This window comes from Yimella lutea (genome assembly GCF_006715095.1).
In the GTDB taxonomy this organism is placed as follows: Bacteria; Actinomycetota; Actinomycetes; order Actinomycetales; family Dermatophilaceae; genus Yimella; species Yimella lutea.
This window is the reverse complement of record NZ_VFMO01000001.1, coordinates 2,687,377-2,743,902: the sequence shown is the minus strand read 5'-3', so window position 1 is coordinate 2,743,902 and position 56,526 is coordinate 2,687,377. Positions and strand designations below refer to the sequence as shown.

General features: G+C 67.3%; 55 protein-coding genes, 1 tRNA gene and 1 pseudogene (2 of these 57 cut by a window edge). 32 read left to right on the top strand and 25 right to left on the bottom strand.

Annotation, left to right across the window (positions count from 1 at the left end; all coding sequences use genetic code 11):
* The 3 genes from FB459_RS13245 to FB459_RS13235 all read left to right on the top strand — a co-directional run.
* A protein-coding gene (locus tag FB459_RS13245; protein WP_141928832.1) for a YeiH family protein crosses the window boundary here: on the top strand, positions 1-1,017 show its 3' portion. Its footprint begins 21 nt before the window's first position; only the last 1,017 of its 1,038 coding nucleotides appear in the window; its start codon lies off the left edge, out of view; it ends in the stop codon at positions 1,015-1,017.
* 132 nt (positions 1,018-1,149) lie between these two features.
* Positions 1,150-2,373: a radical SAM family heme chaperone HemW gene (gene hemW, locus FB459_RS13240; protein WP_141928831.1), complete on the top strand. Its 1,224-nt coding sequence runs from the start codon at positions 1,150-1,152 to the stop codon at positions 2,371-2,373.
* A gap of 30 nt (positions 2,374-2,403) precedes the next feature.
* On the top strand, positions 2,404-3,000 hold the full coding sequence (locus tag FB459_RS13235) for an MOSC domain-containing protein (RefSeq protein ID WP_141928830.1): 597 nt from the start codon (positions 2,404-2,406) through the stop codon (positions 2,998-3,000).
* A 45-nt stretch (positions 3,001-3,045) separates the two neighbouring features.
* Here FB459_RS13235 and nadC read toward each other — a convergent pair whose 3' ends face one another.
* The 5 genes from nadC to FB459_RS13210 form a co-directional block, all read right to left on the bottom strand.
* Complete coding sequence (gene nadC / locus FB459_RS13230; protein WP_141928829.1) at positions 3,046-3,930, bottom strand: carboxylating nicotinate-nucleotide diphosphorylase; 885 nt, start codon at positions 3,928-3,930, stop codon at positions 3,046-3,048.
* Positions 3,927-5,369, bottom strand: coding sequence for an L-aspartate oxidase (locus FB459_RS13225; RefSeq protein WP_141928828.1), 1,443 nt, complete (start codon positions 5,367-5,369; stop codon positions 3,927-3,929). Before FB459_RS13225 ends, nadC begins: the two co-directional genes overlap by 4 nt.
* A gap of 9 nt (positions 5,370-5,378) precedes the next feature.
* Positions 5,379-6,365 carry a quinolinate synthase NadA gene (gene nadA, locus FB459_RS13220; RefSeq protein ID WP_246092445.1) on the bottom strand — a complete coding sequence of 329 codons (987 nt, stop codon included), beginning with the start codon at positions 6,363-6,365 and terminating at the stop codon, positions 5,379-5,381.
* Between the two features lie 156 nt (positions 6,366-6,521).
* Positions 6,522-7,424 carry an NUDIX hydrolase gene (locus FB459_RS13215; protein WP_129625653.1) on the bottom strand — a complete coding sequence of 301 codons (903 nt, stop codon included), beginning with the start codon at positions 7,422-7,424 and terminating at the stop codon, positions 6,522-6,524.
* A gap of 27 nt (positions 7,425-7,451) precedes the next feature.
* Positions 7,452-8,327 (bottom strand): DUF3097 domain-containing protein, encoded by an 876-nt coding sequence (locus tag FB459_RS13210; RefSeq protein ID WP_129625654.1) that lies wholly within the window; start codon positions 8,325-8,327, stop codon positions 7,452-7,454.
* A 131-nt stretch (positions 8,328-8,458) separates the two neighbouring features.
* Between FB459_RS13210 and hrcA the strand changes: the two genes are divergently transcribed.
* The 7 genes from hrcA to FB459_RS13175 all read left to right on the top strand — a co-directional run bounded on the left by hrcA (position 8,459) and on the right by FB459_RS13175 (position 14,682).
* Positions 8,459-9,469, top strand: a complete 1,011-nt coding sequence (hrcA, locus tag FB459_RS13205; RefSeq protein ID WP_129625655.1) for a heat-inducible transcriptional repressor HrcA — start codon at positions 8,459-8,461, stop codon at positions 9,467-9,469.
* Positions 9,470-9,478: 9 nt separating this feature from the next.
* Entirely contained in the window at positions 9,479-10,597 is a 1,119-nt protein-coding gene (gene dnaJ / locus FB459_RS13200) for a molecular chaperone DnaJ (RefSeq protein ID WP_129625656.1), read from the top strand.
* Positions 10,594-11,340, top strand: coding sequence for a 16S rRNA (uracil(1498)-N(3))-methyltransferase (locus tag FB459_RS13195; RefSeq protein ID WP_129625657.1), 747 nt, complete (start codon positions 10,594-10,596; stop codon positions 11,338-11,340). The genes dnaJ and FB459_RS13195 overlap by 4 nt, the downstream gene beginning before the upstream one ends.
* 66 nt (positions 11,341-11,406) lie before the next feature.
* A complete protein-coding gene (locus tag FB459_RS13190; RefSeq protein ID WP_205744734.1) occupies positions 11,407-12,462 on the top strand; it encodes a PhoH family protein in 1,056 nt (351 codons plus the stop codon).
* Positions 12,459-12,947 (top strand): rRNA maturation RNase YbeY, encoded by a 489-nt coding sequence (gene ybeY, locus FB459_RS13185; protein WP_141928826.1) that lies wholly within the window; start codon positions 12,459-12,461, stop codon positions 12,945-12,947. Before FB459_RS13190 ends, ybeY begins: the two co-directional genes overlap by 4 nt.
* A 78-nt stretch (positions 12,948-13,025) precedes the next feature.
* Positions 13,026-13,937, top strand: a complete 912-nt coding sequence (era, locus tag FB459_RS13180) for a GTPase Era (protein ID WP_141928825.1) — start codon at positions 13,026-13,028, stop codon at positions 13,935-13,937.
* Positions 13,938-13,944: 7 nt separating this feature from the next.
* Positions 13,945-14,682: a class I SAM-dependent methyltransferase gene (locus FB459_RS13175; RefSeq protein ID WP_141928824.1), complete on the top strand. Its 738-nt coding sequence runs from the start codon at positions 13,945-13,947 to the stop codon at positions 14,680-14,682.
* A 13-nt stretch (positions 14,683-14,695) separates the two neighbouring features.
* On the opposite strand, the gene FB459_RS13170 is transcribed toward FB459_RS13175, so the two are convergent.
* Complete coding sequence (locus FB459_RS13170; protein WP_141928823.1) at positions 14,696-15,820, bottom strand: M4 family metallopeptidase; 1,125 nt, start codon at positions 15,818-15,820, stop codon at positions 14,696-14,698.
* Between the two features lie 183 nt (positions 15,821-16,003).
* Positions 16,004-16,648, bottom strand: coding sequence for an NAD(P)-dependent oxidoreductase (locus FB459_RS13165; RefSeq protein ID WP_141928822.1), 645 nt, complete (start codon positions 16,646-16,648; stop codon positions 16,004-16,006).
* 367 nt (positions 16,649-17,015) lie between these two features.
* Between FB459_RS13165 and leuA the strand changes: the two genes are divergently transcribed.
* Entirely contained in the window at positions 17,016-18,761 is a 1,746-nt protein-coding gene (leuA, locus tag FB459_RS13160) for a 2-isopropylmalate synthase (RefSeq protein ID WP_141928821.1), read from the top strand.
* A gap of 1 nt (position 18,762) precedes the next feature.
* Here the strand turns inward: leuA and FB459_RS13155 are convergent, their stop codons facing one another.
* Positions 18,763-19,560 (bottom strand): maleylpyruvate isomerase N-terminal domain-containing protein, encoded by a 798-nt coding sequence (locus FB459_RS13155; RefSeq protein WP_129625665.1) that lies wholly within the window; start codon positions 19,558-19,560, stop codon positions 18,763-18,765.
* 98 nt (positions 19,561-19,658) lie between these two features.
* Here FB459_RS13155 and FB459_RS13150 point away from each other — a divergent pair, with 98 nt between their 5' ends.
* The 3 genes from FB459_RS13150 (at position 19,659) to FB459_RS13140 (ending at position 21,684) form a co-directional block, all read left to right on the top strand.
* Positions 19,659-20,897, top strand: a complete 1,239-nt coding sequence (locus FB459_RS13150) for an aminotransferase family protein (protein WP_211345190.1) — start codon at positions 19,659-19,661, stop codon at positions 20,895-20,897.
* Between the two features lie 155 nt (positions 20,898-21,052).
* Positions 21,053-21,385, top strand: a complete 333-nt coding sequence (locus FB459_RS13145; RefSeq protein ID WP_168990229.1) for a hypothetical protein — start codon at positions 21,053-21,055, stop codon at positions 21,383-21,385.
* The gene (locus FB459_RS13140) at positions 21,385-21,684 is read left to right on the top strand and encodes a hypothetical protein (protein WP_141928820.1); all 300 of its coding nucleotides are present in this window, start codon (positions 21,385-21,387) and stop codon (positions 21,682-21,684) included. Before FB459_RS13145 ends, FB459_RS13140 begins: the two co-directional genes overlap by 1 nt.
* On the opposite strand, the gene FB459_RS13135 is transcribed toward FB459_RS13140, so the two are convergent.
* Together FB459_RS13135 and FB459_RS13130 are read right to left on the bottom strand one after the other, a co-directional pair.
* A complete protein-coding gene (locus FB459_RS13135; RefSeq protein WP_129625668.1) occupies positions 21,650-22,291 on the bottom strand; it encodes an alpha-ketoglutarate-dependent dioxygenase AlkB in 642 nt (213 codons plus the stop codon). The two genes, FB459_RS13140 and FB459_RS13135, sit on opposite strands and share 35 nt — an antisense overlap.
* A 56-nt stretch (positions 22,292-22,347) precedes the next feature.
* The gene (locus tag FB459_RS13130; RefSeq protein ID WP_141928819.1) at positions 22,348-23,898 is read right to left on the bottom strand and encodes a phytoene desaturase family protein; all 1,551 of its coding nucleotides are present in this window, start codon (positions 23,896-23,898) and stop codon (positions 22,348-22,350) included.
* 63 nt (positions 23,899-23,961) lie between these two features.
* Here FB459_RS13130 and recO point away from each other — a divergent pair, with 63 nt between their 5' ends.
* Both recO and FB459_RS13120 read left to right on the top strand, forming a co-directional pair.
* Complete coding sequence (recO, locus tag FB459_RS13125; protein WP_141928818.1) at positions 23,962-24,720, top strand: DNA repair protein RecO; 759 nt, start codon at positions 23,962-23,964, stop codon at positions 24,718-24,720.
* Positions 24,717-25,496 (top strand): isoprenyl transferase, encoded by a 780-nt coding sequence (locus FB459_RS13120; protein ID WP_239701650.1) that lies wholly within the window; start codon positions 24,717-24,719, stop codon positions 25,494-25,496. The genes recO and FB459_RS13120 overlap by 4 nt, the downstream gene beginning before the upstream one ends.
* A gap of 110 nt (positions 25,497-25,606) precedes the next feature.
* Here FB459_RS13120 and FB459_RS13115 read toward each other — a convergent pair whose 3' ends face one another.
* From FB459_RS13115 to FB459_RS13095, 5 genes are read right to left on the bottom strand one after another with little or no spacing between them, the layout of a single operon-like run.
* A complete protein-coding gene (locus tag FB459_RS13115; protein WP_129625672.1) occupies positions 25,607-25,987 on the bottom strand; it encodes a Fur family transcriptional regulator in 381 nt (126 codons plus the stop codon).
* A complete protein-coding gene (locus tag FB459_RS13110) occupies positions 25,987-26,991 on the bottom strand; it encodes a metal ABC transporter permease (protein ID WP_141928816.1) in 1,005 nt (334 codons plus the stop codon). The genes FB459_RS13115 and FB459_RS13110 overlap by 1 nt, the downstream gene beginning before the upstream one ends.
* Positions 26,984-27,820: a metal ABC transporter ATP-binding protein gene (locus tag FB459_RS13105; protein ID WP_141928815.1), complete on the bottom strand. Its 837-nt coding sequence runs from the start codon at positions 27,818-27,820 to the stop codon at positions 26,984-26,986. Before FB459_RS13105 ends, FB459_RS13110 begins: the two co-directional genes overlap by 8 nt.
* Positions 27,817-28,809 carry a metal ABC transporter substrate-binding protein gene (locus FB459_RS13100; protein ID WP_141928814.1) on the bottom strand — a complete coding sequence of 331 codons (993 nt, stop codon included), beginning with the start codon at positions 28,807-28,809 and terminating at the stop codon, positions 27,817-27,819. The genes FB459_RS13105 and FB459_RS13100 overlap by 4 nt, the downstream gene beginning before the upstream one ends.
* 32 nt (positions 28,810-28,841) lie before the next feature.
* The gene (locus tag FB459_RS13095; protein ID WP_239701656.1) at positions 28,842-29,165 is read right to left on the bottom strand and encodes a DUF6703 family protein; all 324 of its coding nucleotides are present in this window, start codon (positions 29,163-29,165) and stop codon (positions 28,842-28,844) included.
* A 75-nt stretch (positions 29,166-29,240) separates the two neighbouring features.
* Between FB459_RS13095 and dusB the strand changes: the two genes are divergently transcribed.
* Positions 29,241-30,443: a tRNA dihydrouridine synthase DusB gene (gene dusB / locus FB459_RS13090; protein ID WP_246092444.1), complete on the top strand. Its 1,203-nt coding sequence runs from the start codon at positions 29,241-29,243 to the stop codon at positions 30,441-30,443.
* A 3-nt stretch (positions 30,444-30,446) separates the two neighbouring features.
* On the opposite strand, the gene FB459_RS13085 is transcribed toward dusB, so the two are convergent.
* Complete coding sequence (locus FB459_RS13085; RefSeq protein ID WP_129625677.1) at positions 30,447-31,292, bottom strand: sulfurtransferase; 846 nt, start codon at positions 31,290-31,292, stop codon at positions 30,447-30,449.
* 69 nt (positions 31,293-31,361) lie between these two features.
* Here FB459_RS13085 and FB459_RS13080 point away from each other — a divergent pair, with 69 nt between their 5' ends.
* The 7 genes from FB459_RS13080 to FB459_RS13050 all read left to right on the top strand — a co-directional run bounded on the left by FB459_RS13080 (position 31,362) and on the right by FB459_RS13050 (position 36,463).
* On the top strand, positions 31,362-31,640 hold the full coding sequence (locus FB459_RS13080; RefSeq protein ID WP_129625678.1) for a DUF2277 domain-containing protein: 279 nt from the start codon (positions 31,362-31,364) through the stop codon (positions 31,638-31,640).
* On the top strand, positions 31,637-32,062 hold the full coding sequence (locus tag FB459_RS13075; RefSeq protein ID WP_141928812.1) for a DUF3806 domain-containing protein: 426 nt from the start codon (positions 31,637-31,639) through the stop codon (positions 32,060-32,062). Before FB459_RS13080 ends, FB459_RS13075 begins: the two co-directional genes overlap by 4 nt.
* A complete protein-coding gene (locus FB459_RS13070) occupies positions 32,059-32,550 on the top strand; it encodes a hypothetical protein (protein ID WP_246092443.1) in 492 nt (163 codons plus the stop codon). The genes FB459_RS13075 and FB459_RS13070 overlap by 4 nt, the downstream gene beginning before the upstream one ends.
* Complete coding sequence (locus tag FB459_RS13065; protein WP_141928811.1) at positions 32,547-33,776, top strand: deoxyguanosinetriphosphate triphosphohydrolase; 1,230 nt, start codon at positions 32,547-32,549, stop codon at positions 33,774-33,776. Before FB459_RS13070 ends, FB459_RS13065 begins: the two co-directional genes overlap by 4 nt.
* Before the next feature lie 97 nt (positions 33,777-33,873).
* On the top strand, positions 33,874-35,751 hold the full coding sequence (gene dnaG, locus FB459_RS13060; protein WP_141928810.1) for a DNA primase: 1,878 nt from the start codon (positions 33,874-33,876) through the stop codon (positions 35,749-35,751).
* A 33-nt stretch (positions 35,752-35,784) separates the two neighbouring features.
* Positions 35,785-36,315, top strand: coding sequence for a hypothetical protein (locus FB459_RS13055; protein ID WP_141928809.1), 531 nt, complete (start codon positions 35,785-35,787; stop codon positions 36,313-36,315).
* A gap of 75 nt (positions 36,316-36,390) precedes the next feature.
* Positions 36,391-36,463, top strand: a tRNA-Asn gene (locus FB459_RS13050).
* A gap of 43 nt (positions 36,464-36,506) precedes the next feature.
* Here FB459_RS13050 and FB459_RS13045 read toward each other — a convergent pair.
* Positions 36,507-37,559, bottom strand: coding sequence for a nitronate monooxygenase (locus FB459_RS13045; RefSeq protein ID WP_246092442.1), 1,053 nt, complete (start codon positions 37,557-37,559; stop codon positions 36,507-36,509).
* Between the two features lie 285 nt (positions 37,560-37,844).
* Between FB459_RS13045 and FB459_RS13040 the strand changes: the two genes are divergently transcribed.
* Complete coding sequence (locus FB459_RS13040; protein ID WP_141929537.1) at positions 37,845-39,803, top strand: PhoX family protein; 1,959 nt, start codon at positions 37,845-37,847, stop codon at positions 39,801-39,803.
* A 62-nt stretch (positions 39,804-39,865) separates the two neighbouring features.
* Here FB459_RS13040 and FB459_RS13035 read toward each other — a convergent pair whose 3' ends face one another.
* From FB459_RS13035 to FB459_RS13010, 6 genes are all read right to left on the bottom strand, one after another.
* Positions 39,866-42,034, bottom strand: a complete 2,169-nt coding sequence (locus FB459_RS13035; protein WP_141928807.1) for an acyltransferase family protein — start codon at positions 42,032-42,034, stop codon at positions 39,866-39,868.
* Between the two features lie 130 nt (positions 42,035-42,164).
* On the bottom strand, positions 42,165-42,614 hold the full coding sequence (locus FB459_RS13030) for an SRPBCC family protein (protein ID WP_141928806.1): 450 nt from the start codon (positions 42,612-42,614) through the stop codon (positions 42,165-42,167).
* 57 nt (positions 42,615-42,671) lie between these two features.
* Positions 42,672-43,865 (bottom strand): IS110 family RNA-guided transposase, encoded by a 1,194-nt coding sequence (locus tag FB459_RS13025; RefSeq protein WP_141928608.1) that lies wholly within the window; start codon positions 43,863-43,865, stop codon positions 42,672-42,674.
* A 240-nt stretch (positions 43,866-44,105) separates the two neighbouring features.
* Positions 44,106-45,695 (bottom strand): phytoene desaturase family protein, encoded by a 1,590-nt coding sequence (locus FB459_RS13020; protein ID WP_141928805.1) that lies wholly within the window; start codon positions 45,693-45,695, stop codon positions 44,106-44,108.
* Between the two features lie 86 nt (positions 45,696-45,781).
* Positions 45,782-46,336, bottom strand: coding sequence for a Dps family protein (locus tag FB459_RS13015; protein ID WP_141928804.1), 555 nt, complete (start codon positions 46,334-46,336; stop codon positions 45,782-45,784).
* Positions 46,337-46,450: 114 nt separating this feature from the next.
* Entirely contained in the window at positions 46,451-47,635 is a 1,185-nt protein-coding gene (locus tag FB459_RS13010) for a PucR family transcriptional regulator (protein ID WP_141928803.1), read from the bottom strand.
* Between the two features lie 95 nt (positions 47,636-47,730).
* Here FB459_RS13010 and FB459_RS13005 point away from each other — a divergent pair, with 95 nt between their 5' ends.
* The 7 genes and pseudogenes from FB459_RS13005 to FB459_RS12975 all read left to right on the top strand — a co-directional run bounded on the left by FB459_RS13005 (position 47,731) and on the right by FB459_RS12975 (position 55,040).
* A complete protein-coding gene (locus FB459_RS13005; protein ID WP_141928802.1) occupies positions 47,731-48,816 on the top strand; it encodes a ferredoxin reductase in 1,086 nt (361 codons plus the stop codon).
* A gap of 24 nt (positions 48,817-48,840) precedes the next feature.
* Positions 48,841-50,028 carry a fatty acid desaturase family protein gene (locus tag FB459_RS13000; RefSeq protein WP_141928801.1) on the top strand — a complete coding sequence of 396 codons (1,188 nt, stop codon included), beginning with the start codon at positions 48,841-48,843 and terminating at the stop codon, positions 50,026-50,028.
* 200 nt (positions 50,029-50,228) lie between these two features.
* Positions 50,229-51,662, top strand: a complete 1,434-nt coding sequence (locus FB459_RS12995) for an HNH endonuclease signature motif containing protein (RefSeq protein WP_141928800.1) — start codon at positions 50,229-50,231, stop codon at positions 51,660-51,662.
* Between the two features lie 229 nt (positions 51,663-51,891).
* Positions 51,892-53,082, top strand: a pseudogene (locus FB459_RS12990) (IS3 family transposase).
* A gap of 145 nt (positions 53,083-53,227) precedes the next feature.
* Positions 53,228-53,527: a hypothetical protein gene (locus FB459_RS12985; RefSeq protein ID WP_141928799.1), complete on the top strand. Its 300-nt coding sequence runs from the start codon at positions 53,228-53,230 to the stop codon at positions 53,525-53,527.
* A 479-nt stretch (positions 53,528-54,006) separates the two neighbouring features.
* The gene (locus FB459_RS12980) at positions 54,007-54,498 is read left to right on the top strand and encodes a helix-turn-helix domain-containing protein (RefSeq protein WP_141928798.1); all 492 of its coding nucleotides are present in this window, start codon (positions 54,007-54,009) and stop codon (positions 54,496-54,498) included.
* The gene (locus FB459_RS12975; RefSeq protein ID WP_141928797.1) at positions 54,495-55,040 is read left to right on the top strand and encodes a DUF6036 family nucleotidyltransferase; all 546 of its coding nucleotides are present in this window, start codon (positions 54,495-54,497) and stop codon (positions 55,038-55,040) included. Before FB459_RS12980 ends, FB459_RS12975 begins: the two co-directional genes overlap by 4 nt.
* A 521-nt stretch (positions 55,041-55,561) precedes the next feature.
* Here FB459_RS12975 and FB459_RS12970 read toward each other — a convergent pair.
* Positions 55,562-56,020 carry a BRCT domain-containing protein gene (locus FB459_RS12970; RefSeq protein ID WP_141928796.1) on the bottom strand — a complete coding sequence of 153 codons (459 nt, stop codon included), beginning with the start codon at positions 56,018-56,020 and terminating at the stop codon, positions 55,562-55,564.
* A 288-nt stretch (positions 56,021-56,308) separates the two neighbouring features.
* Positions 56,309-56,526, bottom strand: the end of a protein-coding gene (locus tag FB459_RS12965; protein ID WP_141928795.1) for a macro domain-containing protein. 289 nt of this gene lie beyond the right edge of the window; the window shows 218 of its 507 coding nt (coding positions 290-507); its start codon lies beyond the right edge, outside the window — the gene reads right to left on this strand; its stop codon occupies positions 56,309-56,311.

The window sequence follows — 56,526 nt, the reverse complement described above, 5'->3', positions numbered from 1 at the left end:
CGCACCTCTCGCCGCGGCCTTGTCGCCGGGTTGGCGGTTGTGCTGCTCATCGGCTGTGTGGCAACGGTTTTCGGCCAGTTTGCGCCCGTGCTCGGCGGTCCGGTGTGTGGCATCGTCCTTGGCCTTGCCGCGGGTGTCGCTGTGCCGCGGCTGCGGTCGCACCACCTGGATGGCGGATATGAGGTCTGCTCCAAGCAGGTGCTGCAGGCGTCCGTGGTGGTGCTCGGCACTGGGTTGTCGCTGCGCCAGGTGGCGCAGGTCGGGTCGTCCTCGTTGCCGGTGATGCTCGCCAGCCTGTCGGTCGCGCTCGGGGGCGCCGCCCTCATCGGGCGCTGGTTGCGTGTCGGGCGCGATGTGCGAACGCTCATCGGAGTCGGCACCGGCATCTGTGGTGCGTCGGCGATCGCGGCCAGCACCGCCGTGATGCGCCCCAAGAAGGCCGATGCGGCGTACGCCCTCGGCACGATCTTCGTCTTCAACGTGATCGGAGTGCTCACCTTTCCGGTGATCGGCCACTTGCTCGGGATGACCGGCGAAAGCTTCGGCCTGTGGGCCGGCACGGCGATCAACGACACGTCGTCGGTCGTCGCAGCCGCCTATGGTTTCGGCGACGGTGCGGGCGACCAAGCGATCGTCGTGAAGCTCACCCGGTCGTTGATGATCATCCCGATCACGATCGTGCTGGCTTACCTGACAGCGCGTCGCGCCGCGTCGTCGTCGCCCGGCGGTCCGTCGACGGTGCGCATTCCATTGCGTCAGGTGGTGCCGTGGTTCCTCGTCGGGTTCGTGGTAGCGGCGGCGGTCAACTCGATCGGAGTCATCCCGACCGTCTGGCACCCTGGCCTGTCGAGGATCGGCACCTTCGGAATCACCCTGGCGCTCACCGCGATCGGGCTGTCCATGCGCCCGGCGCAGCTGCGCCGCACCGGCCTGCGGCCGTTGTTGTTGGGGGCGATCCTGTCGGTGCTGGTCGCCTCGACCAGCCTGGCCATGCAGGCCCTGACCGGCACCCTCTGACCCCCGCCCGCAAACGCTGCGCTACTCGCCAGCCACTGGTGGTGCACCAGCAGTGACTGGACGCAGGTGCAGCGCCTGTGGCGGTTGGTGCAGCGATTCGGCGTGCGGGTCGACGTCGGCGAGAATGGACCAATGCCCAGCGCGCTGCCCGATGGTGAACCTGTCCCGACCGACGGACACCTGCCGGCGACGGCGCTGGAGGCGTTGCAGCACAAGCCTTTCGGGGTCTACCTGCACGTGCCCTTCTGTCGGGTGCGGTGCGGCTACTGCGACTTCAACACCTACACCCTGACCGAGCTCGGCCCTGGCGCGAGCGTGGGTTCGTACGCGGACACCGCGATTCGGGAGATCGACCTCGCCGTACGGGTGCTGGGTGACCAGGCGCCGCCGATCTCGACGGTGTTCGTCGGCGGCGGCACGCCCACGATGCTCGCGGCGCACGACCTGGTGCGGATGATCGGCGCCCTGCGCGACCGGTTCGGCTTTGCCGATGATGCCGAGATCACGACCGAAGCCAACCCCGACTCGGTGACTCCCGAATCGCTGGAGGTGCTGGCGGACGGCGGTTTCACCCGGGTGTCGTTCGGGATGCAGTCGGCGGTGCCACACGTGCTGCACACGCTCGAGCGCACCCACGACCCCGCCAATGTCGGGCGCAGCGTCGAGGCGGCGAAGGCGGCCGGGCTGGCGACCAGTGTCGACCTCATCTACGGCACACCGGGGGAGTCGCTCGCCGACTGGCGCACCTCGCTGGACGCGGCAATTGCCTTGGAACCCGGGCATATCAGTGCCTACGCGCTCGTAGTCGAACAGGGCACGAAGCTCGCGGCTCAGGTGCGCCGCGGCCAGGTGACGATGCCCGATGACGACGACGAAGCCGACAAGTACGAGCTTGCCGACTCCATGCTCGCCGTGGCCGGTTACTCCTGGTACGAGGTGTCGAACTGGGCCACCGACCCCTCGCTGCGCTGCCGCCACAACGAGCTGTACTGGTCGGACGCGAACTGGTGGGGGATCGGGCCCGGCGCGCACAGTCACGTTGGTGGGGTGCGCTGGTGGAATCGCAAGCACCCTGCGGCGTACGCCTCGGTGCTGGCCGAGGGCAACTCACCAGGCGCCGGACGCGAATTGCTCACGGACACACAGCGATACGAGGAGCGCGTGCTCCTCGGCATCCGTCGCGACGCCGGCCTCGCCCTCGACGACCTCGAACCCGCCGGGCGCACCGCCGTCGCCGGGCTGATCGGCGACGGTCTCGTCGACGGACCGACGGCCCTGCGCGATCGGCGACTCGTGCTCACCCTGCGTGGACGGCTGCTCGCCGACACCGCCGTCCGTCGGCTGCTCGACTTCTGACCCATAACCGGTTGATGCGAGGATCGACCCATGAACCAGCCCCGTGTGGCCGCCGTCAGCCGGGACGAGCTGCACCGCTTCTCCAAGGCGCCGGTGGAGGCGATCGAGTTGGTCGCCGACCTGGGGGTGCGAGGTGACGCGCACGCGGGAACCCTTGTGCAACATCGGTCCCGGGTGCGTCGCGACCCGAACCAACCCAACCTGCGGCAGGTGCATCTCGTGCCCAGCGAGGTGTTCGAGACCGCCGAGCGCATGGGTTACACCCTGGCCGCGGGTGACCTCGGCGAAAACGTGCTGACCAGCGGTGTCGACCTGCATGCGCTCCCGGTCGACACCCGCCTGCACCTCGGCGACGAGGCCGTCGTGCGGCTCACCGGCCTGCGCAACCCGTGCGCGCAGATCAACGACTTCAAGCCGGGTCTGCTCAAAGTGGTGCTCTCCAGGACCGACGGGACCCCGACCGACGAACCCGCCCCGTCGACGGCCTCACCCGAGGTGCGGACGGTGCAGGTCATTCGCCGAGCCGGGGTGATGTCGGTCGTCGAGCGCAGTGGGATGGTGCGAGCGGGTGACCCGATCACGGTCGAGCTGCCGGACGGCGCCCCGGTCGCGTTGGGTCCCGTCTGAGCGCGCGGCGACTCGGCAACGACCGGCGCCACCCAAACGGTCTGCTTACAGGTCGAGGCCGATGTCGAGCGTGCGGACGCTGTGGGTCAGGGCACCGATCGAGATGATCTGCGCACCTGCCTCGGCCAACCCGCGCACGGTCGTCTCGTCGACGCCGCCGGAGACCTCGATGACCAGCGATGCAGGGTGGTCGTCGATCAGGCCGACGGCCTCGCGGATGAGGGCGGGCTTCATGTTGTCGAGCAGCACACCGTGCACCACCGGCGGGAGGCGGCGCCCGAGCCGGTCGGCATCGAAGGCGAGCAGTTCGCGCAACTGGTCGAGAGTGTCGACCTCCACCTCGACCCGCACCAGGTGACCCGAGCGTTCGGCGAGCCTGGCGAGCACCTTGTCGAGACCGCCGCCGAGCCCGATGTGGTTGTCCTTCAACAGAATTGCGTCGTGCAGCCCGAAGCGGTGGTTGACCCCGCCACCGTCGGCCACCGCGCGCTTCTCCAGGGCGCGTAGCCCGGGGGTGGTCTTGCGGGTGTCGGCGATGCGGGCACCCGTGCCGTCGACGAGACGCACGAACCCTGCGGTGCGGGTGGCGATGCCGCTGAGGTGACCGAGCAGATTCAGTGCGGTGCGTTCGGCCGTGAGGATCGATGCGGCACTCCCGGTGACCGTCGCGATGCGCGTGCCCGGCGCGACCGTCGCACCGTCGGACACGAACCAGTCGACCTCCAGCGAGGCGTCGACCAGGTCGAAGGCGTGCTGCGCCGCGCGCACCCCGGAGACGACACCGCCCTGACGGGCGACCAGGTGCGCGCTGCCCTGGATGTCGGACGGCACGGTGGTCGTGGTGGTGAGATCGCCGGCCTGGCCGAGGTCTTCGGCAAGAGCCGTGCGCACGATGCGGTCGATCTCCATCCCGATCTGAGCATCGATCATGCCGGAACCTCCTGTGCCGCAGCGGTTTCGAGCTGCTCGTCGATGCGTCGGTGGGCGCCCACGGTGTGCGGGTGCAAGAGAGCCGAGCGGGCGACGAGCCAGGCGACGTAGCCCGCATCGTCGTGCCGCAACTCGGCGAGTCGGTCGACCGCGCCCTCGAGCGACTCGCCGTCGCGCAACACCCCACAGCTGGCGCCGAGGATCGTTCGCACCTCGCCGAGGTCGACCGCAGCGCCCGCGGACGGCGGCACCACGGTGGCTGGGTCGACCGGCAGCACCCGCGGGGTCCAACGGGTGTCGGCTCCCCGGATCGAGTCGGCCGCCGCGCGGCCGGTCACCACCGCTTCGAGCAAAGAGTTGGAGGCCAAGCGATTGGCTCCGTGCAGGCCGGTGCGCGACACCTCGCCGACGGCCCAGAGACCGGGCACTGAGGTGCGCGCCTGGGCGTCGACTGTGACGCCACCCATGGCGTAGTGCAGGGCCGGCCGCACCGGCAGCAGGTCGCTGGCGAGGTCGAATCCGTGCGCCCCGCAGAGCTCGGCAACCGCAGCGAAACGCGTTACAACAGAAGAGATCTCGCGGCAATCGAGGCGAACCTGACGCCCCGCCCGCAGCTGTTCCCACACCGCGGCAGCAACCACGTCGCGCGGTTGGAGTTCGTGCACGAATCGCTCGCCGTCGGCGGTCAGGATCGCGCCGGCGCCACGCAGCGCTTCGGTCAGCAGGGGGTTGGGAAAGGCCGGCACGTCGAGAGCGGTGGGGTGGAACTGCACGAGGTGCAGATCGTCGGTGCGGGCACCCACCCGCGCAGCCATCGCGACACCCTGCCCCAGCGCGGTCGCCGGGTTCGTGGTGCACGGCCACAGCGCACCCATCCCACCGGTCGCCAGCACGACGGCGTCGGTCTCGAGCACGAGCACCGCGCCCGAGGCGTCGAGCACCTCGACACCGCAGATCGCGCCGTCCGAATCGGTCAGCAGGCGGCGGGCGGTGTGCCGTTCCAACGCCTGCACCGACGGCAGACCCCGGACGGCGGCGGCCATCGTCCGGGTGATTGCGGCACCGGAGGAGTCGCCGGCGTGCGCGACGCGGCTGCGGCTGTGGCCGCCCTCGAGCGCGAGGTCGAGCCGTCCGTCGGCTGTGTGGTCGAACGGCACGCCGAGCTCGGCGAGCAAACCGACGACATCGGTCGCCGCCTCCGTGATGCGGCGAATGGTGCGGGTGTCGCCGACGAACGCCCCGGCCCGCACCGTGTCGGCCGCATGCAACTCGGGGGTGTCGTCGTCGGCGAGAGCTGCCGCGATGCCGCCCTGGGCCCACATGCTCGCCGCGTTGTCGGTGAGCGTGCCCGGCGTGACGAGCACGCAATCGGCGGGCGAGAGGGCCCAAGCGGCGGTGAGACCCGCGAGGCCCGAGCCGATGATGACCGGCTTGTTCATGGTGTGCTCCTACTTGACCGCGAGCATGCGCTCGATGGCGCGGCGCGCGGGTGCTTCGAGGGTGGGGTCGAGAGTGATCTCGTGCTGGCCGAGTTCGAGCGAGCGACGGATCGCGGTGAGCGTGTTGCGCTTCATGTGCGGGCACAGGTTGCACGGGCGCACGAAGTCGACGTCGGGGTGCTCGGCGGCCACGTTGTCGCTCATCGAGCATTCGGTGATGAGGGCGACCTTGCGGCGTCCGCCGGCGTCGGGCACGCCCGCCCGGGACACCTGGCCGACGAAGTCGATCATCTGGGCGGTCGAACCCGAGAAGTCCGATGCGGCAACCACATTCGGCGGGCACTCGGGGTGGGCGATGACCGTCACGCCGGGGTTGCCCGAGCGGATGTCGTCGATGTCGGCGGGCGTGAAGCGCTCGTGCACCTCGCACGCACCCGGGTGGGTGATCACCTCGACGCCGGTGCGGGCAGCGATGTTCCGGGCGAGGTACTGGTCGGGGATCATGATGACCCGGTCGACCCCCAGCGACTCGATGATCTCGACCGCGTTGCCGGAGGTGCAGCAGATGTCACTCGCGGCCTTCACCGCCGCGCTGGTGTTGACATAGGTGACCACCGGCACACCCGGGTGTTGCCGGCGAAGCTCGGCGATGTCCTCCGGCGTGATGCTCTCGGCCAGCGAGCAACCCGAACGCAGGTCAGGCAGCAGCACCCGCTTGGCCGGGTTGAGCAGCTTTGCCGTCTCGGCCATGAAGTGCACCCCGGCGAGCACGATCGTGCCGGCCGTGACGTGCTGCGCCTCGCGGGCGAGGGCGAGGGAGTCGCCGACGATATCTGCCACGCCGTGGAAGACCTCTGGCGTCATGTAGTTGTGCGCCAGAATCACGGCGTCGTGCTCGCGCTTCAGCGCTTCGATCGCCTCGATCTCCGGCTCGAAGACGGCCCACTCGACCTCGGGGATGAGGTGGCGGACCTTCTCGTACGTGGCTGTCGACATCGTCGGCTCCATCCTATTTGCTCACATTGAGTAAATGCTTGGAGTGAGCATAACATCGCTCACTGCAAATACCGCGCGTGCGAGCACGCGCTGTGTTTGCAGTGAGAGGCGCAGTGGTTGCGGAGGGTGGGCCGTACCCGCAGCGGCGGACGCGGGTCAGCGCGATCGGGGGATCGGCACCTTGGTGCCCACCTGGCCGCGGGCCGCAATGGCCTCGCGACGGAAGCGGTAGAGCCGCGCCGGTCGTCCGCCGGTGGCGCGAGAGGTGTCATCGGTCGGCTCCACCAGCGCCTGCTGTTCGACCGAGCGGCGGAAGTTCTGTTTGTGCAGGCCGGCGCCGACCAACGCCTCGACCACCGCCTGCAGCTCGCCCAGGGTGAACGTCGGGGGCATGAGCTCGAACACGAGTGGGCGGTACTGGATCGTCGAGCGCAGCCTGGACAGACCCGTCGCGAGGATGCGGCGGTGGTCGGAGTGCATCGCGGGGCCGGTGAGGCCGTCGACGCCGTCAGCGGCGTTGGGCGAATCCGCAACCAGTCCGGCCTCCCAGAGCAACTCGTAACGTTGCAGCGCCAGCTCGGGACGCCATGGCAGTTCACCATCACCGAAGATGTGCGCGATGCGTTCGGACGCATCGGTCGACCACCTGCGCAGCTCGCTGATCAGCTTGTCGCACAACGCGATTGATCGCTCTGAACGGCGATCTTCCCACGGCAGCAGGTCGTAGACATCGCGCCAGCCGTCGTCGGCGGCCGCCCGCGTGAGCCCCAGGTAGGAGATCGACACCGCCCGACCGGCGGAACCGTCGCGGCCCAGGTCGGCAAACGTATAGAGCTGCTCCACGAAGCCCAGGGAGTGCCCCGTCTGTTCCGCAACGAACGCTCGCGCGCCGTTCTGCAGCGAGTGGTGGTCGGTGCGCAACGGGCCCGCCGGAAGGTGCAGTGGATCGCCGGCGGCGAGCACCATCGGTCCCTGATCGGGCGCGCCCGCGCAGGTGCCGACCGAGACGACGACCGCCACCAGGTCGGCATGCAGCGACGCGGCCGGGCGAGAGGTCATGACGCAGAACCTACAAGGTGAATCGGATCAGACCGGAGCGGTGACGAAGTCGATGAGCTCCTCGACGCGGCCGAGCAGCTCCGGCTGCAGATCGGCGTAGTTGTCGACCGTGCCGAGAATGCGCTTCCACCCGCGCGCGACGTCAGCCTGAGAGGCGTGCGGCCAGCCGAGCTCGGCAAGGATGCCGTGCTTCCACGAGGTGCCGCGCGGTATCACCGGCCACTTGGTCCAACCCAGCTTTTGCGGACGCACGCTCTGCCACACGTCGACGTACGGGTGGCCGAGGATCAGCACATGGTCGCGCGACTGAGGCAGCGCCCGCGCGGCGTCGACGATGCGCTGCTCCTTGGTGCCCCGCACCAGGTGGTCGACGAGGATGCCCATGCGCCGCCCCGGCCCGGGGGCGAAATCGCGGATCACGGCCGACAGGTCGTCCACGCCGTCCAGCATCTCGACGACCACGCCCTCGACCCGCAGGTCGTGGCCCCACACCTTCTCGACCAGCTCGGCGTCATGTCGGCCCTCGACGAAGATCCGGGAGCCGAGCGCGACCTTCGCCCGCTGGTCGGCCACGGCGACCGACCCACTCGCCGTACGCGTGGTGGTGGCGCGTGCGGCCGCCAGCGCGGCCGCGTCCGCCGGGCGTGGGGGAGTCAGGATCACCGGGCGTCCGTCGATGAGGAAGCCCGGGCCGAGCGGGAACGCGCGCACCTTGCCGCGTCGGTCCTCCAGGTGCACCACGTGCATCCCGCCGACCTTCTCCACCCGGACGACGGCGCCGACGAACCCGGTGTCGACCTCCTCGACGACCGTGTCGGGCTCCGCGGCGACCTCCTGGGATCGTCCACGCTTGGGCGCGCGCCAGTCGGAGGAGAGCACATCGGAGCCGTATCGGTCTGTCACGGCCGTCACGGTAGACGGCGGCGCAGGTCACGTCGTGGGTGACACGCGCGGTTCGCGCCGGGTCGTAGAATTGGCACTCGTGCCCTCGGAGTGCCAAAGTCGCGAGCGAGCCCGAACAGTGAGGAGGACCGATGAGCGAACAACGCCGTCTCGACGTGCTGCGCGCGATCGTGCAGGACTACGTCGCCACCTCCGAGCCCGTCGGGTCCAAGGCCTTGCTGGATCGTCACCAACTCGGCGTCAGCGCCGCAACGATCCGCAACGACATGGCCGCCCTGGAGGAGGAGGGGCTGATCAGTGCCCCACACACCTCCGCCGGACGTGTCCCAACCGACGCCGGATACCGCCGGTTCGTCGACCAACTCGGCCACATGAAGCCGCTGTCACGCTCCGAGCGTGTCGCCATCGAGACCTTCCTGCAGCAGGCGGTCGACCTCGACGACATCGTCGACCGCACCGTCCGGCTGCTCTCGTCGCTCACCCACCAGGTCGCGGTCATGCAGTACCCGTCGATCGGCACCGCCACCGTCCGTCACATCGAGCTCGTCAGCCTCGCCGACACCAAGGTCATGGTCGTGCTGATCATGTCGACCGGACGGGTGGAGCAGCGGGTGCTGACCATCGCCCACACCGCCGACCAACTCCTCAGCCTGCGCGACGTCGTCAACCAGGCCGCCGAAGGGCGCACCCGCGCTCACGCCGCCGACCGGCTGGACGCCTGGGCCGAGCAGCGCCGCGCAGGCGCGAAGCCTGACTCGCACCCCGACGACTCCACTCCCACGTCCGTCGGCGTGATCCGCGACTTCCTGGCCGAGGAGCGTGAGGAGCGCGTCGTCATGGCCGGCACCTCCCACCTGGTGCGCTCCGGGCAGGACTTCCCAGAGACCATCGGACCGGTGCTGGACGCCTTGGAAGAACACGTCGTTCTGTTGCGTTTGCTGCAGCAGATGGAAGGCGACGACGTCTACGTCCGGATCGGCGGCGAGAACGCCATCGACGGATTCCGGACGGCATCGATCGTCAGCGCTCCGTACACCGCCGGTGGTATCGGTGTGCTGGGTCCGACCCGCATGGACTACCTCACCACCATAGCCGCGGTTCGCGCGGTCGCCCGTTACGTCTCGGAAATTCTCGAGCAGTAAGGAACTTCGTTGAACGACTACTACGCCGATCTCGGCGTGTCCCGCGACTCCTCGGCGGAGGACATCAAGCGCGCCTACCGCAAGCAGGCCCGCAAGTTGCACCCCGACGTCAACCCGGGGCCGGAGGCCGAGGCCGAGTTCAAGAAGATCTCGCAGGCCTACGAGGTGCTGTCCGACCCGAACAAGCGTCAGCAGTACGACATGGGCGCCGACCCGTTCGGCGGTCAGCACGCAGGGTTCGGCGGCAACTTCAGCTTCACCGACGTCATGGACGCCTTCTTCGGTGCCGGCGCGGCCGGTACGCAGGGTGGCCCGAGGTCTCGCGTCCAGCACGGACAGGACGCCCTCGTCCCGTTGCAGATCGATCTGTCGACCGCCGTTTTCGGTGGCGCCGAGGACCTCGTCTTCGACACCGCGATCCTGTGTGACACGTGCGACGGTGAAGGCTCCCGCCCGGGCACCGGACGCCGCACCTGCGACGTCTGCCAGGGCGCCGGTCAGGTGCAGCAGGTGCAGCGTTCCTTCCTCGGCCAGATCATGACCACCCGTCCGTGCGGTGCCTGTCACGGTTACGGCGAGGTCGTCGAGTCGCCGTGCCCGGACTGCTCCGGCGAGGGACGCCGTCGTGACCGCCGCACGCTGAAGATCAAGGTGCCCGCGGGGGTCGACACCGGCACCCGCATCCAACTGAGCGGCGAGGGCGAGGTGGGCCCCGGTGGTGGCCCGAACGGCGATCTCTACGTCGAGGTGCGGGTCCGCAAGCACGAGACCTTCCAACGTCGGGGCGACGATCTGCACTGCTCGGTCGAACTCCCGATGACCGCGGCCGCCCTCGGTGCCAACCTGCCCCTACAGACCCTCGACGGCCCGCGCGACGTGGAGATCAAGGCCGGCACCCAGCCGGGCGATGTCATCACGCTCAAGGGCCTCGGCGTCACGCACCTGCGCACGAACATGCGCGGCGACCTGCTGGTGCACACCAACGTCCGCACCCCGATGAACCTGTCCGACGAGCAGCGCGATCTGCTGCGTCAGCTCGCCACGGCCCGCGGCGAAGAGCGTCCGGAGGGCAACTTCCAGCGAGCCGACAAGGGACTGTTCGGCAAGCTGCGCGACGCGTTCAAGTGACCGCTGCGCTCTTCCTGATCGACGCCGGACGCCTGGACGGTGTCACTGACGGTGCCCCGCTGGTGCTCGACGGCCCGGAGGGGCGACACGCGGCCACCGTGAAGCGGATCGAGCCGGGGGAAACCGTCTTGGTCGCCGACGGTTCCGGGACGGTCGCTCAGTGCACGGTGGCGGCGGCGTACAAGGACCGGCTCGATCTGGTTGTCGTCAGCACCGAGCAACAGACTCCGCAACTCCCGCGTGTGATCCTCGTCCAGGCGCTCGCCAAGGGCGATCGCGACGACCAAGCCATCGAAGCCGCAACGGAATTGGGTGTCGACGAGGTCGTGCCATGGCAGGCCGAGCGCAGCATCGTGCAGTGGAAGGGCGAGCGCGGCGCGAAGGCTGCGCGCAAGTGGGAGCTGGTCGTTCGTGCGGCGGCCAAGCAGTCCCGCCGGGCCACCGTCCCGGTCGTCGGTCCGTTGCTCGATCGCAGGGGGCTCGCCGGCCTGGCGAACGGCCGCACCGTGTTCGTCCTGCACGAGGACGCAACGACTGCCTTGGCCGATGTCGACCTCGCCGGAGTGGAAGAACTCGCGATCGTGGTCGGACCCGAGGGCGGCATCAGCCCCGCCGAACTGTCGGTGCTCGAGGACGCCGGGGCACGGATCGTCCGTCTCGGACCGCATGTACTGCGCTCGTCGAGCGCCGGGCCGGCAGCTCTCGCGGTCGTCATGTCGGGCACCCGCTGGGCGCACCACTGACCCACTCGAAGCCGGCGTGAATTTCGGATGAGACCCATCGGACCCGCACGTAGACTGGGACGCACGATGACAGATTCGACCAACAGCACCCCGCACACCGTCCAGGCGACCCACGCCGTCGAAGTACCACCGGATGTGCCGATGGTGCAGTTGCTCGGGCCGAACGACGAGTTGCTCACCACCATCGAGCGCGCGTTCCCGAAGCTGGTGATCGCGGTCCGCGGCAATGGAATCCAGCTGCAGGGCGATCCCGGCGACATGGCTCTGGTCGAGGATCTGCTCGACGAACTCATCGCGATCGTCGACGCCGGTCACCCGCTCAATCGTGACGCCGTGGAACGCTCGATCGGCATGCTGCGCCGCAAGACCCGCGAGCGCCCGGCCGACGTGCTCACGATGAACATTGTCAGCAGTCGCGGCCGCACCGTCCGCCCGAAGACGCTGGGGCAGAAGGAGTACGTCGACGCGATCGACGAGAACACGATCGTGTTCGGCATCGGCCCGGCCGGCACCGGTAAGACCTACCTCGCGATGGCGAAAGCGGTGGCCGCCCTGCAGGCCAAGGAGGTCGACCGGATCATCCTGACCCGTCCGGCGGTCGAGGCCGGCGAGCGTCTTGGCTTCCTGCCCGGGTCGCTCAACGAGAAGATCGACCCCTATCTGCGTCCGCTGTACGACGCACTGCACGACATGGTCGACCCCGACTCGATACCGCGGCTCATGGCGTCCGGCACGGTGGAGGTCGCACCGCTGGCCTACATGCGTGGCCGCACGCTCAACGGAGCGTTCATCATCCTGGACGAGGCCCAGAACACCTCCGCCGAGCAGATGAAGATGTTCCTCACCCGCCTCGGTTTCGGCTCCAAGATGGTCGTCACCGGTGACGTCACCCAGGTCGACCTGCCCGGCGGCACCACCTCCGGGCTGCGGGTCGTCCAGGACATCCTCAAGGGGGTCGACGACGTCCACTTCGCCCACCTCACCGCGCAGGACGTCGTCCGTCACCGCCTTGTGAGCGAGATCGTCGAGGCGTACGACCGCTTCGATGCCCACCGCCGCACCCCTGACAAGCGTGACGGGCAGGGTCCGCGTCGTGCTGGAGCAGCGGGGAAGAAGGCGTGAGCATCGACGTCGCCAACGAGACCGACGTCGAGGTCGACCTCGAGGAACTGCGCGAGTGCGCGGGGTGGGTGCTGCAGGAGATGCGCGTGCACCCCGAGGCCGAACTGGCCATCACCGTCATCGACGAGGACGCGATGGAGGTGCTGCACGTGAAGTGGATGGACCTGCCCGGTCCGACCGACGTGATGAGTTTCCCCATGGACGAGCTGCGTCCCGGCCGGGACGGGATCGATCCCGAGGAAGGCATCCTCGGCGACCTCGTGCTCTGCCCCACGGTCGCGGCGAAGCAGGCCGAGGAGGCCGGTCATACACCTGCCGAGGAGATGCTGCTGCTGACCGTGCACGGCATCCTGCACCTGCTCGGGTTCGACCACGCCGAGCCGGACGAGCGCAAGGAGATGTTCGACCTGCAGCGCACGTTGCTGCTGACCTTCCTGGCCCGCAGGCCGGCCGCGACGAGCATCACCCCACCGTCGGGAGACTGACGCGGCAGCGTCGGACATACTTCGACTGCGCCCCGGACGGACGCGAGCAGCACGCAATCGGTTGGAAATGAGTTCGGAATGAGTGAGTTCAAGGCAGGGTTCGCCTGCTTGGTCGGTCGACCGAACGCAGGCAAGTCGACGTTGACGAACGCCCTGGTCGGCCAGAAGGTCGCGATCACCTCGAGCAAGCCGCAGACCACGCGGCACACGATCCGCGGTATCCACAACACCGATGACTCGCAATTGGTGCTGGTCGACACCCCCGGTCTGCACAAGCCGCGCACGCTGCTGGGTCAGCGGCTCAACGACGTCGTCCGTGAGACGCTGATGGACGTCGACGTCATCGGCTTCTGCCTGCCGGCCGACCAGAAGATCGGCCCGGGTGACCAGTTCATCGCCAACGAACTTGCCGAGTTACGCCGTGGACGCCGCAAGCCGGTGATTGCGATCGCCACGAAGATCGACAAGGTGCCGCGCGACCGGATCACCGAGCACCTGCTCGCGATGGACAAACTCGGCGACTGGGACGAGATCGTGCCCTGTTCCGCGGTCGACGGCACCCAGGTCGACACGGTCGCGGAACTGCTGACGTCCTACCTGCCGAACTCGCCGAAGCTGTACCCGGACGACGTGCTGACCGACGAGCCCGAGATGGTGATGATCGCCGAGCTCGTGCGTGAAGCCGCCCTCGAAGGTGTGCGGGACGAGTTGCCGCACAGCCTGGCCGTCGTCGTCGAGGAGATGACTCCACGCGAGGACCGTCCGGAAGGCAAGCCGCTGATGGACATCCGCGTCAACGTCTTCGTCGAACGTCCCTCGCAGAAGGCGATCATCATCGGGCGTGGTGGCTCGCGCCTGCGTGAGGTGGGCACCAATTCTCGCGAGGCCATCGAGAAGCTGCTCGGCCAGCGGGTGTTCCTCGACCTGCACGTGAAGGTCGCCAAGGACTGGCAGACCGACCCGAACCAGTTGTCGAAGTTGGGATTCTGAGTACGCCATGACCGACGAGAACCTCGCGTGGGCCGAGTTCGGCGACACCCTGCGGCTGCCGATCGACGACAAGGACTACGTCCGCGACATCCCCTGGGAGAAGGCGGCGTTCATGCCGCAGTTCCCGATGATCGACATCGGTTCGGGAAGCGGCCTGACCACCCTGACCCTCGGTGAGCAGTACCCGGATGCCGAGATCCTGTCGGTGGAGCCCGACCCGATGATGCGAGCGATCCTGATGTCCCGGATTGCAGAACGTTCCGAGATTCGTTCGCGCACAACGGTTCTGCACGAGACGATCGGTTCCACCTGGTTGCCCGAGCAATGTGGTGGAGCGTTGCTGTTCAACGTGATCTACTTCCTTGGTGGGCGCGCCCGCGACCGCTTCTGGCAGCGCATGGCCGATGTGCTCGTGCCCGGCGCACCCATCCTGATGAGCCGGTCGTACGGCGGTGTGCCGGAGCAGTCGGTCGAGCGCAAACTCCTCAGCACCGCGATGATGGGCCGCAACGAGTACCAGCGCTGGTTCGAGGCGCAACCCGGACGCGACAACCGGATGGAGATCACCAACACCTTCGTCGTCCTGCGTGACGGTCAGAAGATGCGCGAGGAAACCACCAAGCTTGCGGCCTGGGGACTGGACGAGGACATGGTGCTGGACGAGATCCCGATCGGGAAGTTCGGCATCGAGGAGATCAACGACCGCTACTTCGCGATCCGGCGCCTGCCCGACATCAAGCGTTGAGCCGCCGCTGCGCTCAGAACACCTTCACGTCTCGCCAGGCCTGATCGACGGCCTGTTCCTGCGCGGACCCGTCGCCGTACCTGGCCGATGCCGCCTTGACCGTCGCCTGGGCGAATGCCACGAAGTCGGCGTCCTTGGGCAACCTGCCGGCGGTGAGCGCGTCGTACCAGACCGGCCCCACCGTCTCCCAGCTGTTGCCGTCGAGCGCCACGGCGGCACGGTAGAACGCGTGGTTGGGAATGCCGGAGTTGATGTGCACGCCGCCGTTGTCGCCGGAGTCGTCGTGGGGCAGGTCCTGGTAGTCGTCCATCGACGCTGGTTGCGGGTCCTTGCCCAGCTTCGGGTCGTCGTACGCGGTGCCCGGTGCCTTCAGCGATCGCAACGCGATGCCCTGCACCTTGTCGGTGAACAGTCCCTCACCGATCAGCCAATCAGCCTGCGCCGCGGTCTCATTGCGCTCACGTTGCTTGACCATCGAGCCGATGACGTCGGAGACCGACTCGTTGAGCGCTCCGGACTGGCCGACATAGACCAGGCCGGCGGTGTACTGGGTGAGGCCGTGCGCGAGTTCGTGACCGATGACGTCGATGCTGTCGGTGAACGAGCTGAAGTAGACCCCGTCACCGTCGCCGAACACCATCTGCTCGCCGTCCCAATACGCGTTGTCGAAGTTGCGGTCGTAGTGCACGGTCGCGATCAATGGGAGTCCCTCGTCGTCGAGCGAATCGCGACTGAACTCATCGTGCAACAACGACCAGGTGGCACCCAGTCCGTCGTACGCCTCGTTGACCGATTCGTCGGACGACGGACCGTCGGCTTCGCCGCGCACGAGTGTTCCCGGAAGTGTCGTGCCCTGCTGCGCGTCGTGCACCGAACGCTTCGGGGCAGCCGTGAGGGATGCCGGCCGCCTGAGCGACGTCTCCTCCACCCGCGCCTGCAGGTCGGGCGGAATCAACCCGCCTGCACGCGGCTGACCAGGGCGGGGACGGTTGGCCCTCGCCTCCCGCATTCCGGTGATGGTCACCCGAACCCGCAATGTGCGCTCTGCCGCGCGTGCCACCCGTTCGTCGGACGACTGCGCGAGGGCGCGCAGGATGTGCGGCGGGACGATCGTGCACAGGGCCGGCGAAATGCTCATGCCTCCATCGTGCGTCCAATCAGGCGCCCTTTGGGTCAGGAAACAGTCTCCAGAACTGGCAAAGACTTCGTCTTCATGCGGCAAAGTCGATCATGCAGGCGGCCGGTCGCGACTTGCCTTCGACCGTTCAGCGACGCCGGCGGTAGCCGTTCGACGACGTCGAACCCCGGGTGGACGGGTTGCTCAGTAGGCGACGTGGAAGCGGCGCCGTTGATGGGCGGGGCTGTCGATCTCGTCGAGAACGGCCAGGGCGAGGTCGGCGGCCGAGATCTGCGACGTGCCGTCTGGGCCGCGCAGGAGGACGTCGTCGGCGATCCGGTACTGCCCGGTCTCGGTGCTGGGCTCCCACGCACCGAACTCGGCGGCCGGGCTGACGTAGAACCAGTCCAGGTCGTCGGCGGACTGCTGCAGGGTCTCGAGCTTGTGGATGCCGAGCTCAACTTCGGGGCGCGCCTCGGGGGGCATCGGTGTCACGTCGATGAGCCGCTCCCCTCCTTCAGAGACGAGCAGGGACGAGGCGCCACCAAGGACGCCGAGCCGGACGCTGTGCTGACGGGCGAGGGTGACCAGTGCGTCGAAGACGCCCTCGACCTGACCGGCCATGTCGCCGCGAGGGGAGAGGGCCTCGAACACGACGTCGGCGCCGACCACGGCGCGCTCGAGCACGTCGGCGTCCAGTACCGAACCGGTCACGTAGGTGACTCCGGGCGTCGGGGAGTCGGGTGCGGTGCGGCTGAGCGAAAGCACTTGGTGTCCGCGGCGCGCGGCCTCGCGGACGACGGCGCTGCCGCCGTAGCCGGTTCCTCCGAGGACGGTGATGCGTGCCATGTGCGTGTTCCCTTCAGCCGTGTGGTCCCGACAACCGAAACCTGTCTGGACAACTCGGTTGCGCAGGTCAACTATTCCCAGGGGGACGCGATCCGCGCGGCCTCGACCGGTCGAGGAGGCCGACGGTGACAGAAGGCCGGCTGAACGCCTGCCGTGCCCTGCGGGACCCGGGTCCTTCCTGCAGCCGTCCGTATCGCGGACACCCGGCCCATCGGGCAGGACGCGCCCGAATGCCCGGGGCTAAACTGCTCACGTGCGGATGAGCCTCCTGCTTGGCTGCCGCGGCGAGGCCTCGTAATCGGCCTTCCTCGCCGCGGAGGTTGTGATGCCCGGGCCGAGCCCCGCTCCTACCCCAAGTGAGAGACAGATGATCTTCCCGCAGCAGCCGTCCGGAATGCCCGCCGCGAAGTACGTTCCCTTCGACCAGCAGATAAAGGTCGAACTGCCCGACCGCACCTGGCCCGACAAGCTGATCACCAAGGCACCGCGCTGGTGCGCCGTCGATCTGCGTGACGGCAACCAGGCACTCATCGACCCGATGAACTCCGAGCGCAAGATGCGCATGTTCAAGCTGCTGGTTCGCATGGGCTACAAGGAGATCGAGGTCGGCTTCCCGTCGGCCAGCCAGACCGACTACGACTTCTGCCGCGAGCTCATCGAGGGCGGCCACATCCCCGACGACGTCACCATCCAGGTGCTGACCCAGTGCCGCGACCACCTCGTCGAGCGCACCTTCGACGCCATCAAGGGCGCCAAGACGGCGATCGTGCACTTCTACAACTCCACCTCGGTGCTGCAGCGCCGGGTCGTCTTCGGTCTCGACCAGGACGGCATCGTCGACATCGCCCTGCAAGGCGCGCGGCTGTGCAAGAAGCTGGAGGAGACCATCCCGGAGACGAAGGTCTTCTACGAGTACTCGCCCGAGTCGTACACCGGCACCGAGCTGGAGTTCGCCGTCCGGGTCTGTAACGAGGTCATCGACGTCATCGACCCGACGCCCGACCACAAGATGATCATCAACCTGCCGGCCACCGTCGAGATGGCCACGCCGAACGTCTACGCCGACTCGATCGAGTGGATGATTCGGCACCTCGAGCGGCGCGAGTCGCTGGTGGTGTCGCTGCACCCGCACAACGACCGTGGTGAAGGCGTCGCCGCAGCCGAGTTGGGCTACCTCGCCGGCGCCGACCGCATCGAAGGCTGCCTGTTCGGCAACGGCGAACGCACCGGCAACGTCTGCCTGGTCACCCTCGGCATGAACCTCTACAGCCAGGGCGTCGACCCCGAGATCGACTTCTCCGACATGGACGAGATCCGCCGAACCGTCGAGCACTGCAATCAGTTGAAGGTGCCCGAGCGTCACCCGTGGGGCGGCGACCTGGTCTACACCGCGTTCTCCGGCTCCCACCAAGACGCGATCAAGAAGGGCTTCGAGGACATGGACCGCCAGGTCTCCGAGTCCGGCAAGCAGCTCGACGAACTGGTCTGGGGCGTGCCCTACCTGCCGATCGACCCGCACGACATCGGCCGCAGCTACGAGGCCGTCGTCCGGGTGAACTCGCAGTCCGGCAAGGGTGGCTCGGCGTACATCCTGAAGTCGGAGTACGGCCTGGACATGCCCAAGCGTCTGCAGATCGAGTTCAGCGGCGTGGTGCAGAAGCGCACCGACAGTGAGGGCGGCGAGGTCAGCCCGGCCCAGCTGTACCAACTGTTCAGCGACGAGTACCTGCCCTCGCTCGATCCGAGCTCCGACGGCTGGGGACGCTTCCGTCCGATCGGGCACACGATCGAGTCGGGTTCAGAGGGGCGCGACCACATCAAGGCCCAGCTGCTCGACCGCGGCGAGGAGATCATGATCGAGGGTTGGGGCAACGGACCGATCGCCGCGTTCGTGGACGCGTTGTCGACCGTCGGTATCGACCTGCGCGTGCTCGACTATGCCGAGCACGCGATGTCGGCCGGTGGCGACGCGAAGGCCGCGTCGTACGTGGAGGTCGCGATCGGTGAGCGCGTCCTGTGGGGCGTCGGCGTGCACGGATCGATCGTCAAGGCATCGCTGACCGCGATCCTGTCGGCCGTCAACCGCGCCGAACGCGACACTGTCGCAGGCTGATTCAGTTCAGACCCTCAGCAAGCGCGTCGACGACGTGCTGGAGTGCGACGGTGTCGCCGGAGCGCTCCAGCATGTCGAAATCGCCGCGGTTCCACAGCCACAGGTCGAGCTCCCAGGCGCGACCGCTGATGGTGGCGATCGGCTCACCCGAGTCGATCGGCAGCATGCTCGTCTCGTCCACGGTTTCACCCGACTCAGGATGCGTCCCGGCGAGCCTGCCCAGATGCACGGTCCAGTTGTCACCGGTGTCGACGGCTTCGAATCGGACGATGCCGTCCTGCGCGGCGAACGTCGTCCACTCGGGGTGACCACCGAGCATGACGCGAAGGATCTCGTCGACTCCATCGGCCGCCAGCACCGGGTCGATGTGCGAGATCGGTTGTGCAATGGTCAGTTCGGCGTCAACGCGGTGGATGAGCGCTTCGTGTGCCTGACGGCGCGCGATGTAACCGGCGGTATGCAGACCGGGGTCACGCGTCCACATCCAACGAGCGGCACCGACGTCCGTCGAACCGAGCGCATCGCAGAGCTTCGCGTGGGCGTCGTCGAACGCGGACAACAACGCATCCCGGCCGTCGGCTCGCTCGGGACGCTCGATCTCCGCAAGTTGCGACGCGTGACGGACCGGCGTGGCGAGGACCGTCGACCAGAACCACTGCACCTCGGTCAGGTGCGCCAACAGATCATCGGCGTTCCAGTCCGGGCAGGTGGGCACTCGCGCACTCGGCTCGGACGCTTCGATCGCCGTGCGGAACAGCTGCGATTGATGCTCAAGTTGGGCGCGGAAGTCGAGACTCATGCGTCGACCGTAGTGCCTGGTGGGACGGCCCGGGCCGGGTGATATGGCCGCGGCTAGGGTGAAACAGAAGCCAGGAAGATAGCAACAGGAGGTGCGCCGTGGGCGCTTTGTGGCATCCGTTCTCGGACATGGGGGTCGTCGAGGAGAACGGTGAATTCGTCGTCGCGCGTGGTGAGGGTGTGCACGTCTGGGACGACACCGGCAAGGAGTATCTCGACGCGACGGCGGGCCTGTGGTTCGCCAACGTGGGACACGGACGCAAGGAGTTGGCCGCCGCCGCAGCCAAGCAGGCGGAGACGCTCGCCGCGTACAGCACCTTCGGTGACTACGCGAACCCTCCGGTGATCGAGCTCGCCGAGCGACTGGCCGGGATAGCGCCGGTGCCCGGATCCAAGATCTTCCTCACCTCCGGAGGCTCCGACTCGGTGGAGACCGCGGCCAAGATCGCGCGCCGCTACTGGTTCGAGATGGGCCGTGAGAGCAAGCGGTACATCATCGGCCGCTCCAAGGCGTACCACGGAATGCATTACGCCGGAACCTCATTGGGTGGCATCCAGGGCAACACGGAAGGCTACGGCGTCCTTGTCGACGACCAGGCGCACGTCGCCTGGGATGACGCCGAGGACCTGCGTGCGACGATCGAGCGCATCGGCCCGGAGAACATCGCGGCGTTCTTCGCCGAACCGGTGATGGGTGCCGGCGGCGTGTATCCGCCGCCCGAGGACTACCTCATGGCGGTCCGCAAGATCTGCACCGAGCACGACATCCTGTTCGTCGCAGACGAGGTCGTCACCGGGTTCGGACGCATCGGCGGCGCATGGTTCGCTTCGGCGAAGTTCGGGCTCGAACCCGACTTCGTCACCACGGCGAAGGGCCTGACGTCCGGTTACATCCCGATGGGTGCCGTGTTCGTCGCACCGAAGATCGCCGAGCCGTTCTTCGAACAGGGCGCCGGACGCTGGCTGCGCCACGGATACACCTACTCCGGGCACGCAGTCGCGGCCGCCGTCGCGAACGCCAACCTCGACCTCATCGAGGCCGAGGGCCTGCTGGACGAGGCCGCTCGCCTCGAGGGTTCGCTGGCCGCAGCCTTGAAGCCGCTCGAGCAGCACGAGGCGGTCGCCGAGGTGCGTTGCGGGACGGCCGCCGTCGCTGCAGTTCAACTGCACGACATCGCCAAGGCCGCCCCGGTGGTGGCCAAGATGCGTGAACTCGGTGTCGCCACGCGTGCCGTCGGTGCGGGCGGCGTCCAGTACTCGCCGGCGTTCGTGATGACCGACGAGCAGGTGAACCAGCTGGCCCAGGTCACCCGACAGGCGCTGGACGTCGCGCTGTGAGCGGACAGCCGCCCGGGCACTCTCCGGGCCCTACCGGTCCGCCTCCGCCCGGCTGGGGTGGCCCCGGGCCTCAGCAGGGGCAGCATCCGCCGCAGCAAAGCCCGTATCAGGGACCGCCCCCGGGATACCTGCACCTGACCGTTCAGGGCAGCGCGATGACCTCGAACATGGTGCCGCCGGTCGTGCTGATCGACGGGCGGCAGGTGCCGTCGGGTTACGGGTCCTTCACCTTCCCGCTCCCGCCCGGCCAGCACCACCTATCGATCTACTGCCAATGGCTGCGTCGCTACGGGCAGGCCGAAATGCCGCTGAACATGGTTCCGGGGCAACAGGTTCCGGTGTTCTACCGTGGACCGTTGCACCAGTTCACCACCGGGAGCATCGGCCACGAGCCGCAGAAGGCGAAGGGCAAGGGTTGCATGTTCGGTGCACTCGGGTTCGCGGTGCTGGTGATCCTGGTGATCGTGATCGCCGCGCTGCTCGCTTGATGACGACCACCGCGGCGCACGCCGACATCCAACCGCGCATCGTCCGCACTCTGATGGGTGCGCAGGTGCTCGGCGGTGTCGGCATGGCCGCCGGCATGGCGGTCGGTGCGCTGCTGGCCGAGGACATCTCCGGCAGGCGGGGGGTCACCGGTGTCATCGTCGATCGGATGGGCTACAACCCAGCTGGGATGGGTCTCGGCGGCGATCGCGTTGTTCATCGTCGTCTTGGCCGTGACGGGATTGCGGTCGCGAAAGGCGCGAGCCTCAGCGGATTCCGTGTGGCCGGAACTGGATGCTGATGCGCGGGCCGACCGGCTTGCTGGTTTTCGGAATGGCGTGTTCCCAGGTGCGCTGATGTGAACCACCCATCACGACGAGATCACCGTGGCCGAGGACGAAGCGCACCGACTCGCCGCCGCCGGCGGGTCGCATCAACAACGCTCTCGGTGAACCGACGGAGACGATCGCAACCATCGTGTCCTGTGTAGATGCGCGTCCCTCCCGGTCCCCGTGCCACGCCACCGAGTCGCGTCCGTCGCGGTACAGGCACATGCCCGCGGTGGTGAAAGGCTCTCCGAGCTCGTCGGCATAGTGCGACGAGAGTGCCGAACGAGCTTGCTGCAGGACGGGATCCGGCCAGTTCTCGGCTTCGGAATAGAACCGCAACAGGCGGGGAGTGGCCACCTCGCGGTCGTACATCATCCGTCGTTCGCCGCGCCAGTCGACGCCGCCGCTGCCACCCGGCATCAGCCTGCTGAACAACTCGTCGGCCCCGGTGAGCCAGCCCGGACGCAGGTCGACCCATGCTCCGCGAGTCAAAGGAGTACGTCGGACGGCGACACCCAGGCTGCGCAGCCCGATCTGCTCCTCCTGGTCGAGCAGCGAACCCTGAAGTGCGTAGGACATAGTCCGACGCTAGGCGATCGGACCGCCGATGTCTAGAACATATGTACGAACGTTGATCAGCGTCCGAGCACCGCCATCGCAGCCGCGTAGCCGCCGAGTCCGCTGACTCCACCACCGCGCTGCGAACCGGCGCCGGCCAGCAGGATGCCGTCGTACGCCGTCGCGACTCCCCAGCGCTGCGCAGCAGTCTCGAGGCAGGCGTCGTCCTCGGCCCATGGCCAGGTCAGCGGTGCATGGAAGATGTTGCCGCCCGGCATCGCGAGTACGTCCTGCAGATCGCGCGTGGTCTTCGTCTCGATGCAGAGGTTGCCGCCACGATCGCGCATGACGACGTCGTCGATCGGCTCGGCGAGTACCGAGCTGAGCGAATCGAGCACCCGACGCTGCAGGTCGTCCCGCACGTCGGCGTCCGCGTCGTCCAGTAGGCGGTCGGGCGTCTGGAGCGTGAAGACCGTGAGTGTCTGGGCCCCGGACGCCTGCAGCTCGGGGGACAGGATGCTCGGATCGGTGATCGAGTGACAGTAGATCTCCGCGGGCATCGGGTCGGGAATCGATCCGGATTCTGCTGTGCTGTAGGCGGATTCGAGCTGTGAATACAGCTCGTTGATGTGGAAGGTGCCGCCGAACGCCGCCTGCGGTGCAACGTCCGTCTCCTTCAGCCGCGGCAGCCGGGACAGCAGCAGATTCACCTTCACCTGCGCACCCTCGACCCGGTCGCCGCGGGCCCCGACCAGGTCATCGAGGACGGCGGGTGCGGCAGCCCAGAGGACGGTCCCTGCGGTGGCACGGTGTTCGTCCCCGGCGGCCTCGGTCCAGCTGACGGCGCCGTGCCCGACGCCCGTGACCGTTGCGTCCGTCGTCAACGTCGCGCCTGCGGCGCGTGCAACCTCGGCCAATTGCGTTGCCACCTGGCCCATTCCGCCGATGGGCACGTCCCAGTCGCCGGTGCCGCCACCGACCACGTGGTAGAGGAAGCAGATGTTGTGGCGCAGGTCTGCCTGGTGCGCGGACGCGTACGTGGAGATCAGACCGTCGGTCAGCGCGACCCCGCGTACCAGGTCGTCGGTGAAAGTGTTCTCGATGACCTCGCCGAGCGGACGATCGATGAAGTCCCGCACCGACGTCGGGTCCCCGACCAGCTGTTCCATCTGCGACCGGCGCATCAGCGGTTCGGTCATCGTCGGCCACAACTTCCGGGCGAGTTCCGTTGTGCGGCCGTAGAACTCATTCCACCGCTCGAAGTCCGCGGCGGCGCCGATCGCGTCGAAGGATGCCTTGGTCGCGTCCGCGTCGCCGTTGTCGACGAGCAGCCCGCGGGCGGCTCCGGGTACGGGTGTGTAGGAGGAGTAGCGGCGGCGGGCCAGTCGCAGATTCAGGCCGAGATCGTCGATGATCCGGCGTGGCATCAGACTGACCAGGTAGGAGTACCGCGACAGCCGAGCACCCATGCCGTCGAACGCGTCCGTCGAGACAGTCGCGCCGCCGAGATCGGACTGCCGCTCCAGCAGCAGGACCGACTTGCCTGCCTTCGCGAGGTAGGCGGCGGCAGTGAGGCCGTTGTGCCCTCCACCGACGATGACGACGTCGTGCGACGTGGTGTTGTGCATGTGCCCGATCCTAGGTGTCGGTGCGGTGTCGGCTGCTCGGGTTGGGGGACAATGGACGACACCATGCCCACCTACAACGACGTCGCGATCGTGCTGCGCACCCACAAGCTGGGCGAGCACGATCGGATCGTCACGCTGTTGACCCGCGGACGCGGCAAGGTGCGTGCGGTGGCGAAGGGGATTCGCCGCACGAAGTCGAAGTTCGGGTCGCGGCTCGAGCCGGCGATGATCGTCCAGGTGCAGTGCTACGAAGGACGCAATCTGGACACCGTGACACAGGCCGAACTGGTCGCGGCGTACGGCCATCACATCGCGCAGGACTACGGTGCATACACCGCCGCTGCCGCGATGTTGGAGACGGCCGAGCGGTTGTGCGAGGACGGTGAGCAGCAGATTCAGCAGTTCAACCTGCTGGCGGGCGGCCTTGCGGCACTGGCGAGTTCGGCCCACGAGTCCGGGCTCGTGCTCGACAGCTACCTCTTGCGGGCCGTTGCGATCGCCGGCTGGGCGCCGACCTTCGACCGGTGCGCCGGTTGCGGCGACCCCGGGCCGCACCGTGCGTTCAATCTCGCCAGTGGGGGAGCGGTGTGCTCCTCGTGCCGTACCCCGGGATCCGGCGCCCCGCGTCCGGACACCTTCCTGCTGCTCGGTGCGCTGCTGGCAGCCGATTGGGACGTCGCCGACGCCAGCGCACCCGAGGTGCGCAACGAGGCGACCGGCCTGGTCGCGGCGTACGTGCAATGGCACCTCGAGCGCGGCGTGAGATCGTTGCGGCTGGTCGATCGCACCCCGACCGTGGTACCCGAAGGAGTTCGCCAGTGACCGTCCCGGACGTCCCGCCGCTGCACATCGCCGGGATCGACCCGCCGAAGATCCCGGCCGAACTCGTCCCGCAGCACGTCGCAATGGTCATGGACGGCAACGGGCGCTGGGCCAACCAGCGGGGACTGCCGCGCACCAAGGGGCACGAGGCCGGCGAGGCACAACTCATCGACGTGATCGCCGGGTGTATCGAACTCGGCATTCCGAACCTGTCGGCGTACATGTTCTCCACCGAGAACTGGCGGCGATCGCCGGACGAGGTGCGTTTCCTGATGGGCTTCAACCGCGACGTCATCCGCCGCAGGGTCGACCTGCTGCACTCGTGGAACGTGCGCTGCCGGTGGTCCGGGCAGCGTCCGCGATTGTGGCTGTCGGTGCTCAAGGAACTCAAGCGTGCCGAGGAACTCACCGCGAACAACACCGGCATGACGCTGCAGATGTGCGTCAACTACGGCGGACGCGCGGAGATCGCGCAGGCCTGTCAGCGCATCGCCGAGCAAGTGGAGGCGGGACGGATCAAGCCCTCGTCCATCGACGAGAAGATGATCGCCCGCAACCTCACCTGGCCCGACATGCCCGACGTCGACCTGTTCGTCCGCTCCTCCGGCGAGCAGCGCACCAGCAACTTCCTGCTGTGGCAGTCGGCGTATGCCGAGATGGTCTTCCTCGACACGCTGTGGCCCGACTTCACCCGCCAGGACCTCTGGCGAGCGGTGCAGATTTACGCCGACCGCGACCGCCGCTTCGGTGGCGCCGTCGACGCTGCGTCCAACTGACCTGGTCCAAGCGACAGTGTCATGCAGAGCGCGTCGAATATGGCGCGCTCCGTATGACACACATGCTTGGCAGCGCGCGCCCTGCATGACCTCGCTGTAAACAGAAAGGCTCAGTGCTCGGCGCAGACCCCGAAGATCTCGAGGGTGTGCTCGACGTCGCGGAAACCGTTCTCGGAGCTGACCCGGTCGGCCCACTGCTCGACGGCGGGGCCCTCCACCTCGACGGTGCGGCCGCACTGGCGGCAGACCAGGTGGTGGTGGTGGCCGGTGGTCTCGCACCGCCGGTAGATGGTCTCGCCCTCGGGGGTGATCAGCGCGTCGACGGTGCCGTCGCCGGCCATCGTCTGCAGTGTCCGGTACACCGTCGCGAGACCGACCGATGCGCCGCTGGCGGTGAGCGCGGCATGCAACTGCTGCGCCGATACGAAGTCGCCGCGGGAGGCGAGTTGCTCGGCGACGGCGGTCTGCTGGCGGGTCGGTTTGCGGCTCATCAGACGTGCTCCTCGTGGGTGGTTCTGCCGGACGTCTCACGCGTCGGCGCGTGTTCATCCCAGTGGTCGTCGTGCGCAGCGTGGTGGTGCCCGTCGTGGAGGTAATCGACATGGTCGGCGTGCAGCACTGCGTCATGTCCGCAGCCGTCGTAGTGCCGGTGTGGGTGCGTGCCGGCGCGCGCACGGCGCAGGATGATCGCTCGGCGCGCCGCGGCGACGAGCGACACCACGATGAAGATCAGGACGGCGGTGAGGACGACGGTGCCCCCGGACGGGGTGTCGAGTTGGTACGACGCCGCGACTCCTACAGCGCCGCACAGCACCCCGACGACGACAGCCCAGGTGGTGGACGCCCGGAAGCTTCGGCCGAGCAACTGGCCGGTGGCGTTGGGCAGAATCATCAGTGCACTGATCAGCAACAGACCGATCACGCGCATCGACAACACGACGGTCACCGACGTGAGCACCGACAGCAAGAGGTTGGTCCGCATGACCGGCAGGCCGACCGCCCGGGCGAACTCCTCGTCGTTCGCCACCGCGAACAACCGCTTGCGCAGGACGGTCGTGGCACCGATCGCGATCACGGCCAACACCGCGAACTGCCAGAGCTCGTCCGCCTGCGTGGTCAGGATCGAACCGAACAGGTACGTCGTCATCGATGCACCCTGGTCGGCCGGCGCCTTTGCCAGCAGCACGACACCGAGCGCGATGCCGCCGTAGAACATCACGGCGAGAGCGACGTCCGCATTCGTGTTGCCGCGCAAGCGAATTGCCTCGATCACGCAGGCAGCAAGTATCGCCGCGACCAGCGCGGTCCAGGTCGGCGCGGCGCCGGTGAGCACGCCGATCGCGACGCCGGCCAGTGCGACGTGACCGAGTCCGTCCCCGATCAACGACAGCCGTCGTTGCACCAGAAAGACACCCACGGCGGGCGCCGCGGCACCGACGAGCACAGCAGCGATGAACGCCTGGCGCATGAAGTCGAGTTCGAACATCTCAAGCACGACGGCCTCCTACGCGGCGTGACACTGCGGGCGGGGGAGTGATGCCGTCCCACGGGCCGATTGCGTACGTGGACCGCTCGGGATCGCCGGGGCCGCAGTGACCGTCGTGGGACGCGGTCGCCAAGATGCGTCCGCGCTCCTGCTCCGCCCACTCCACGGGAGTCCCGTCGAAGGCCAGTCCGCCTTGGGCAATCTCGACGATCCGGTCGACGATGCCGCGCAGTGCGACCAGTTCATGGGTGACGATCAACATGGTGGTGCCCTCGTCGGCGAGCCGGTGCAGCACCTCCGCGAGCACGGTCTGGCTGGCGGTGTCGACGCCCGCCGTGGGTTCGTCCATGATCAGCAGGTCCGGGCGCCCCGCCAGCGCACGGGCGATGAGTACCCGGCGTTGCTGTCCGCCGGACAGGTCGGACACCTCGGCGTCGACCCGATCGCCCAGCCCGACCTGAGCGAGTGCTGCGTCCACGGCGGCCCGGTCGTCGGCGCCGGCCGGTCGGTACCAGGGCCGGTGCGCGAGGCGCCCGGTCTCGACGATCTCGCGGACCGTGGCGCGTACGGACGCAGACAGGGTGTGCCGCTGTGGGACGTAACCGATACGGCGTCGCACCTCGCGGGTGCGCGGCGGATCACCGAAAACGGCGGCGTCACCACCGAGTTGGTCGGCCAGGCCGAGCAGGCCCTTGACGAAGGTGGACTTCCCGGATCCGTTCGGCCCGACGACGGCCATCACCTGTCCGGTCGGCACGTCGAAGGTCAGTCCGTCGACGACGACGCGGCCCCCGTATCCGAAGGCCGCATCGTTCAGTCGTAGCGCTGAGGGACTCATCGGCACGATTGTCCCTTCTTCAGCGCCTGAAGGTTGGCCTTCATCACCGAGACATAGTCCTTGGCGGGGGACTTGTCGGTGAGTCCTTCCAGCGGGTCGAGCAGTGCGACCTTCGCCCCGGTCTGCTTGGCGACGGTTTCAGCGACGGCCGGCGACGTCAACACCTCGGTGTAGATCGTGGTGACCTTGTGCTTGCGGACGTAATCGGCGACTGCCTTGAGACGTCCGGGGGTCGGCTCCTGCTCAGGTGAGATCGCCGTGACCCCGACCTGGTGCAGCTTGTAACGATCGGCGAGGTAGCCGAACGCCGTGTGTGCGGTCACCAACTCACGACTGGTGCAGGTCGCCAGCGTCGAGGAGAACGACCCGTCGAGCGACGTGAGCTCCTTGACGAAAGTCGCTGCGGACGAACGGTATCGGGACGCGTTCTTCGGGTCCTGCTTCGAGAAGCGCTCACCGATCGCAGCGACCACGGACGCGTACCGCACCGGGTCGAGCCAGAAGTGCGGGTCGTAGATGCCGTGGTCGTGGCCCTCGTGATCACCCTGTTCGTCACCGTGTTCGTCACCCTGTTCGTCACCGTGGTCATGAGCATCGACGCCGACCTTCGTCACGTCGTCCGCGTGCAGGGACAGGTTCGCCGTCGACGACACGTCGAACGACTCGGGCGCCGAGGACGCGCTCGCGTCGACGGACGGCTGGAAGCCCTTGAGGTAGATCAGCAGCGACGACTGCTGGATGGAAGCGGCGTCCTTCGGCTTCAGTTCCAGGTCGTGCGCGTCGGCGCCCGGCTTGGTCAGATTGGTCACCGACACCGTGGAGCCGCCGACCCGTTCGGCCGCATGCTGCAACGGGTAGAACGTCGTCACCACGTTCAGTGTCGCGCCGTCCTTCTTCGCGGCGCCGTCCGCAGTGCTCGAGTCGGAACCGCAGGCGGCGAGGGACGTGGCGAGAGCGGCGGCGACGAGAGGAACGGCGAGACGAAGCATGAGAACGATTCTCAATCAGTTGAGAATCGTTGTCAAATCAGCAGGCCTTCGGCGGCGAAGCAGACGACGGCCAGCGCAGCGACCAGGAGCAGCACGGCGCACCGCATCACCCGTTCGGGCAGCGACAACCGCGGCCAGACGAGATAGGCCAGCCAACCGACGAATGCGGCCGCGACCACCAGGAGGATCCCGCCGAGCGCTCCCCGCAACAGCACGCCCGCGGCGACCAGAACGGCGAACAGCACGATCGGCAGCGCTCGCGGCGTCCGGCTGAGCGTCTCGACCATCGGGTTGCTGCGGTGTTCGATCTTCGCGCGCAACGGCGACACGGAAACGGAAGGGGTCTGATCCTGCACCCGACGAGCCTAACGGCGACCTGTCCGTGCGACGAACCCGCCGATTTGCACCGGCCTGAGACGATGGTGGACGCCATGACTACGACCGTTCCCGCTCCCGTGCTGCCTGCCCTGCAGATCGGCAACCAGCGCATCGAGACGCCGGTGGTGCTCGCCCCGATGGCCGGCATCACCAACCGCGCGTTCCGTCGCTTGTGCCGTCAATACGGCAATGCCGGCTCGGACGCGGCGGGTGCCAGTGGTGCGAGCAGCCTGTACGTCAGCGAGATGATCACCTCCCGCGCACTGGTCGAGCGAACCCCGATCACGATGCGATTGATCGAGCACGACCCGGACGAGTCGCCACGCTCGATCCAGCTGTACAGCGTTGACCCGGCCACGACGGCAGCTGCGGTAAGGATGCTCGTCGAGGAGGACCGCTGCGACCACATCGATCTCAACTTCGGTTGCCCGGTGCCCAAGGTCACCCGCAAGGGCGGTGGCTCAGCGCTGCCGTGGAAGACCGAACTGTTCCGCGGCATCGTCAGCAACGCCGTTCGTGAAGCCGCCAAGGCCGACATTCCGGTGACGGTCAAGATGCGCAAGGGCATCGACGACGACCACCTCACCTACCTCGAAGCCGGACGGATCGCCGAAGGCGAGGGTGCCGCCGCGGTTGCCCTGCACGCGCGCACGGCCGCACAGGCCTACTCCGGCACCGCCGACTGGTCGGCGATCCGAACACTCAAGAAGACGGTCACCTCGGTCCCTGTCCTCGGCAACGGCGATATCTGGTCGGCCGAGGACGCGGTCCGGATGGTCGCCGAGACCGGCTGCGACGGAGTCGTCGTCGGCCGCGGGTGCCTGGGCCGGCCGTGGCTGTTCACCGATCTCGCCGCCGCATTCTCCGGTTCGTCGCACCGGGTGGAGCCCACCATGCGCGAGGTCGCGCAGACGCTGCGCCTGCACACCGAGTACCTCGTCGAGTTCTACGAGTCCGAGCAGAAGGCGTGCCGCGACATCCGCAAGCACATCGCCTGGTACCTCAAGGGATTCCGGGCCGGTTCGCACATCCGCAGCAGCCTGGCGCTCGTCGACAGTCTGGCCGCGCTGGACGACCTCATCGCAACCATGGACCTCGACCAGCCGTGGCCGGGCGAGGCCGCAGAGGGCCAGCGTGGACGCGCCGGGTCCGAGCGGCGCGTGATCCTGCCGGACGGCTGGCTCGACAGCCAGGAACTCTCGCCGCAACAGCGCGCTACGATCGCGGCCGCCGAGGTCGACGCCAGCGGCGGCTGAGGATCAGTCCGTCTCGACCGGACGGTCCGGGTCGGTGATCCAGTGCGACCACGACCCCACGTAGACGCCGGTGCGGGGATTGATGCCACTCGCCTGCAGCGCCAGCGCCAGGTGGGACGCCTGCACGCCGGACCCGCAGTAGACGCCGACCTCGCTGTCGGGTCGCACCCCGGCCGCCGTGAAGCGCATGGCCAGATCGTCCGGGGGCAGGAAGCGTCCGTCGTGACCCACGTTGGCCAACGCGGGCATCGACACAGCACCCGGGATGTGGCCGGCGACCGGGTCGATCGTCTCGTTCTCACCGCGGAACCGGTCGGCCGGACGAGCGTCCAGCAGCACCGAACGGTAGGCCAGGTCGGCCGCCTCGTCCGCGTCGAGGACCGGCGTGCAGCCCGGGGTGGCGACGAACTCGCCGGGCACCACCGGGTCGACCTGCGAGGTCACCGGATGACCGGCTGCGACCCACGCCTCGAAACCGCCGTCCAGCACGTATACGTCGGTGTGGCCGAAGTGTTGAAGCAGCCACCAGGCGCGGCTCGCGGCAAGCGAATTCGCCTGGTCGTAGGCAATGACCGGACGGTCGTCGGTCACGCCGGCCGCGCGCATCGCCCGTTCGAAGGTTTCGTGATCGGGCATCGGGTGGCGGCCGTCGTCGCCGGGCTCACCACTGAGCACTTCCTCGAACTCGATCCACTGCGCGCCGGGCAGATGCGCCTCGTCGTACGCCGCGCGCTGCGACGGCGCGTTCAACTGCCAACGGACGTCGAGCAGCACCGGATCCAGGGATCCTTCGTCCATGACCTGCTTCAGGCGTTCGACGCTGACGAGCGGGCGGTTCCTGCGGTTCATGACACGAGCGTAGAGCGCAGGCGGGCTCGACCGGGCTCGCACCATCGGGTGGTATGGGAACCTGGGCACATGTGCCGCAACATCCGTCCGCTGAACAACTTCGAGCCGCCGGCGACCGACGACGAGGTGCAGGCTGCTGCACTGCAGTACGTGCGCAAGATCGCCGGCACCACCAAGCCGTCCGCCGCCAACCAGGCAGCCTTCGACGAAGCGGTGGAACAGATCGCACACGCCAGCCGGCACCTGCTGGACGCCCTGGTGACGACCGCGCCGCCCAAGGACCGTGAGGTCGAAGCTGCCAAGGCTCGCGCCCGCGCGCAGGCGAGGTACGGCGCCACCGCCTCATGACCGCCGATTCGCCCGCCCCGACGATCGAACAACTCGACACCCAGTCCCGCATCGTGCTGCGCGGTTGGCTCGGTGACGCCGCGCGTCTCGGGATCGACGTCGAGTCGGCCGACAGCATCGAGGCCGCGTACGAGAAGTACTTCGACGAGGTGCTCGCGACCGACGAGGATGCTCGTACCGACCCCACTGCGACGCTCACCGCGATCGGGATGGCACTCGGCGAGCACCTGCGCCGCACCACCGATGCCGACTGGCGCATCGTCACCGACGACCAGGGCCGTGACCTGGCGTTGGTGAGCGCGGACGAGGCATCCATCCTGTTCCCGGTCGACCCGATCGCCGACAACTGGGCAGCCCAGCAACGCGGGTGGTTGGTGCAGTTCATCGACGTCGTCCCGCAGATGTTCCAGGTGCAGCAGTGACCCATCCGTTGATGTCGGACCCCTTCGTGCAGGAGTTCGAGCAGGGTCGCATTGATGCGAAGAACCGCGCGAACAAGCGGAACGGATCCACTGCCTTGGGGCTCCTCGTCGCCCGGATCGGCCGGTGTCGGATCACTCGGGGGCCGCGCGGGATGTGGCTCGCCGACCGGTACCGCTTCGGATTCCCTGCCGCGGGCGCGTTCACCGTGGGTAGCGTCGCGATCACCCGCCAGGAGTGGCCGGAGATCCTCGAGCACCGCGAATGGTTGCTGCGCCATGAGGAGTGGCACTCGTTCCAGTACCAGCGGTGCGGCGGCCTGCCGTTCATCCCGCTGTACCTCGCGGCGTGCGCGTGGTCGAAGCTGCTCACCGGCGATCACTGGTCACGCAACCGGTTCGAGCGCGGCGCGGGTCTGGCGATCGGCGGCTACACCGAACACAGCATGCGCTCGCCCCTGCGCGTCTTCGCCGGCAGGAGAGGCCGATGAGTGGGTACTCGCCCCAGGATCGCGAACGCTTCGTCGGGGAGGATCCTGCGCAGAAGAGCGCCGACCGCGACGATTTCGCGCGCGACCGGGCCCGGATCCTGCATTCGGCCTCCTTGCGTCGGTTGGCTGCCAAAACGCAAGTGCTACAGCCGGATTCGGACGACTTCATTCGCAACCGGTTGACCCATTCGCTCGAGGTCGCGCAGATCGGACGCGAGATCGCCTCCGCGCTCGGCTGCAACGCGGACGTCGTCGACACCGCATGTCTGGCCCACGACCTCGGTCACCCGCCGTACGGCCACAACGGTGAGACCGCACTGGATGCCATCGCGTCCGACATCGGTGGCTTCGAGGGCAATGCGCAGACCTTTCGGTTGCTGACCCGTATCGAGGCGAAACGCTCGACCCCGCAGGGACGCTCGGTGGGCCTCAACCTCACCCGCGCCAGCCTGGACGCGGCCTCGAAGTACCCGTGGACGCGCGGCGACGGACCGGCGCAGACCCGCAAGTTCGGCTGCTATGCCGACGACCGGGAGATCTTCGGCTGGGTGCGAGCCGATGCCCCGTCGAAGGCTCGCTGTCTCGAAGCGCAGGTCATGGACTGGGCGGACGACGTCGCCTACTCGGTGCACGACGTCGAGGACGGCGTCACCTCGGGCCTCATCGACCTGCGAGTGCTGGGGTCGGCGACCGAGGTCAACGACCTTGCCCACTTGGCGCAGCGGTTGTACGCACCACACCTGTCGGTCGCCGAGATCGAGAGTGCGGCAACGGCATTGCTCGGTAGCGGCGCGGTGCCCGCGGAGCGAGGCAGCGGCCGGGCCGCCGTCGCCTCGTTGAAGGACATGACCAGCAGGCTCATCGGATGGTTCGTGCGCGAGGCAGTGCGAGCCACCACCGACCGCCACGGCGAGGGCAGGCTGCTGCGATACGACGCCGATCTGGTGGTGCCCGACAACGTGGTCGCGGAGTGCGTCCTGCTCAAGGCGACTGCTGCGCGGTTCGTGATGTTCACCGACGAGCGCAATGAACTGATGGCTCGACAGCGCGATGAACTGACCGGACTCGTCGATCTGCTGAGCGCCCGCCCCGACCTGCTGGATCCGCTTTTCGCCGAGGAGTACGACCTGGCGACGGACGATGGCACCCGCCTGCGGGTGATCGTCGACCAGGTGGCGTCGATGACCGACCTGCGGGCTCGGCTGCTGGCCCGCACCCAACTCTGATTCACCTGTTGCTCGGGCCCTGCGGAGGGCGGTCGAGCGCAGGCAGGCAGCGACATAGACTTCGAAGTCGCGAGCGAACGACGAGAGGTGGTGAACGATGGCGGGCTTGATCAAGGAAGACGACATCGCTCTCGTCAAGGAGAAGGCGGCGATCGACGAGGTCGTCGGCGAACACGTTACGCTGCGCCGTTCCGGTCCCGGCTCGCTGAAGGGCCTGTGCCCGTTCCACGACGAGAAGACCCCGTCGTTCTACGTCCGGCCGGCCGTCGGCGCTTACAACTGCTTCGGCTGCGGCAAGGGCGGCGACGTCATCAACTTCGTGATGGAGGTCGAGCACCTCACCTTCGCCGAGACCGTCGAGCGGCTGGCAGCGAAATACAGCGTCGAACTGCACTACGAGCAGGGCGTCGGGCCACGTCCGGAATCCGTCGGCCGACGGACCCGGCTGCTCGAGGCGCACCGGGTTGCGGACGAGTTCTACCAGGAGTCGCTCATTTCGTCGGGCGAGGCACGAACCGCACGCGACTTCCTACGCGCCCGCGACTTCAACGGCGCGCAGTGCAAACCGTTTGGAGTCGGCTACGCACCGCGAGGCGGCGAGGCGCTCGCAGATCTCCTGCGCCGCAGGGGTTTCACCGCTGAGGAGATCGTCACTGCCGGGCTGGTCGGGCAAGGTCGACGGGGCTTGTACGACCGGTTCCGCGGACGCCTGGTCTGGCCGATCCGCGACATCACCGGGGACACGATCGGGTTCGGCGCGCGACGGATCTTCGACGACGACCGCATCGAGGCCAAATACCTCAACACCTCCGAGACACCGATCTACAAGAAGACCCACGTCCTCTACGGTCTCGACCTGGCCAAGAAGTCGATCTCGTCGGACCGTCGAGCCGTGATCGTCGAGGGCTACACCGACGTGATGGCCTGTCACCTTGCCGGTGTGCCGCATGCCGTGGCCACCTGCGGCACCGCGTTCGGTACCGACCACATCAAGTCGATCCGCCGGCTGATCCGCGACGAAGCGGGACAGGCGCCCGGACGTGTGGTGTTCACTTTCGACGGCGATGCCGCCGGGCAGAAGGCGGCGATGAAGGCCTTCGACATGGACCAGCAGTGGGCTGCGCAGTCGTACGTGTCCGTCGCCCCCGACGGCATGGACCCGTGTGAGCTTCGACTGGCCGAAGGAACCCCGGGAGTGGAGTCGCTGGTCGAGTCGGCGATCCCCATGTTCGAGTTCGCGGTGCGCACGACGCTCGACCGGTTCGACCTCGGCAGCGTCGAGGGCCGCGTCCGCGGAATGCGTGCAGTTGCCCCGATCATCAAGGGAATTCGCGACTCCGCTATGCGTCCGGCGTACACCCGAGAGGTCGCCGGATGGATCGGTGTGCCGCTCGACCAGCTCGAACTCGAGGTGCACAAGGCCTCCGCGATCAAGGTCGACGAACGTCCGGCCCGTAAACCCGAGCCCGAGCCCGAGCAGGAGACGCCGGGCATCGCGTTGCCCGACTTCAGGAACCCGCTCGTTGTCGCGGAGATGCAGTTGCTCTCGTGCATGCTCCAGTTTCCGTCGGCGGTGCCCGGCCCGCAGCTGATGGAACTGTCCGTCGACGACTTCCTCGCGCCGGCGCACGGCAAGATCTTCGAAGCGGTGATGCAGGTCGGCGACCCGTCGACGAACTCGCTGCGGGCGTGGAGTGATGCGGTGCGAGCCGCCGCCCCCGAGGAGATCGGCGGCTACGTGGCGCGACTCTCGGTCACCGAACTGCCCACCCGTATCGACCGCAACACCGGGCTGCCCGAACCGCGGTTTGCCGCCTCGCTCATCGCCCGCGTGCGCGATGCGGCGATGCGGCGCCGGATCGACGACGTGATGGCTCAACTACGTCAACACTCCGGCGACGCCGAGATGGCTGGGCAGTTGTCAGCGCGCCTGCTGCAGTTGCAGGCCGCGCACGCGCGCATGGCCACCGAGTGACCCATCGACCATCCAACGACCGAGGAGAACCTGATGCGCATGTTCGGGCGCGACCCCAAAGCTCCCGCCGATCTGACCGATGCGCTCGACCTGACGCGCGGACACAAGGTGCTGGCGTATGCCGTCGACGACAACACCGGCCACACCGTCGCGGCGTGCACCGCCGAACTTGCGGTCGTCCGTGACACGGAGGTGCTTTGGCGCAAGCCCTGGTCTTGCGTCGACACCGGTCAATGGAGCCCGGACACCTGGACGTTGACCATCACCTGGATCGATCGCAGCAAAGGTGTCCAGTTCACCTTCAAGGACACCGACACCCGCCTGCCCGAGGTCTTCCACGAACGCGTGCAGGCGTCCGTCGTGCTGTCCGCGGCCTTGCCGACGACCGGTCCGGCACAGTCCGGACGAGTGGTGATTCGCAAGGATCTGCGCACGGGGGAATTGTTCGAGCAGGTCGTCCTCGGACGCCGAACCGCACCGTCCGATCCCGCCGTCGCACAGGCCATCGAGCAGGTCAGCGCGCACTTGCGCGACCAGGTAGGACTCCCACCGGAGCGCAGCTGAATCGGTGCCTGACTCGATTCGGTGGTTGGGCGCCCGATTTGCTACAGTTTCGTCTCGCGCCCACCAGGGACACATTCCCCTGTAGCTCAATTGGCAGAGCAGCCGGCTGTTAACCGGCAGGTTGTTGGTTCGAGTCCAACCGGGGGAGCGCACAAGCCCCGACCAGTTCGCTGGTCGGGGCTTCTTCGTGCCTAGGCATCGTGCATCTGTTCCTGCGCAGCTCGCCACAGGTCGTTCGTGATCTGCGCGCCACCGCCGCTCGGCAGGTCGCGCCACCCGGTGCCGGCCCACAGGTGGACGAACCGCGGATCGTTGGCTGCCGTTGCCGCTTTCCGCAACGGCTGGGTGACCTGGTGAACCGCGGGATAGGCCGCCGGCGCGTCGTGATCGAAGCGGTCGATGAAATCGTTGCGCAAACCGCGGGCGAAGCGCCCGGTGAAGCAGCGCGTCACCGCCGTCTCGGTGAAACGCGGGTCGCGCAGCGCGGCGCGGTGAATGGCGGACGTGCCGGCCTCGTCGGCGTCCAGGAAGGCCGTCCCGAGTTGGACGGCGTCCGCGAAAGCCAGGGCGTCGGCGATGGATGAGCCGGCCGACAGGCCACCCGCGGCGATGATCGGCAGGTCGACGGACTGGACGATGTGCGCGAGCAGCGACAGCAGCGGCGTCCGGTCGGGTTCGGTCGACGTGTGGTGAGTGCCCCGGTGGCCGCCGGCGTCCGGACCCTGCACGACCAGCCCGTCGTACCCGAGTTGCTCGGCAGCACGAGCCTCCGACAAGGACGTGACCGTGGCCAGGACGCAGGTGCCCACGGCTTGCAAGGCGCCGACCACGTCCGCGTCGGGAAGGCCGAACGTGAACGAGACCATCGGCACCGGATCTTCCTGCAGCGCAGCAAGTTTCGCGTCCCAGTCCTCCGTCTCAGCCTTGTGGGACGGGAGCTCGTCGAGTCCGAATTCGGACGCCGTGGGCAGCAAGGAGCGGCGGTAGACCTCCAGTGCCGCATCGTCCACCGGGTCGTCGTTCGGCACGAAGAGGTTGACGCCGAACGGGCGCTCGGTCAGCGACCGCACCTCGGCGATCTGCGCACTCATCTCCTGCGCGGTGCGGTACCCGGCAGCCAGGAACCCGGAACCTCCCGCGTCGGCAACAGCAGCGACGAGAGCCGGCGTGGAGGGCCCACCGGCCATCGGGGCAGCGATGATCGGAACAGGCAGACGGGCGGCGAGTGTTTCGAACGAGTTCACCGTTCCATCCTGGCAGCGGCGCGATCCCGCCTGAGCCCGGGCGGTCTTGCCATTCCTTGACCGAACCATCATCGTTCGTTCACCCGAGCGTCACCCCGTCGGTGGCACCCGCTCATAGCGTCGGGAGGCGGCCCGTCCTCGCGGCGGCCACGCGTCCGTGCACCCCGCCGCGGACGCATCGAACGATCCGCCTGGAAGGTGTGAACCTTGACCCCTGCACAGCCTGAACACCGGCGCCTGATCCCGATTGCCACCGATCGCCCCCACAACGGCAGCCGGTCGCTGATGACCTGTCACTACCGTTGCGCCGACAGCTGCTTCCAGCCCGTCGCCAACGAGAGCGACAACGAGTACTTCGGCGATATCGTCGCCGGCACCTCCCGCCGTACCTTCCTCAAGGCCGTCGGTACCACCACCGCCGTGGCCGGCGCCGCCGTAGCCGTCGCGGGTCCCGCTGCCGCCGGTGAAGGACGCGGTCACGCCCTCGGTCACAAGGTCTACGAGTTCGAGTCGACGCCGCCGATCCCGTTCGAGACCGACAAGGTCGTCACCCCTGAGGGATTCACCTGGAAGCCGTTGGTCAAATGGGGCGACCCGATCATCGCCGGCGCGCCGGAGTTCGACTTCGACAACCAGACGGCGGCCGCTCAGGAGAAGCAGTTCGGCTACAACTGCGATTACGTCGGTCTGGTCCGGCACGGGCGCTCGGGTCGCGGGTTGCTGGTGGTCAACAACGAGTACACCAACGACGAATTGATGTTCCGGGGATTCACCGGCTACTCCTCGATGACCAAGGAGCAGATCAAGATTGCGATGGCCGCGCACGGCATGTCCGTGGTCGAGGTCGCCCGCAAGGGACGCGAGTGGGAAGCCAAGATGGGCGCTCGTAAGAACCGCCGCATCACTCCGAACACCGAGTTCGCGATCACCGGCGCTGCTGCCGGATCCAAGCTGCTGCGCACCAAGGCCGACCCGACCGGCCGCCGTGTGTACGGCACGTTCGCCAACTGCGCCGGTGGCACCACTCCGTGGGGCACCGTCCTTTCCGGCGAGGAGAACTTCAACGGCTACTTCAAAACGGCGTCCGCGCCGGCCGGGCAGGAAGCCGCGTACAAGCGGTATGGCATCACCGGCAGCAAGGGCCGCAACTGGGACTCCGTGGACCCGCGCTTCGACACCTCGATGGAGCCCAACGAGGTCAACCGATTCGGCTACGTCGTCGAGATCGACCCGACCGACCCGACGTCCACCCCGCGCAAGCACACGGCCCTCGGCCGCCTCAAGCACGAAGGCGCCAACGTCCAGATCGCGCGCAACGGACACGTGGTCGCCTACACCGGTGACGACGAGCGCTACGACTACTTGTACAAGTTCGTCTCCAAGCGCAAGTACCGCGAGGGCGACCGTCGCCACAACATGACGCTGTTGGAGGAGGGCGACCTCTACGTCGCCAAGTTCACCGGCGACGGTCAGCAGGACGGCGTCTGCGATGGCACCGGCACCTGGCTGCCGCTGGTGGTCGGCGGCAAGTCGAAGATCGCCGGCATGTCGGTCGAGGAGGTCCTGGTCTGGACGCGTCTGGCCGCCGACAGGGCCGGCGCGACCAAGATGGACCGCCCCGAGGACGTCGAGCCCAGCCCGGTCACCGGCAAGGTCTACGTCGCGCTGACCAACAACTCCAAGCGCACCGCCGCCGAGGTCGACGAGGCCAACCCGCGTCCGAGCAACAAGCACGGTCAGGTGCTGGAGCTGGTCGAGGATCGCGGCGACCACACCGGTACGACCTTCACCTGGAAGCTCGTGCTGATCTGCGGTGACCCGGAGGACCCGACCACGTACTTCGACGGGTTCGACAAGAGCGAGGTCAGCCCGATCTCGTGCCCGGACAACGTGGCCTTCGACTCCGAGGGCAACCTGTGGATCTCGACCGACGGCAACGCTCTGGGCAACGCGGACGCGTTCTTCATGATGCCGCTCGACGGTGCCGACGCTGGTCACCTCAAGCAGTTCCACACCGTGCCTCACGGTGCGGAGTCGGCGGGCCCGCTGATCGTCGACGACAAGACGGTGTTCTGCGCAGTTCAGCACCCGGGTGAGGTCGACGGGGCGAGCCCGTCGGCGCCCGCGAGCCTGTTCCCGTACGACGGCACCGGTCAGCCGCGTCCGTCGGTGATCCAGGTGTTCCGTGACAAGGCGGGCAAGCCTGGCAAGCAGGGGCGTCCGGGCAAGCCGGGACGTCACTGAGGCCGACCTTCGGCCCCGCTCACCGTCGTGGTGAGCGGGGCCGAACGCATGTGGTGCAGGGCCTAGCGAGGGTTCGCTGCGGCAGCCAGATGGGGCACCAGCCGTGCCCGCACGACCGGAAGCATCGAGTCGGCGAACAGCTTGGACACGTGCTTGTCGTCGCGATAGACCAGCACGTTCCCGATCACCGCGGGGCAGTTCTCGGTGGGGCAGATCCAGTCGTTGAAGTTCACGAAGCTGCTTGCTGATTTCTGCGCACCCTGCTTCAGAGTGGCGGTGCCGTTCCCGTCATTACGTCCGAAGTCGCAGTCGGAGTTCGACGTCAGACGGGCCGACGCGACGCACGCGACGATGTCGTCCGGTGAGTTCGGGATGTCTGCGAGTGCCACAACCCGGATACCTGCATTCTTCAGCAGGTTCCACTGCGCGACGTACCCGGCGGTCATCAACTCGCTGCTCGGCCGGCCGTCGTTCGTCAGAGCGTCACTCGCGTACCCCGAGGTGACGACCGCTGCCGGTCTGATGTCCTGGGTCAGCAGCGTCATCACCGCTTTGTTCCAGGTGGAGCATTCGCGGTAGTTGTTCCCCGCCGAGCGGCTGCGATAGATGGTCTCCGCGGTCAGCGGACAGGATGCCTTGGTGATGACGACGACCTTCCAGCCCTTCTCCTTGCCGACCGTGTGCAGGACGTCCGCCCATTGGTCGGCCTTGGAGTCGCCGACGAGGGCGATCGTGGTGCTGCCGTTCTCATCGCCGGCTGTGCAGATCTTCGGCGCGGTCGTCTCGATGGTCGACAGGCAGGTGTGCTCGGGCTTGTTCTTGCTCACGACGAGTGGGTCGGGACTGATCGACGTCGGCTTCAGATCCAGGGAACCGGGCTCCGGCGGACGCAGGTAGGGGTCCGGATTCGGGCTCGCCCCGTCCTTCCGTTGCATGGTCGGGACAGGCGTCTCCACGCTCCCCAGCCCCCTGGCCTCGGACGTGTCGACCTGCTGGACCTGTGCAACGGCAAGGGCGTTCAGGGTGCCCGCCGCGCCGATGCCGACCACCGTGCACAGAGCGCCGACCGCGAGTGCCCGCCGGGCCGGCCGGCGCAGCACACTGGCGAAACGCACAGGGTTCTCGACGAACTTCAACGTGAACCAGGCAGGAACGAGCGACCCGAGACTGATCAGCAGCTTCACCGGCCACGGCAGCGGCCCGTACTTTGCGTCGAACGTCACCAGCAACGGCCAGTGCCACAGATACGCGCCGTACGACAGTCCGCCGACGAACAGGAACGGCTTGCTGCCCAGCAGGCGCAATGGCAGGTTCGGTACGCCACGCGACCCCCCGGCGATCACCGCCGTGGTAGCGAGTGTCGGGATCAATGCTCTCGAGCCCGGCCAGTTCTGCTCGTCGGCCAACGGAATCGCGACGGCCACCAGCGCGATGAGACCGGCCCACATCACGGCCGTGGCGACCCGCACGGGCAGGCGGTTCCAGAACGTGGCGGTGACGGCAACCAGCGCACCGATCCCGAGCTCCCACAGCCGGGTGTGCGTGACGAAGTATGCCTTCGCGGGGTCGGTCGTGGTCGCATGGATCGACCAGGCGAGCGACGGGACGATGACGCACAGCAGGGCCATGCCGATGGCGAGCCGGCGTCGGTGAACAGCACCGCGGGTCGCCAGGACGACCAGGCCGATCAGCAATGGCCAGACCAGGTAGTACTGCTCTTCGACCGCGAGCGACCAGAAGTGCTGGACAGGTGAAGGCTCGGTGCCGGCGAAGTAGTCAACCGACTGGGACGCCAAGCGCCAGTTGATCACGTAGGTGGCCGAGGCCAGGATGTCGCCACAGATCTGACGCCAGGTCGTCGCCGGCATTGCCCACCAGGTGAGCAACATCGATGCCACCAGGACGATCGATGCCGCAGGGAGCAGACGCTTGGCTCGTCGGGCCCAGAAGTCGGCGAACGAGATTCGACCGGTGCGGTCGACTTCGCGCAGCAGCAGTCCGGTGATCAGGAACCCGGAGATCACGAAGAAGACGTCGACTCCGATGAACCCTCCGTGCAGCCCCGGCACACCAGCATGGGCGAGCAGGACGAACCCCACGGCAATCGCACGAAGTCCCTCGATGTCCGGCCGGAACTTGGCGTGAGCCAGAGCGCTTGCCGTGGCGGCGGCTTCGGTCGGTCCTTCGTGATGCGACGTGTGCGCAGCTGCCGTTTTCGACGTGTCCTGCATGCATGACCCCCCCTATACGTCGGAGGTCAGGATGACGTAGATCACACCCGGTGCGCATCACGGCGCGCCCAAGCAGCGGGCTTTCGGCCGGCGCCGGTAGTCGCAAGAGCCCGCTGGTGCCGTGTTCGGTTCAGGCCTGGTCGGCGCGTTCGGCCAGTAGAGCCAAGCGGCGCAGAGTCTCCCTGTTGCGAGCGGCGATGCCCACCTGCCGTGCGGGCTTGGGCGTGTGCGCGAGCGGCCCGGAGACCGCGTCCTCCTCCATGCTGATCACGGTGCCACCGTCCGGAGTGGCGATGAGGCGGATGGCGACGATGGCGGTGCCGAACGGACGGGTCTTCGCCTCCAGCCGCAAGGACTTGCCCGGTTCGCAGTCCCGCACCGCGGTCTCGTCATCCAGCAGCAACGGCCAGTTGCCGACACTGTGATGCAATTTTGTTCCGGGTGAAGGGAATCCGGCCTCCACGGCGCGCATGCGCGAGGCTCCCACCACCCACGACGGATAGGCCCACCCGTCGGCGAGCACCGACCAGACGGCTTCCGGCGAAGCAGGCGTGGTGTGTTCGACCGAGATGGTGCGCATGGAGTCTCCTGTGGTTCAGCGTGGTTCAGCCCGGGGGGGGTGTCCCTATGGTCTTCGTCAAGCGGCGGGGGTTTTCTGTTGGTAGAGGGTTCCGTCGCGAAGCATCGCGTACATCACGTCGCAGCGTCGTCGGGCGAGGCAGATGAGGGCGGCGTTGTGCTTCTTGCCTTGGCCGCGTTTGCGGTCGTAGTAGGCCCGCGAGGTCGGGTCGTGCAGTGCGGCGAACGCGGCGAGGAACATCGCTCGTTTGAGGTGCTTGTTGCCGCCTCGGGCGGGGTGCTCACCGCGGATCGAGGTGCCGGATCGGCGGGTGACGGGTGCGAGGCCGGCGTACGCGGCGAGGTGGCCGGAGGTGGGGAAGCTCGAGCCGTCGCCGACTTCGAGCAGGATCCGTGCGCCGGTCCTGACGCCGATGCCGGGCATCGAGGTCAGGACCGCGGCAAGAGGGTGGGCATCGAGCATGTCCTCCAGTTGGGTTCCCAGATCGGCGCGGTCGTGCAGCAGGCGAGCCAGTCCGGTCGCGAGTTTGGGCAGGACGAGCTCGGCGGCGCGGGTGCCAGGGACGGTGACGGTCTGCTCGGTGAGCGCTGTCTGGATGTCGTCGACGAGGCGTTGGTAGGAGCGGGGCGCGCGGGGTTTGGCGACGGCGAGCAACCGTCGCCGGCCGGCCGCGCGCAGGCCGGTCGGGCCACCGAAGCGGGTCAGGAGTTCGAGGACTGCTGGGTGTTGGATGCGTGGGCCGAGGACACGTTCGAGGGCTGGGTTCACTTGTGTCAGAAGGCCTCTGATCCGGTTTGCTTGTGCGGTGACCTGTCCGGCCAGGTCGTCATCGAAGCCGACGATGACTTCCAGGTCGGCCAGGGTGTCGTCGCCGACGTCGACCCGTCGCAGGGCGTGCGGCATCGACCGGGCGGCTTCGGCGATGACGTACGCGTCCCTTGCGTCGGTCTTGGCGTTGCCGGGGTGCAGGTCGGCGATACGGCGCATCGCCAGCCCGGGAAGGTAGGCGACGTCCACGCCCATGGCACGAGCAACCGCGACCGGCAGCGCGCCGATCGTTGCGGGTTGATCGACCACCACCAGCAGGCGACCGTGCGTGCCGAGTTTGGTCAGCAGGCCACGCAGCGACGACTCGTCTTGGGGCAACGGTTTGTCGTGCAGCCGTGTGCCATCGACGTTCAGCGCGCAGGCGTGGTGCGTCTGTTTGCCGACATCGAGCCCGATGTACACCGCGTAGTCAGGTCGAGACATGGTCCCTCCTCGTGCGTCCGAGCGGCTGGTCACCAGATCAGGCGCAGGAAGCCGACATCCACGTTACGAAGAGACCTACCCAGGCGTTCGGGCGGCCCGGTCCCTATCAGCGGTCCACCAGCGCCACCAGCACCCGGTGACAACACCCCCCGGATCATGCAAACGACAGGGGCAGTCAGTCATGCCGGGGCCGGCGACCAGGAGCCTTGCTTCAAGGCTCACCAAGACGGTAACGGGGGTTCAGAATCGGGGCAGGGAGGTGTCGATGGAGCGGCGCACACGGCGTTCGAGTGCGTCTCGAACTTTGCCGGCGAGACCGCTGTCGGCCAACGCGGCGCGTGCCGCCATGTGGCCGGCCCCGCCGTGCACGCCGCCGCCGGGATGGATCGCGGCGCTGCCGAGGTAGAGCCCGGGCAAAAATGTGCGGGGTCCACCCAGTCCGGTGGCCGGTCGCCAGAACGCCTGCTGGAACAACTGCATGGTGCCTCCGCCCACTGCACCCTCACCCAGGTTGGCGTTCGAGTCCTGGAGCGATCGCGGTGTCTGGTCCCAGCGTTCGACCACCAGATCACGCCACCCCGGCGCGAACTCCTCGAGCATGCGCTCGCAGTTGCGGATCAAGTGTTCGGTGCCGTCGTCGTCGGTGACGCCGCGCGGGAGGTGGCTGTATACCCACATCGACTCGGTGCCGGCGGGGGAGCGCAGTGGATCGGTCGACGTCATCTGTCCGACCAGGGCGAACGGGTGCTCAGGGATGCGTCCGGAGCCCAGATCGGCACTCCAGCGCACGAGGTCGCGATGACTACCGCCGACGTGGACCACCGAGGTCGACCGCCCGGCTTCCGCCGTCCACGGCATCGCACCCGACAGACCGAGGTTGATCTTGATGGTGGGCAGATCCCAGGTGAAGCGCTCCATCCGTGCCCGGAGTCCGGCCGGTACGTCCTCGAGCAACGTGCCGTACAGCATCGGTGCGCTGGTGTCGGCGATGACGACCGGTGCCTTGATGAACTCTCCGGACGCGAGGTCGACGCCCGAAGCGCGTGCGTGCTCTGCTCTGATCCGGACGACAGGCGTACCGGTTCTGATCTCGACACCGGCTGCTTCAGCACGGGAACGCAGTGAGCGGGCCAGGGCGCCGGCGCCCCCGACCGGGGTCGGGAAACCGACGTCCTGGGCGAGCATCGTCATGATCCAGCCGTACACGCCACTGCCGGGCGCTTCAGGTGGGATGTCGGCGTGCATCGCGTTGCCGGACAGCAGATCTCGCGCCGCTCGACCACGGAATCGTTCGACCGAAAGTTGCTCGACGGGTAGCAGCGCGAAGCGGACGAAGTCGAGCAGATTCGTCGCGCCGACGGCCTTCGCCAGTTTCGGTGCGTGGCGAACCGGCGGCCAGGACAGCAGGAGGGCGTCGAGCAGCGGATCCTTGAGCGAGGCGAAGCTGTCGACCAGTTCGAGCCATGCTGCTCCGTCACCCGGAGCGTCCGCGTCCAGACGGGCCGCCGTGTGCGCGGGATCGGCGTGCAGCAAGGCACCCGAGGTGTCGTCGGGCCGGCCGAGATGGGCGACGACCCGCTCGCTGCGCGCCCACTGCAGCCCGTGCTTGTCGAGGCCGAGACCCTGGATGACGGGTGATGCAGCAGCCAGCGGGTGGAAGGCACTGAACTCGTCCACGACGAAGTCACCGATCGTCCGGTCGGCAACAGCGCCGCCCACCTCCGGCCGGCTCTCGCACAGCAGGACCTGACGGCCGTGGTCGGCCAGTTCGATGGCGGCGACCAGGCCATGATGGCCACCGCCGACCACGACTGCGTCGTATGCATTCATGCGGAACGAACTCTCATCGGGTCGGCGGTGGACGGCCGCGAGTGCGACCGGTGATCCAGATGGTTCTCAGACGTGATCAGCCGTGCTCAGACATTGCGGGTCTTTGCGGCAGCGTCCTTCTCGGTGGTCGTCCCGGCGTCCTTGAGCTCTCCGGCGAACGACTCGAGGTGAGCGCGCACGAACCACTGGAACTTCTCGAGTTCCCCGGTCTGTCCGATAATGAGGTCCTGCGTGACGAGGTCGAGGTCGTCGAGTTCCTCGATCGCCTTGCGGTTGGAGGTGATGACTCCGTCGTACACCTTGTCGAGGGCGCCCAAGTGTGCACCGACGGTGTCACGTTCGATGGCGTAGTCGTCCCACGTGCGGTCGCGCTCGATGTCGCTGACGCGGCCGCCGGGGGAGGCGCCCATTGCGGCAATGCGCTCGGCCACTTCGTCGGCGTACCCGCGTACCAGCTCCACCTGCGGGTCGATCATTTCGTGGACGCCGATGAAGTGAGCGCCGACGACGTTCCAGTGCGCGTGCTTCAGGGTGAGGTGCAGGTCGTTGTAGGACGACAGGCGCACCTGCAGGATCTTGATGATCTCGTCCGACTTCTTCTTCGTCAGACCGGGCAATGTGAAGGTCGACTTCTCAACCACGAGATGTCCTTCCGTTGATCGCGTAGGTGCCGGTCAGGCACTTGTTTTCATCAAAGCACCGCGAAAGGCTGTCATGGCCTCCCCGGGCTGACTCATCAGGGTGGGATCACTCGATCAGGGGTTGTCGACAGTCTTCGGCTGGAGCGCGATCAGAATGTCCAGGACCTTTGACGGATCGTCCAGACGGTCACCGAACAGTTCCCTGATCTGTGTCATCCGGTAGCGCACCGTCTGAGCGTGAACATGCAGATCGGCTGCGACGGCGTCGCGACGTCCTTGGTGCAACAGCCAGGAACGCAGCGTCTCCCCAAGCCGATCGGCGGTGGCCGGCGGTAGGTCAGTCAGCGGAGCGAGCGCGCGAATCCTCAGGTCCTGCAATGCATCCCGGTCCGACTGGAGGACGAGGTCGGCCAGGTGGTCCTCGGTGTCGAGCGGTGTCTGTCCGGTGGCGAGACCGAGTTCGTGTGCCTTCACGGCGCGCTGCCACGAGGACGTGACGTGTGTCCAGGGTCTGGTCGGGCCGACGACCGCGGACGTGTGGCGCAATGTTTTCAGCAAGCGCCGACGTGCGAGACCGTGCAGGTCGGGCACGAGCAGGACGGCGAGGTCGGCGTCCGACCAATCGTCCGCTGCCCGAAGGCAGTTCGCGCCCAACGTCGACATCACGGATGCGGCTGCGTCGGCCGGCAGCAGGACTGCGGTGAGTGACAGGGGCGGCGGCCATTCAGCGCGTTCGGCGAGCGTCACGAGCACCTCCTCCTCACGCCCGGCGAGGAGTTCTCCCGCCAGTCGTTCCCGCCTGCGTTCGCGGACGCGTCCCTCGGTGGCGAGTTCGTCGGAGTGCCCGGCGACGCTGGCCGCCGAGAGCGCGTCGATGTAGGCGAACACCAACTCGGCGAAGCGCGCGATCGTCGCAGCATCGATACCGACGTCGACTGCTGCAGTGGACAGTTCGCGCCAGGACACTCTGGCGCCGACGCGGTACGCGGCGAGCAAAGCGTCCATCGAACGACCACTGCGTGCCTCGCCCTGACCCAAGGCATAGGCACCGTCGAGGGCCGGGCGCATCGGGGTGGACGGGTCGCTGCCCTGTGGACCGCCGGCCAGCCGTAGAAAACCAGCCAGCGCCTGCTGGACGGCCTCTTCGATGAGTTCGCCGGGTTCGCCACTCAGGGCGCCGGCGTACCCCGGAACCTCGGCGGTGATGGCTGCGACACAGCGTTCGGCGACCTCAGGGAGCTGGTCGGCAAGGCCGGCGACAGCCTCATCGGGGAGCCGGGGCGGGTTGAACTGAGCCATTTCGGTCCGTTCTTGTTCGACTCGAACAAATCAGAGCGACGTCTTCACGTCTTCTGGTCAAGAGATTAACTCTCGTCGTCAAGCAGGCTGGACCTATGCCGATCACCACGCCCGATGCCGCGCCCTCGCCGTGGCGTTCGCGCGCTTTCCGGTTGGTGAAGGCAGTCACCACGCCGTTGCTTCCCGAGGACTACGTCGATCTGTTCGACCCACTGCGCACCAGCACTGTGTTGCGCGGGCGGGTGGAGGATCTTCGATCGGAGACCCAGGACGCACTGACCGTCACGATCCGCCCTGGCAAGCGGTGGCGTGGGCACACGCCCGGTCAGTACATGCGTATCGGAGTCGACATCGACGGCGTCCGGATGTGGCGGGCGTACTCGATCACGTCCGGTCCGCGTACCGACGGCTGCATCTCGATGACTGTCAAGGCGATCTCGGGTGGAGCGGTCAGCACATATCTGGTCGAGCACCTCAGGGTCGGTCAGATCGTCCAGATGGAGCAGGCTGAAGGTACCTTTGTGCTCCCTGCGACGCTTCCGGCCAAGATCCTGTTGCTCACCGGAGGAAGCGGCATCACCCCTGTCATGGGAATCCTGCGTCACGCCGTCGACGAGATGGACGACGTCGTCCTGCTGCACTCGGCGCCGCGTCCCGAGGACGTCATCTTCGCCTCCGAGCTGCGCGACTTGGCTGCATCAGGCCGAATCTCGTTGCAGGAGAGGCACACCGACGTCCATGGCATGCTCGACACCGACGAACTCGAGCGTCTCGTGCCCGATTGGCGTGAGCGCGAGACCTGGGCGTGCGGCCCGGCAGGAATGCTGGAGATGGTCGAATCCCACTGGGAATCGGCCGAACTCGCCGGCAAGCTGCACACCGAGCGCTTCCGTCCCGCGCTCGTCGAACCGGGAGAGGGCGGCACAGTCCACTTCACCGGACTCGACCGCGAGCTCGAATGTGACGGTGCACGACCGATCCTCGACCAGGGCGAGGACGTCGGGATCCTCATGCCGTCCGGCTGCCGCATGGGCATCTGTTACGGCTGCGTCCTGCCCCTGCGCGAAGGAGCCGTCCGCGACCTGCGCACCGGTGAGCTCACCACGGCGAGCCCCGGGGACGGCGTGCTCGTCCAGACCTGCATCTCGGCCGCGGCCGGGCGCTGCGACATCGACCTCTAGTCCACGAACGATCAGGAGAAACTCATGACTGCGCTGCAGAAGAAGGAAACCAACCCGATCGCGCACCTCACCGCGTACGACATCGAATGCCTGGGCAAGGAACTCGACGCGATTCGCGAGGACGTGATCCGTGAGCGTGGCGCGAGCGACGCCGCGTACATCCGCCGCACCATCGACGTCCAGCGCAAGCTCGAGCTCGGCTCGCGCGGGTTGCTGTTGTTCTCCAAGTACAAGCCGGCGTTCGTGCTCGGCACTGTCGGCCTCACGGTCTCCAAGATCCTGGAGAACATGGAGATCGGGCACAACGTGATGCACGGTCAGTGGGACTGGATGCGTGATCCGAAGATCCACTCGACCACCTGGGAGTGGGACAACGCCTCGCCGGCGGACCTGTGGAAGCACAGCCACAACGAACTGCACCACACCTACACCAACGTGCTCGGCCGCGACAACGACCTGGGTTACGGCATCATGCGCGTCGACGAGGACCAGAAGTGGGCGCCGTTCTACCTCGGCCAGCCGGCCTGGAACTTCATCAACGCGTGCTTCTTCGAATACGGCATCGCCGCGTACGACCTCGAGATCGGCAAGTACTTCGCCGGGCGCAAGGACAAGGAGCGGTTCAAGACCGACGGTCGCAAGGTGCTCAACAAGATCCGCCAGCAGATGACCAAGGACTACGTCATCCACCCGGTGCTCGCACTGCCGCTCGGCTCGGCGCGTCGGACGCTGCTGGCCAACTACATCGCCAACCTCGGCCGCAACCTGTGGACGCACTCGGTGATCATGTGCGGCCACTTCCCGGAGGGTGTCGAGACGTTCACCAAGACGTCCATCGACGGTGAGACCCGCGGAGACTGGTACCTGCGCCAGATGATCGGCTCGGCCAACATCGACGGCTCGAACGCGATGCACATCGCGACCGGCAACCTCAGCTACCAGATCGAGCACCACCTGTTCCCCGACCTGCCGAGCAACCGCTACCAGGAGATCTCGCCGAAGATCCGCGACATCTGCGAGCGCTACGGCCTGCAGTACGTCACCGGTCCGCTGCACAAGCAGGTCGCCTCGGCGTGGGGCAAGGTCATCCGCCTGTCGCTGCCGAACCACATCGCGGCCAAATTCGCCCCGGTGCCGCGTCGTTCGGTGGTCGAGCCGACCGCGCTGCCGAGCCGTTTGCGCGATGCCGAAGAAACCTCAGCCGCAGCCTGATTCGGCCTCAACCGCTGACGATCGGGTGGGGTGGAGCATGGAGCGCCGAGGGTGACCTGGACTCCGGACGCATCGAGCGGCTGCTGGCGGACGCCGAAATGGGACGAGTCACGGACGGTGTTCTGCGCGGCGCAGCTTGGCTGTGAAGATGCGTTTTCCCAGGTCAGGAGGTTGTCGGTGGTGACGCCTAGGGTGGTTTCATGCAGGTCGGACAGGTCACTGGTTTCGCGGATCGACGCGAGTCGATCGGCGATGCCCGGGTCGCCCTGAGGGATGTCGCGTCGTGGCTTTCCCGGGCATCGGGTGCGGAGCTGACCGAGTTCGTCGGCGACCTCGACGACCTGATGCGGGTCGCTGCGGCTGCTCGGGTCGCTGCTACGGCGGAGGCTGCGGCGCGGGGTGAGATCGTCGCATCGACCTCACCGGGGACGACGGCGTGGGTGCGGGAACACGCACCGACGACTGTCGAGGGTGGTGCAGCGGACGTGGCGGCGTGTGCCCTGGCCGCGAACACTCGAGGGGATCGGCAGCGCGTCGGTGCAGCGGTGATCGATGCGGAGTTCTCTGCCAGGACGGGCGCGACGATCCTGCGCGAGATGGAGAAGCTGCGGGCCGAGGTCATCCCCGGTGCGATGGAGTCGGTCACCGAAGCTCTGTTGATCATGGGGCGCCGGCACGGTCCGGACGGCGTGAAGATGGTGCGCCCGGAACTGTTGTCCAGGTTCGGGTCGCGGGAGTTCCAGCGGGATCAGGACAAGCGCCGGACCCGGGTGGAACTCAGCCGAGGTGTGGAGAACGACGGCATCACCGAGTACGACCTGGCGCTCGACAACGAGTCACGGGCAATCCTCGAAGCGGCGATAGGGCCGCTGAGCAAACCGGTCCCTGGTCCGGATGGTGAACGGGACACGCGTACGTCCGCCCAGCGTCGCGGTCAGGCCTTGATCGAGGCTCTGCGTCGTGGGTTGTCGTCGGCGGTGCTACCGGGAGCCTCGACGAAGTCCACTGTGGTCGTCGTGGTGGACGAGGAGCGGTTGCGCGACGGCCGTGGCGCCGGGCGGGTGCTCGGCGGCGTTGATGCCGGGATGTTGCTCGGGTCGCAGACCGTCCGCAAGCTGGCGTGCGACGCTCACGTGATGCCGTTGGTGCGGGACGCGTTCGGGCGGATTCTGGACGCGGGCCGTTCGCAGCGATACATCACGCGCGAGATGTTGAAGGCCTTGTGGGTACGTGATCAGCAGTGCACCTTCGGCGGCTGTACCGCGCCGGCGTTCTGGTGCGACGGTCACCACTTGATCCACTGGGCCGACGATGGCCCGACCAGCCTGGACAACTCAGCCCTGCTGTGCGGCGGTCACCACACGGTCGTGCATCGCGACCGGCTCGCCGGCCGTCTCATCGACGGACAGGTGGTGTGGGATTACACCGCCGGTTCCTACGACCGTCACTTGAACGAATGGCGGGAACAACACCCGCCCCCTGACCTGCAGGCCGATTCGGTTGTGGCCCAACAGGATCAGCGACCCTGGTTCGGTCCACCGCCGCCAGGAGACGATCAAGCCTGGCAACAGTTCCGAGACTGGGTCGATGGCGGCGCACTCTGGGTCGACGAAGACGGCAACATCGCCGCTTAGGGCAGCGACGTGTTCGTCGACCCCACGGCTCGAGGCTTCCGCCAGGCAGGTACGGACAGTGCGATGAGTCACCAGACGGTGGTTCTCAGTGCTCCGGGTGCAGGCTGGCGTCCGCGGCAGTGACCCTGCACGAGCCGGATCGACTGGCGCGGATGGTACCTCTGGGACTGCCCCCAGTTGAGTTGACACCTGACCTCTGAGGTTTTGTCCTCAGGCGGAAGGATGTCCCGTGGCAAAGCCCTATCCCAAGGAGTTCCGCGACGACGTCGTGGCCGTGGCCCGCAAGGGCCAAGCCCCAATCGCCCAGATCGCGAAGGACATCGGCATCTCCGAAGGCTCGTTGACGAACTGGATGAAGAAGGCCGACATCGAGGACCGCAACCGTCCCGGCCTGACCGACGCCGATCGTGCCGAGCTACACGAAGCGAAGAAGCGGATCCGGCTGCTCGAGCAGGAGAACGAGGTCCTGCGCCGGGCAGCTGCTTACCTGTCTCAGGCGAACCTGCCGGGAGAATAGTCTTTCCCTCTCGTCCGTGAGATGGCCGCGGCCGGCGCCCCCATTCGGGTGCCGGTCGTGGTGGCGTGCAGGGTCCTGGGGCTCTCGACCCAGGGGTACTACAACTGGCTCAAAGAGCCGGTCTCGCAACGGGACTGGGATGACGCCCACCTCATCGACGTGCTCTACGAGGCACACGCCGACGACGCGACGCTGGGCTACAGGTTCCTCACCGATGAGCTCGACACCGAGTACGGCATCACCGTGGGCGAGAACCGCGTGCACCGGCTCTGCAAGATCGCTGGCATCACCGCCAGCCATCACAAGAAGCGCTCCAAGCCGGGCTCGACCGGCCCGGCGCCGCACGACGACCTCCTCGCGGTGGTCGACGAGCACGGCGTGATCCGCCACGAGTTCAAGGCTGATTCCCCGAACACGGTCTGGCTGTGGGACATCTCCGAGCACCCCACGCGTGAAGGGAAGCTCTACATCTGCGCGATCAAGGACGTGTACTCGAACCGGATCGTCGGCTACTCCATCGACACCCGGATGAAGGGCAGCCTCGCGCGTGCGACGATGCGCAACGCGATCGCCCCTGCGATCGCCAGTCGGCACGATCTGCCACTCGGACAGGGGCGGTCAATTTCGAGCCAAACGCACCCAGCGGCTGCTCGCGAACAACGGCCTGGTCGGCTCGATGGGCCGCTCCTACGGCGCCGGCGACAACGCGAGCATGGAAGCTTCTTCTCACTGTTGCAGAAGAACGTCCTCAACACCCGTCGTTGGGAGAGCCGTGAGGAGCTGCGGCTGGCGATGGTCACCTGGATCGAGACCAGGTACAACCGCCGCCGTCGCCAACGCACCCTCGGCAAGCTCACGCCTGTCGAATTTGAGATGATCTACACGACCGCACTCGCGGCCTAGCTACTACAAACCCCGAGTGTCAACCAGACCGGGGGCAGTCCCACCGACACTGAGGCCGACACTGAGGCCAACGGGGACGTCGTCTGAAGCGCCAGCACGCAACCGCCACCGCGAACGGACCCAGACTGCTGTGACACCCGCGAGCATGGCTCTTGTGTCCTCCCTACCGGCCGCCCCTTCCGAGCACCATGTCGACAGCTCGGGCCTTGACCGCCTCGCCGATCTACTGCAAGACCCTGAGCGCGACAAGCCCGTCGTCATCATGAGCCGGCGCCGGTCGGGGGAGACTTCGATCCCGCCGCAGCGCGTCATCGAGGTTCTCGGCGACCTCGCCCATGTCCGTGTCCTTGCCAGCTTCGACACCGGGTGGGACCTGGACCGGATCGGCCCGCAGTGGACCGAATGCCTGTCGAGCCAGTGGTCTGCGGCCAAGGCGGCGGTGTGAAGGCGACACTGCACATTGCTGTCCTCAGCAGGGAACTTGGTCTGAGAGGAACCGGAGACCTATGGCTGTTTACCTGGAGGCCGAGGCGGGCAGCCGGGATGTCCGACCGATTCGCGTGCGGGAGATCGTCGCGACTTTCGCCTTGCAGCCGCGCATCGAGATGGCCCGCTGACCTGGCTGCCGCCGAAAGAGCCTGGAACGACAGCACCGCAGCCGTGACCGAAGGACCGTGGGCGTCGGTCGGACTGGCGAAGCGGATCTCGCTGGCTAACAAGCACGCCGAGGGAGGCACCTGATGGCGATGTGCGGCTGGTGCAACAGCCATGACCACGAGAAGCACCGAGCGGGCGGCGACGGATGGACCTGCAGCTGCATCGCGTGCAAGGACGGGCCGTCGAAGTCGACCCTGCACCGACCGACCGAGACAGCCATCGACGATTAGCCCGTTGCGTTTTTGGTGTTTAGGGTAGACTGTCGGTATGGACTCGCGCCATCTGATGACCACAGGTGAGGTATCCAAGGTTCTTGGATCCTCCCGTCAGCATGTCGTCGACCTGTGCGAACGCGGGGAGATCAACTTCGTGCGCGTCGGCAAGCATCGTCGCGTTCCGGAGTCCGAGGTTCTGCGGATCACGCGAGTCAACCGCCCAGTCGATCGGGACTCCGTTCGGTCACTGTGGCTACATCGGGTCGTTCTGGGACACCTCATGCAGCGACCGGAAGAAGTGATGGAGTCGTCCCGGAAGGTGCTCGAACGCCGGCTGTCCAAGTCGGACTATCCCGGCTCTCCGCGGCCGTACTACGAGCGGTGGCTGGAGATCCTGGATTCCGGAGTCGAGCGGGTTTCGGAGGTACTCGTTGATCGCTCGGAGGAAGGATGCGTCCTGCGGTCGTGCAGCCCGTTCACGGGGGTCATCAGCGAGAGGGAGCGGGAGCAGACGCTCCAATCGTTCCGGCGAAGCTACTCGTGAGACGGCAGGAGCTGGCGCACGTCCTGCGTGCTGCCTGCAGCATCGCGGAGGACCGTGACGTTGTCGTTGTCGGTTCTCAGGCAATCCTCGGCTCATACGACGAGGACGATCTGCCGGCGATAGCGACGATGTCGTCGGAGGCGGACGTTGCCTTCCTGCGCGACGCCGAACGCAAGGCGTTGCAGGTCAGCGGTGCGATCGGAGAACTGTCGTCGTTCCACGAGACGTTCGACTACTACGTCGACGGTGTCGAACTCGAACTGATCGCCCTACCCGACGGGTGGGAGCAACGTTGCGTGACGTGGGATCTTCAGTCCGCCGATCCCGCACGGCCGCGCTTCGTCGAGCCCCATGACCTCGCCGTCGCAAAGCTGGTCGCTCATCGGGAGAAGGACCGCCTGTTCGTTTCGGCTCTTCTCGACGCCGGACTCATCGACCATCGGACGGTCGTGGAGCGTGCCCGGATGCTTCCGGAGAAGTACGCCGGTTCGGTCTCGTCTGTCACCTCCTGGGTCGAGTCGCACCGAGACCATCGAAAGTGACGACGAGGGCGCCTCATGGACATCCGGTGCGACGCCCTCTCGATGGGTGATCTCGTCTCGTTCGTAGCGTCCGTCGCACCGTCAGGGCATGCATTCTTCCAAGGAAGGCCTGGGATGAACACCTGCAACTTTGACCATGCGGCGTCTGGTCCCGGCCACGTCGCGTTCAGCATGTCCGACGAGACCGAAAACCGGTCCCTATCGACTTCAGCACGGACCCAAACCTGCTGGTTGACAGCAAGACCGGATCCGGTAAGACCAATGTGATCCGGAACATCCTGTGGTCGCTGGCGGCCAAGGGTGCCGAGCTCGTACGCCTCATCATCGCGGCGGCGTCGCTCCGCTTCTTTGGCCTCGCGGAGGACACGGCGCTGTGCTGGCATCTGCTGTTTCACCCACTTGAGCAGGTCTTTCCGGTCGCATTCCTTTCGTGTCGGCCAGGTACAAACGGTAGTCCGCACAGTCCCATCCGTGCGTCGCATAGAAGCCGTCGTTGTCGTGGTGACAACCAAGATTCTCAGTCATTCCGGTACGGTGCGACAGCCTTCGTTCGACACCCACGAGGTCGACGCACCCATCCCCAACATCGCAGCGAACTCGTCCTCGCTGACCACATGCAAGCCGTACTTGAGCGCGTTCTTGGCCTTAGACGAACCGCGGGCATCCACGTTCGCCACGAGCAGCGAGGTGTCCTTGCCGACGCCGGATACGGCGCGACCGCCGTTGGCTTCGATGAGACCGTTGACGCCGCCCCGACTGAGGTCCGCCAGCGGGCCGACCATCTTGCCGGTGACGCAGACCGACAACCCGGCCAGAGGCTGCGATCCCGCGTCCGTGGTGACCGTCGATGCGGGCACGTCCTGCATCACGACCCCGGCGGCGGACATTCGGTCAATCACATTCGCCAGCTCGGCCAGCTCATCGACAATCATCGCGGCCTTGACGGTGCCGATCTTGTCCACCGTTGCCAGTTCGTCCACGGACGGGGGGCGAGATTCGTAGTCATACCCACACGGTGCGACGGGTGACGGCCGCTGCTCAGTCGATGGTGACCTCGTTCGGGTGAGCCGACCACTGGCGAGGTAAGCACAACCCGCAGACGATTCAGCCGCCCATCGCGGTCACTGTCCAGCACAGACTGGATCCGGTCGACGGACCGGTCGACGACCTCGACGACCTCGACGACCTGGTCCAGCGGACTGATGCCGTCCGGTCCGCTTCTGGCGTGACACCAAGCAATGTCGACGCCCTCGACGCCGTGGTCTGGCTTAGCCGAACAGGATCTTGACAGCGTGCTCGTCGATCTCCTCGGCCGGGTGAGTGTGAACATGCAGATGCACGTCGGGGTAGTCGCTCGCGACGCTCAAGAAGGTGCGCGCCACCTGCTGCCGGGTCAGTCCAACGATGCCGGCACCGATCCACGGCAGGTGAATCGTGACGCCGGGCTCGCAGCTGTTCATCGCGTGCGACAGCGACAGCTCCAACC

What these genes read in the sequence shown, in the direction of transcription:
- FB459_RS12995 (WP_141928800.1), top strand. Translation starts at nt 50,229, where the DNA reads ATGCAGGTCGGACAGGTCACTGGTTTCGCGGATCGACGCGAGTCGATC.
- FB459_RS13155 (WP_129625665.1), bottom strand. Translation starts at nt 19,560, where the DNA reads ATGAGTCTCGACTTCCGCGCCCAACTTGAGCATCAATCGCAGCTGTTC.
- FB459_RS13035 (WP_141928807.1), bottom strand. Translation starts at nt 42,034, where the DNA reads ATGCAGGACACGTCGAAAACGGCAGCTGCGCACACGTCGCATCACGAA.
- FB459_RS13000 (WP_141928801.1), top strand. Translation starts at nt 48,841, where the DNA reads ATGACTGCGCTGCAGAAGAAGGAAACCAACCCGATCGCGCACCTCACC.
- leuA (WP_141928821.1), top strand. Translation starts at nt 17,016, where the DNA reads ATGATCTTCCCGCAGCAGCCGTCCGGAATGCCCGCCGCGAAGTACGTT.
- FB459_RS13080 (WP_129625678.1), top strand. Translation starts at nt 31,362, where the DNA reads ATGTGCCGCAACATCCGTCCGCTGAACAACTTCGAGCCGCCGGCGACC.
- nadA (WP_246092445.1), bottom strand. Translation starts at nt 6,365, where the DNA reads ATGTCGACAGCCACGTACGAGAAGGTCCGCCACCTCATCCCCGAGGTC.
- FB459_RS13165 (WP_141928822.1), bottom strand. Translation starts at nt 16,648, where the DNA reads ATGGCACGCATCACCGTCCTCGGAGGAACCGGCTACGGCGGCAGCGCC.
- FB459_RS13105 (WP_141928815.1), bottom strand. Translation starts at nt 27,820, where the DNA reads ATGAGTCCCTCAGCGCTACGACTGAACGATGCGGCCTTCGGATACGGG.
- recO (WP_141928818.1), top strand. Translation starts at nt 23,962, where the DNA reads ATGCCCACCTACAACGACGTCGCGATCGTGCTGCGCACCCACAAGCTG.
- FB459_RS13065 (WP_141928811.1), top strand. Translation starts at nt 32,547, where the DNA reads ATGAGTGGGTACTCGCCCCAGGATCGCGAACGCTTCGTCGGGGAGGAT.
- FB459_RS13190 (WP_205744734.1), top strand. Translation starts at nt 11,407, where the DNA reads ATGACAGATTCGACCAACAGCACCCCGCACACCGTCCAGGCGACCCAC.
- FB459_RS13170 (WP_141928823.1), bottom strand. Translation starts at nt 15,820, where the DNA reads ATGAGCATTTCGCCGGCCCTGTGCACGATCGTCCCGCCGCACATCCTG.
- FB459_RS13145 (WP_168990229.1), top strand. Translation starts at nt 21,053, where the DNA reads ATGACCTCGAACATGGTGCCGCCGGTCGTGCTGATCGACGGGCGGCAG.
- hrcA (WP_129625655.1), top strand. Translation starts at nt 8,459, where the DNA reads ATGAGCGAACAACGCCGTCTCGACGTGCTGCGCGCGATCGTGCAGGAC.
- FB459_RS13005 (WP_141928802.1), top strand. Translation starts at nt 47,731, where the DNA reads ATGCCGATCACCACGCCCGATGCCGCGCCCTCGCCGTGGCGTTCGCGC.
- FB459_RS13135 (WP_129625668.1), bottom strand. Translation starts at nt 22,291, where the DNA reads ATGTCCTACGCACTTCAGGGTTCGCTGCTCGACCAGGAGGAGCAGATC.
- FB459_RS13085 (WP_129625677.1), bottom strand. Translation starts at nt 31,292, where the DNA reads ATGAACCGCAGGAACCGCCCGCTCGTCAGCGTCGAACGCCTGAAGCAG.
- FB459_RS13235 (WP_141928830.1), top strand. Translation starts at nt 2,404, where the DNA reads ATGAACCAGCCCCGTGTGGCCGCCGTCAGCCGGGACGAGCTGCACCGC.
- FB459_RS13100 (WP_141928814.1), bottom strand. Translation starts at nt 28,809, where the DNA reads ATGCTTCGTCTCGCCGTTCCTCTCGTCGCCGCCGCTCTCGCCACGTCC.
- era (WP_141928825.1), top strand. Translation starts at nt 13,026, where the DNA reads ATGAGTGAGTTCAAGGCAGGGTTCGCCTGCTTGGTCGGTCGACCGAAC.
- FB459_RS13225 (WP_141928828.1), bottom strand. Translation starts at nt 5,369, where the DNA reads ATGAACAAGCCGGTCATCATCGGCTCGGGCCTCGCGGGTCTCACCGCC.
- FB459_RS13115 (WP_129625672.1), bottom strand. Translation starts at nt 25,987, where the DNA reads ATGAGCCGCAAACCGACCCGCCAGCAGACCGCCGTCGCCGAGCAACTC.
- FB459_RS13130 (WP_141928819.1), bottom strand. Translation starts at nt 23,898, where the DNA reads ATGCACAACACCACGTCGCACGACGTCGTCATCGTCGGTGGAGGGCAC.
- FB459_RS12980 (WP_141928798.1), top strand. Translation starts at nt 54,007, where the DNA reads ATGGACTCGCGCCATCTGATGACCACAGGTGAGGTATCCAAGGTTCTT.
- FB459_RS13140 (WP_141928820.1), top strand. Translation starts at nt 21,385, where the DNA reads ATGACGACCACCGCGGCGCACGCCGACATCCAACCGCGCATCGTCCGC.
- hemW (WP_141928831.1), top strand. Translation starts at nt 1,150, where the DNA reads ATGCCCAGCGCGCTGCCCGATGGTGAACCTGTCCCGACCGACGGACAC.
- nadC (WP_141928829.1), bottom strand. Translation starts at nt 3,930, where the DNA reads ATGATCGATGCTCAGATCGGGATGGAGATCGACCGCATCGTGCGCACG.
- FB459_RS13030 (WP_141928806.1), bottom strand. Translation starts at nt 42,614, where the DNA reads ATGCGCACCATCTCGGTCGAACACACCACGCCTGCTTCGCCGGAAGCC.
- FB459_RS13055 (WP_141928809.1), top strand. Translation starts at nt 35,785, where the DNA reads ATGCGCATGTTCGGGCGCGACCCCAAAGCTCCCGCCGATCTGACCGAT.
- dnaG (WP_141928810.1), top strand. Translation starts at nt 33,874, where the DNA reads ATGGCGGGCTTGATCAAGGAAGACGACATCGCTCTCGTCAAGGAGAAG.
- FB459_RS12985 (WP_141928799.1), top strand. Translation starts at nt 53,228, where the DNA reads ATGGCTCTTGTGTCCTCCCTACCGGCCGCCCCTTCCGAGCACCATGTC.
- FB459_RS13020 (WP_141928805.1), bottom strand. Translation starts at nt 45,695, where the DNA reads ATGAATGCATACGACGCAGTCGTGGTCGGCGGTGGCCATCATGGCCTG.
- FB459_RS13010 (WP_141928803.1), bottom strand. Translation starts at nt 47,635, where the DNA reads ATGGCTCAGTTCAACCCGCCCCGGCTCCCCGATGAGGCTGTCGCCGGC.
- FB459_RS13215 (WP_129625653.1), bottom strand. Translation starts at nt 7,424, where the DNA reads ATGACCTCTCGCCCGGCCGCGTCGCTGCATGCCGACCTGGTGGCGGTC.
- FB459_RS13040 (WP_141929537.1), top strand. Translation starts at nt 37,845, where the DNA reads ATGACCTGTCACTACCGTTGCGCCGACAGCTGCTTCCAGCCCGTCGCC.
- FB459_RS13075 (WP_141928812.1), top strand. Translation starts at nt 31,637, where the DNA reads ATGACCGCCGATTCGCCCGCCCCGACGATCGAACAACTCGACACCCAG.
- dusB (WP_246092444.1), top strand. Translation starts at nt 29,241, where the DNA reads ATGACTACGACCGTTCCCGCTCCCGTGCTGCCTGCCCTGCAGATCGGC.
- FB459_RS13175 (WP_141928824.1), top strand. Translation starts at nt 13,945, where the DNA reads ATGACCGACGAGAACCTCGCGTGGGCCGAGTTCGGCGACACCCTGCGG.
- FB459_RS13025 (WP_141928608.1), bottom strand. Translation starts at nt 43,865, where the DNA reads ATGTCTCGACCTGACTACGCGGTGTACATCGGGCTCGATGTCGGCAAA.